This window comes from Glaciimonas sp. GG7, assembly GCF_052976905.1.
Genome location: NZ_JBRIIQ010000008.1, coordinates 1 through 55,676 on the forward strand (window position 1 = coordinate 1; position 55,676 = coordinate 55,676).

At 50.7% G+C, this 55,676-nt stretch carries 61 protein-coding genes and 1 other RNA gene (1 of these 62 running past the window's edge); 51 read left to right on the forward strand and 11 right to left on the reverse strand.

Annotation, left to right across the window (positions count from 1 at the left end; all coding sequences use genetic code 11):
* The first annotated feature begins 39 nt into the window (after positions 1-39).
* The 3 genes from ACVBEF_RS03670 to ACVBEF_RS03680 all read left to right on the forward strand — a co-directional run bounded on the left by ACVBEF_RS03670 (position 40) and on the right by ACVBEF_RS03680 (position 2,308).
* Positions 40-117 (forward strand): VF530 family DNA-binding protein, encoded by a 78-nt coding sequence (locus tag ACVBEF_RS03670; protein WP_447122672.1) that lies wholly within the window; start codon positions 40-42, stop codon positions 115-117.
* Between the two features lie 278 nt (positions 118-395).
* Positions 396-1,463, forward strand: coding sequence for a hypothetical protein (locus ACVBEF_RS03675; RefSeq protein WP_447122591.1), 1,068 nt, complete (start codon positions 396-398; stop codon positions 1,461-1,463).
* Positions 1,464-1,603: 140 nt separating this feature from the next.
* Positions 1,604-2,308, forward strand: a complete 705-nt coding sequence (locus ACVBEF_RS03680) for a transposase (RefSeq protein WP_447122592.1) — start codon at positions 1,604-1,606, stop codon at positions 2,306-2,308.
* Between the two features lie 21 nt (positions 2,309-2,329).
* On the opposite strand, the gene ACVBEF_RS03685 is transcribed toward ACVBEF_RS03680, so the two are convergent.
* Both ACVBEF_RS03685 and ACVBEF_RS03690 read right to left on the reverse strand, forming a co-directional pair.
* Positions 2,330-2,620 (reverse strand): type II toxin-antitoxin system RelE family toxin, encoded by a 291-nt coding sequence (locus ACVBEF_RS03685; RefSeq protein ID WP_447122593.1) that lies wholly within the window; start codon positions 2,618-2,620, stop codon positions 2,330-2,332.
* On the reverse strand, positions 2,617-2,904 hold the full coding sequence (locus ACVBEF_RS03690; RefSeq protein WP_447122594.1) for a type II toxin-antitoxin system Phd/YefM family antitoxin: 288 nt from the start codon (positions 2,902-2,904) through the stop codon (positions 2,617-2,619). The genes ACVBEF_RS03685 and ACVBEF_RS03690 overlap by 4 nt, the downstream gene beginning before the upstream one ends.
* Positions 2,905-3,208: 304 nt before the next feature.
* Between ACVBEF_RS03690 and ACVBEF_RS03695 the strand changes: the two genes are divergently transcribed.
* From ACVBEF_RS03695 to tatC, 25 genes are all read left to right on the forward strand, one after another.
* Entirely contained in the window at positions 3,209-7,969 is a 4,761-nt protein-coding gene (locus ACVBEF_RS03695; RefSeq protein WP_447122595.1) for a glutamate synthase-related protein, read from the forward strand.
* Positions 7,970-8,131: 162 nt separating this feature from the next.
* Complete coding sequence (locus ACVBEF_RS03700; protein ID WP_447122596.1) at positions 8,132-9,595, forward strand: glutamate synthase subunit beta; 1,464 nt, start codon at positions 8,132-8,134, stop codon at positions 9,593-9,595.
* A 421-nt stretch (positions 9,596-10,016) separates the two neighbouring features.
* On the forward strand, positions 10,017-10,820 hold the full coding sequence (locus ACVBEF_RS03705; protein ID WP_447122597.1) for an ABC transporter ATP-binding protein: 804 nt from the start codon (positions 10,017-10,019) through the stop codon (positions 10,818-10,820).
* A complete protein-coding gene (mlaE, locus tag ACVBEF_RS03710; RefSeq protein ID WP_447122598.1) occupies positions 10,817-11,593 on the forward strand; it encodes a lipid asymmetry maintenance ABC transporter permease subunit MlaE in 777 nt (258 codons plus the stop codon). Before ACVBEF_RS03705 ends, mlaE begins: the two co-directional genes overlap by 4 nt.
* 57 nt (positions 11,594-11,650) lie before the next feature.
* Positions 11,651-12,124 carry an outer membrane lipid asymmetry maintenance protein MlaD gene (mlaD, locus tag ACVBEF_RS03715; protein ID WP_447122599.1) on the forward strand — a complete coding sequence of 158 codons (474 nt, stop codon included), beginning with the start codon at positions 11,651-11,653 and terminating at the stop codon, positions 12,122-12,124.
* Entirely contained in the window at positions 12,121-12,822 is a 702-nt protein-coding gene (locus ACVBEF_RS03720) for an MlaA family lipoprotein (protein WP_447122600.1), read from the forward strand. Before mlaD ends, ACVBEF_RS03720 begins: the two co-directional genes overlap by 4 nt.
* 126 nt (positions 12,823-12,948) lie before the next feature.
* A complete protein-coding gene (locus ACVBEF_RS03725; protein WP_447122601.1) occupies positions 12,949-13,578 on the forward strand; it encodes an MlaC/ttg2D family ABC transporter substrate-binding protein in 630 nt (209 codons plus the stop codon).
* Between the two features lie 69 nt (positions 13,579-13,647).
* Positions 13,648-13,944, forward strand: a complete 297-nt coding sequence (locus tag ACVBEF_RS03730; RefSeq protein ID WP_447122602.1) for an STAS domain-containing protein — start codon at positions 13,648-13,650, stop codon at positions 13,942-13,944.
* Between the two features lie 209 nt (positions 13,945-14,153).
* Positions 14,154-15,125 carry an ABC transporter ATP-binding protein gene (locus tag ACVBEF_RS03735; RefSeq protein WP_447122603.1) on the forward strand — a complete coding sequence of 324 codons (972 nt, stop codon included), beginning with the start codon at positions 14,154-14,156 and terminating at the stop codon, positions 15,123-15,125.
* Positions 15,122-15,877 (forward strand): ABC transporter permease, encoded by a 756-nt coding sequence (locus ACVBEF_RS03740; protein ID WP_447122604.1) that lies wholly within the window; start codon positions 15,122-15,124, stop codon positions 15,875-15,877. Before ACVBEF_RS03735 ends, ACVBEF_RS03740 begins: the two co-directional genes overlap by 4 nt.
* A gap of 63 nt (positions 15,878-15,940) precedes the next feature.
* The gene (locus ACVBEF_RS03745; protein ID WP_447122605.1) at positions 15,941-16,195 is read left to right on the forward strand and encodes a BolA family protein; all 255 of its coding nucleotides are present in this window, start codon (positions 15,941-15,943) and stop codon (positions 16,193-16,195) included.
* Between the two features lie 11 nt (positions 16,196-16,206).
* A complete protein-coding gene (murA, locus tag ACVBEF_RS03750; RefSeq protein WP_447122606.1) occupies positions 16,207-17,457 on the forward strand; it encodes a UDP-N-acetylglucosamine 1-carboxyvinyltransferase in 1,251 nt (416 codons plus the stop codon).
* A gap of 43 nt (positions 17,458-17,500) precedes the next feature.
* Entirely contained in the window at positions 17,501-18,154 is a 654-nt protein-coding gene (hisG, locus tag ACVBEF_RS03755) for an ATP phosphoribosyltransferase (protein WP_447122607.1), read from the forward strand.
* A gap of 24 nt (positions 18,155-18,178) precedes the next feature.
* The gene (gene hisD, locus ACVBEF_RS03760) at positions 18,179-19,501 is read left to right on the forward strand and encodes a histidinol dehydrogenase (protein WP_447122608.1); all 1,323 of its coding nucleotides are present in this window, start codon (positions 18,179-18,181) and stop codon (positions 19,499-19,501) included.
* Between the two features lie 8 nt (positions 19,502-19,509).
* On the forward strand, positions 19,510-20,325 hold the full coding sequence (locus ACVBEF_RS03765; RefSeq protein WP_447122673.1) for a DNA-methyltransferase: 816 nt from the start codon (positions 19,510-19,512) through the stop codon (positions 20,323-20,325).
* Positions 20,326-20,448: 123 nt separating this feature from the next.
* Entirely contained in the window at positions 20,449-21,045 is a 597-nt protein-coding gene (gene hisB, locus ACVBEF_RS03770) for an imidazoleglycerol-phosphate dehydratase HisB (RefSeq protein ID WP_447122609.1), read from the forward strand.
* Positions 21,046-21,081: 36 nt separating this feature from the next.
* Positions 21,082-21,720, forward strand: coding sequence for an imidazole glycerol phosphate synthase subunit HisH (hisH, locus tag ACVBEF_RS03775; protein ID WP_447122610.1), 639 nt, complete (start codon positions 21,082-21,084; stop codon positions 21,718-21,720).
* Positions 21,721-21,785: 65 nt separating this feature from the next.
* Positions 21,786-22,598, forward strand: coding sequence for a 1-(5-phosphoribosyl)-5-[(5-phosphoribosylamino)methylideneamino]imidazole-4-carboxamide isomerase (gene hisA / locus ACVBEF_RS03780; RefSeq protein WP_447122611.1), 813 nt, complete (start codon positions 21,786-21,788; stop codon positions 22,596-22,598).
* The gene (gene hisF / locus ACVBEF_RS03785; RefSeq protein WP_447122612.1) at positions 22,595-23,359 is read left to right on the forward strand and encodes an imidazole glycerol phosphate synthase subunit HisF; all 765 of its coding nucleotides are present in this window, start codon (positions 22,595-22,597) and stop codon (positions 23,357-23,359) included. The genes hisA and hisF overlap by 4 nt, the downstream gene beginning before the upstream one ends.
* Complete coding sequence (gene hisI, locus ACVBEF_RS03790; RefSeq protein WP_447122613.1) at positions 23,356-23,754, forward strand: phosphoribosyl-AMP cyclohydrolase; 399 nt, start codon at positions 23,356-23,358, stop codon at positions 23,752-23,754. Before hisF ends, hisI begins: the two co-directional genes overlap by 4 nt.
* A 27-nt stretch (positions 23,755-23,781) precedes the next feature.
* Positions 23,782-24,171, forward strand: coding sequence for a phosphoribosyl-ATP diphosphatase (locus ACVBEF_RS03795; protein ID WP_447122614.1), 390 nt, complete (start codon positions 23,782-23,784; stop codon positions 24,169-24,171).
* 49 nt (positions 24,172-24,220) lie between these two features.
* Positions 24,221-24,601, forward strand: coding sequence for a histidine triad nucleotide-binding protein (locus ACVBEF_RS03800; protein WP_447122615.1), 381 nt, complete (start codon positions 24,221-24,223; stop codon positions 24,599-24,601).
* 110 nt (positions 24,602-24,711) lie between these two features.
* Complete coding sequence (tatA, locus tag ACVBEF_RS03805; RefSeq protein ID WP_447122616.1) at positions 24,712-24,954, forward strand: Sec-independent protein translocase subunit TatA; 243 nt, start codon at positions 24,712-24,714, stop codon at positions 24,952-24,954.
* 63 nt (positions 24,955-25,017) lie between these two features.
* Positions 25,018-25,527 (forward strand): Sec-independent protein translocase protein TatB, encoded by a 510-nt coding sequence (gene tatB / locus ACVBEF_RS03810; RefSeq protein WP_447122617.1) that lies wholly within the window; start codon positions 25,018-25,020, stop codon positions 25,525-25,527.
* Between the two features lie 120 nt (positions 25,528-25,647).
* Entirely contained in the window at positions 25,648-26,415 is a 768-nt protein-coding gene (gene tatC / locus ACVBEF_RS03815) for a twin-arginine translocase subunit TatC (protein ID WP_447122618.1), read from the forward strand.
* A 78-nt stretch (positions 26,416-26,493) separates the two neighbouring features.
* Here tatC and ACVBEF_RS03820 read toward each other — a convergent pair whose 3' ends face one another.
* Complete coding sequence (locus ACVBEF_RS03820; RefSeq protein WP_447122619.1) at positions 26,494-27,177, reverse strand: DUF2461 domain-containing protein; 684 nt, start codon at positions 27,175-27,177, stop codon at positions 26,494-26,496.
* A gap of 46 nt (positions 27,178-27,223) precedes the next feature.
* Positions 27,224-28,396 carry a Do family serine endopeptidase gene (locus ACVBEF_RS03825; RefSeq protein WP_447122620.1) on the reverse strand — a complete coding sequence of 391 codons (1,173 nt, stop codon included), beginning with the start codon at positions 28,394-28,396 and terminating at the stop codon, positions 27,224-27,226.
* Between the two features lie 14 nt (positions 28,397-28,410).
* On the opposite strand from ACVBEF_RS03825, the gene ACVBEF_RS03830 reads away from it, so the two are divergent.
* From ACVBEF_RS03830 to ACVBEF_RS03860, 7 genes are all read left to right on the forward strand, one after another.
* Positions 28,411-29,205: a Nif3-like dinuclear metal center hexameric protein gene (locus ACVBEF_RS03830; protein ID WP_447122621.1), complete on the forward strand. Its 795-nt coding sequence runs from the start codon at positions 28,411-28,413 to the stop codon at positions 29,203-29,205.
* Between the two features lie 20 nt (positions 29,206-29,225).
* Positions 29,226-29,612, forward strand: a complete 387-nt coding sequence (locus ACVBEF_RS03835) for an RNA-binding S4 domain-containing protein (protein ID WP_447122622.1) — start codon at positions 29,226-29,228, stop codon at positions 29,610-29,612.
* 266 nt (positions 29,613-29,878) lie between these two features.
* Positions 29,879-30,544, forward strand: a complete 666-nt coding sequence (locus ACVBEF_RS03840; RefSeq protein WP_447122674.1) for a TetR/AcrR family transcriptional regulator — start codon at positions 29,879-29,881, stop codon at positions 30,542-30,544.
* A 25-nt stretch (positions 30,545-30,569) separates the two neighbouring features.
* A complete protein-coding gene (locus tag ACVBEF_RS03845) occupies positions 30,570-32,360 on the forward strand; it encodes an acyl-CoA dehydrogenase C-terminal domain-containing protein (RefSeq protein WP_447122623.1) in 1,791 nt (596 codons plus the stop codon).
* An 86-nt stretch (positions 32,361-32,446) separates the two neighbouring features.
* A complete protein-coding gene (locus ACVBEF_RS03850; protein ID WP_447122624.1) occupies positions 32,447-34,834 on the forward strand; it encodes a 3-hydroxyacyl-CoA dehydrogenase/enoyl-CoA hydratase family protein in 2,388 nt (795 codons plus the stop codon).
* Positions 34,835-34,848: 14 nt separating this feature from the next.
* Positions 34,849-36,045 carry an acetyl-CoA C-acyltransferase gene (locus ACVBEF_RS03855; RefSeq protein WP_447122625.1) on the forward strand — a complete coding sequence of 399 codons (1,197 nt, stop codon included), beginning with the start codon at positions 34,849-34,851 and terminating at the stop codon, positions 36,043-36,045.
* Between the two features lie 73 nt (positions 36,046-36,118).
* Positions 36,119-36,883 carry an enoyl-CoA hydratase gene (locus ACVBEF_RS03860; protein WP_447122626.1) on the forward strand — a complete coding sequence of 255 codons (765 nt, stop codon included), beginning with the start codon at positions 36,119-36,121 and terminating at the stop codon, positions 36,881-36,883.
* A gap of 88 nt (positions 36,884-36,971) precedes the next feature.
* Here the strand turns inward: ACVBEF_RS03860 and ACVBEF_RS03865 are convergent, their stop codons facing one another.
* Both ACVBEF_RS03865 and ACVBEF_RS03870 read right to left on the reverse strand, forming a co-directional pair.
* On the reverse strand, positions 36,972-37,121 hold the full coding sequence (locus ACVBEF_RS03865) for an entericidin A/B family lipoprotein (RefSeq protein ID WP_447122627.1): 150 nt from the start codon (positions 37,119-37,121) through the stop codon (positions 36,972-36,974).
* Between the two features lie 196 nt (positions 37,122-37,317).
* Positions 37,318-37,995, reverse strand: coding sequence for a MarC family protein (locus ACVBEF_RS03870; protein WP_447122628.1), 678 nt, complete (start codon positions 37,993-37,995; stop codon positions 37,318-37,320).
* 415 nt (positions 37,996-38,410) lie between these two features.
* On the opposite strand from ACVBEF_RS03870, the gene rnpB reads away from it, so the two are divergent.
* The 11 genes from rnpB to ACVBEF_RS03925 all read left to right on the forward strand — a co-directional run bounded on the left by rnpB (position 38,411) and on the right by ACVBEF_RS03925 (position 47,495).
* An RNA gene (gene rnpB, locus ACVBEF_RS03875) (RNase P RNA component class A) lies at positions 38,411-38,738 on the forward strand.
* 164 nt (positions 38,739-38,902) lie between these two features.
* On the forward strand, positions 38,903-39,457 hold the full coding sequence (locus tag ACVBEF_RS03880) for a fasciclin domain-containing protein (protein WP_447122629.1): 555 nt from the start codon (positions 38,903-38,905) through the stop codon (positions 39,455-39,457).
* 243 nt (positions 39,458-39,700) lie between these two features.
* Complete coding sequence (locus ACVBEF_RS03885) at positions 39,701-40,861, forward strand: acyl-CoA dehydrogenase family protein (protein ID WP_447122630.1); 1,161 nt, start codon at positions 39,701-39,703, stop codon at positions 40,859-40,861.
* Positions 40,858-42,018 (forward strand): enoyl-CoA hydratase/isomerase family protein, encoded by a 1,161-nt coding sequence (locus ACVBEF_RS03890; protein ID WP_447122631.1) that lies wholly within the window; start codon positions 40,858-40,860, stop codon positions 42,016-42,018. The genes ACVBEF_RS03885 and ACVBEF_RS03890 overlap by 4 nt, the downstream gene beginning before the upstream one ends.
* 287 nt (positions 42,019-42,305) lie before the next feature.
* Positions 42,306-42,773, forward strand: a complete 468-nt coding sequence (locus ACVBEF_RS03895; protein ID WP_447122632.1) for a DUF2244 domain-containing protein — start codon at positions 42,306-42,308, stop codon at positions 42,771-42,773.
* Between the two features lie 32 nt (positions 42,774-42,805).
* Entirely contained in the window at positions 42,806-43,975 is a 1,170-nt protein-coding gene (coxB, locus tag ACVBEF_RS03900; RefSeq protein ID WP_447122633.1) for a cytochrome c oxidase subunit II, read from the forward strand.
* An 18-nt stretch (positions 43,976-43,993) separates the two neighbouring features.
* Positions 43,994-45,598, forward strand: coding sequence for a cytochrome c oxidase subunit I (ctaD, locus tag ACVBEF_RS03905; RefSeq protein WP_447122634.1), 1,605 nt, complete (start codon positions 43,994-43,996; stop codon positions 45,596-45,598).
* Between the two features lie 35 nt (positions 45,599-45,633).
* Positions 45,634-45,741 (forward strand): cytochrome oxidase small assembly protein, encoded by a 108-nt coding sequence (locus ACVBEF_RS03910; protein ID WP_447122635.1) that lies wholly within the window; start codon positions 45,634-45,636, stop codon positions 45,739-45,741.
* Positions 45,741-46,319 (forward strand): cytochrome c oxidase assembly protein, encoded by a 579-nt coding sequence (locus ACVBEF_RS03915; RefSeq protein ID WP_447122636.1) that lies wholly within the window; start codon positions 45,741-45,743, stop codon positions 46,317-46,319. Before ACVBEF_RS03910 ends, ACVBEF_RS03915 begins: the two co-directional genes overlap by 1 nt.
* A 50-nt stretch (positions 46,320-46,369) precedes the next feature.
* A complete protein-coding gene (locus tag ACVBEF_RS03920) occupies positions 46,370-46,585 on the forward strand; it encodes a DUF2970 domain-containing protein (protein WP_447122637.1) in 216 nt (71 codons plus the stop codon).
* A gap of 43 nt (positions 46,586-46,628) precedes the next feature.
* On the forward strand, positions 46,629-47,495 hold the full coding sequence (locus ACVBEF_RS03925) for a cytochrome c oxidase subunit 3 (protein ID WP_447122638.1): 867 nt from the start codon (positions 46,629-46,631) through the stop codon (positions 47,493-47,495).
* Positions 47,496-47,640: 145 nt separating this feature from the next.
* Here ACVBEF_RS03925 and ACVBEF_RS03930 read toward each other — a convergent pair whose 3' ends face one another.
* A complete protein-coding gene (locus tag ACVBEF_RS03930) occupies positions 47,641-47,841 on the reverse strand; it encodes a twin transmembrane helix small protein (RefSeq protein ID WP_447122639.1) in 201 nt (66 codons plus the stop codon).
* Between the two features lie 39 nt (positions 47,842-47,880).
* Here ACVBEF_RS03930 and ACVBEF_RS03935 point away from each other — a divergent pair, with 39 nt between their 5' ends.
* Genes ACVBEF_RS03935 through ACVBEF_RS03955 form a run of 5 tightly spaced genes read left to right on the forward strand, consistent with a single transcriptional unit; the run spans position 47,881 to position 52,028 of the window.
* Positions 47,881-48,648, forward strand: coding sequence for an SURF1 family protein (locus ACVBEF_RS03935; RefSeq protein ID WP_447122640.1), 768 nt, complete (start codon positions 47,881-47,883; stop codon positions 48,646-48,648).
* The gene (locus ACVBEF_RS03940; protein ID WP_447122641.1) at positions 48,629-49,264 is read left to right on the forward strand and encodes an SCO family protein; all 636 of its coding nucleotides are present in this window, start codon (positions 48,629-48,631) and stop codon (positions 49,262-49,264) included. The genes ACVBEF_RS03935 and ACVBEF_RS03940 overlap by 20 nt, the downstream gene beginning before the upstream one ends.
* Entirely contained in the window at positions 49,264-50,451 is a 1,188-nt protein-coding gene (locus ACVBEF_RS03945; protein WP_447122642.1) for a COX15/CtaA family protein, read from the forward strand. Before ACVBEF_RS03940 ends, ACVBEF_RS03945 begins: the two co-directional genes overlap by 1 nt.
* 4 nt (positions 50,452-50,455) lie before the next feature.
* A complete protein-coding gene (cyoE, locus tag ACVBEF_RS03950) occupies positions 50,456-51,340 on the forward strand; it encodes a heme o synthase (RefSeq protein ID WP_447122643.1) in 885 nt (294 codons plus the stop codon).
* A 43-nt stretch (positions 51,341-51,383) separates the two neighbouring features.
* A complete protein-coding gene (locus tag ACVBEF_RS03955; protein ID WP_447122675.1) occupies positions 51,384-52,028 on the forward strand; it encodes an SCO family protein in 645 nt (214 codons plus the stop codon).
* A 60-nt stretch (positions 52,029-52,088) separates the two neighbouring features.
* Here the strand turns inward: ACVBEF_RS03955 and rpoH are convergent, their stop codons facing one another.
* From rpoH to ACVBEF_RS03975, 4 genes are all read right to left on the reverse strand, one after another.
* Positions 52,089-52,985 (reverse strand): RNA polymerase sigma factor RpoH, encoded by an 897-nt coding sequence (rpoH, locus tag ACVBEF_RS03960; RefSeq protein ID WP_447122644.1) that lies wholly within the window; start codon positions 52,983-52,985, stop codon positions 52,089-52,091.
* 263 nt (positions 52,986-53,248) lie between these two features.
* Entirely contained in the window at positions 53,249-53,674 is a 426-nt protein-coding gene (locus ACVBEF_RS03965) for a GTPase (RefSeq protein ID WP_447122645.1), read from the reverse strand.
* A complete protein-coding gene (locus ACVBEF_RS03970) occupies positions 53,671-54,387 on the reverse strand; it encodes a response regulator (RefSeq protein ID WP_447122646.1) in 717 nt (238 codons plus the stop codon). The genes ACVBEF_RS03965 and ACVBEF_RS03970 overlap by 4 nt, the downstream gene beginning before the upstream one ends.
* A 288-nt stretch (positions 54,388-54,675) precedes the next feature.
* Positions 54,676-55,676: the final stretch of an ATP-binding protein gene (locus ACVBEF_RS03975; RefSeq protein ID WP_447122647.1), read on the reverse strand. It continues 1,321 nt past the right edge of the window; 1,001 of the gene's 2,322 nt are visible here — the last part of the coding sequence; the start codon falls outside the window, past its right edge; the stop codon is at positions 54,676-54,678.

Here is a 55,676-nt window from a genome sequence, read left to right on the forward strand (position 1 = left end):
ACAACGCTGACAGCTTGTTAACACATAGAGAAATAGAAAATTTATACCGCATTTTTGCGAAAAACGCCTTGGGCGCGTGAGAAGGTTGAGGCCCTCTTTATCCAAATGCAGCCTTAATTATTTCTGGCAAACAGGGCGCGCATGCCCTATTTGCCAAAGGCCTCTGTGTAACGTCCGACCGGGAAATTTTTCCTGAAGTCGTTGATGTGCGCAGAGTGCTTAAGTACGCCATTCATCACTCTAAATAGGAATGACATATGTTGATAATTGCTTCTTCTCGGGCAGGCCCGGTGCTGCCTGTCGCGAACATATCGGGTACGCTTGATCCCGATGGGGCACCATTTTCAGCTCGGTTCCGTGCTGGGCGAGGCGACTTAGAGGTGGATATGGGATCCATGGATAGCGTCGACTCCGGCAGTGCTACAGCGCCATGCAGCTCTATTGCTACAGCAGCGGCTGCGACGGCTGCGCGGAAATTCGTTACCGCGTTTGTCGCTGCTAATGTGCGCTATGGGATCGATGCAGGGGGCGCGATGTTAGCTGTATCGGCGAATGTGCCGCTGACTATCGCCGCGGCAGTCACTGGTGCAGCCGTGAGCGGTTGTGCTGGATTTGGCTTGGGTAGTGAGATGGCAACCTCCCTCCTGCGCGATACATATGCCAACAACCGTTGCGTGCAACTTGCGGCGGCTGTCAATGGTGCGTTGGTCTTCGGTGTCGTTGGTGCTGCGCCACCGGTGATCGCTTATCTTCTCAATCCGTTAGCCCTTAATACTGTTGCTGTGCGAACGTTGGCGAATGGGGCTTCGAGCATTGTGCGGGAGCTCGGTGAGAATGCCTGCAACGGATTGGGACCGCGGATTGTATGGAATGGCATGCCAACGATCAAAGGTTTGACGCTCTCGACTGCTGCCTATGCGGTGATGTTAGCCGTCGGAGGGGCTGTCAAACCACTCCTCCCGGAGTGGGTTGACGCTACGATATCGAGTGCAGTTATCGCGGGGGGCGAGGGGGGCAGCGGTGCGGTCATTCGTGGCGTTGTGTATCCAAATGAGACGAGCATCGTCGCTGGCAGTGGTCGACTAACGAGGCCACGGCCGGTCGAAGTGTTGCACGCTGCCGGGATGCGCACCGTCTTTGGGATGGGGGTGCAGGCGCAGAACCTTGTGTTGGATCAGTTTGAGAAGTCGGAAAATCCTCATGTCGAAGGCATGGCCCGGCGTCTGGTTGCTGTTATCAATGGCTATCGGACGTGGTTCAGTGCGCAAGCGCAGGATGGTTTTTCAAAGGTCATCCATAAAGGATCGTTCGACCTCGGCGCTGGTGGTCTGCGCGATAAGGAGTTGCAATATAGTGCCGATGTGGAAGTAATGCGTCGGCATGGTGATTGGAGTTCCAATAGCACGCGTAATGGTCTGCGGCTACGCAGAGTGACGCGCAATACGGTTGACGATCTTCGATGATCTGACCGGAGGAGTGCCGTTGGCTCCGGTCTCAGTTGGCGGGAGGGGATTTTAATTGGGGTCGGAGTCAATGGGCAAGGTCTATACTCGCATAAAATAGCGGCATATCGACCACCATCAACCACCATCAATATTTCCCCATGGCCCGCCTCGCACGTCTCGTTATTCCTCATCAGCCGCATTATTTGATCCAGCGCGGTATCGATGGGCAAACCATTTTTCGTGACAATCACGACTATCTTGCGTTTTATAACTGGCTGCGCGATGCGGCCCGGCAGTTCAAGGTGGCTATTCATGCTTATTTGTTAATGGGCAATCAAATTCAATTATTGGTCACGCCAACCGATCAACAGGGTCTGGCGCGGATGATGCAATGGGTGGGGCGCTATTACGTACCGTACTTCAATCAAAAATACCACCGGGTCGGCACGCTCTGGCAAGGGCGCTACAAAGCGGCGGTCATTGATCCTGAGCACTATTTGATGAAGTGCAGCATGGCCATTGAGTCCGCTCCCGTGCACGAAGGCTTGGTGGTGACGCCTGGTGAGTTTCTCTGGTCCAGCTATTTACATCATGTCGGCGTTAAGCCCGACGCGTTGATTGCGGACCATCCTTTGTATTGGGCCTTGGGCAATACGCCGTTCGATCGCGAGGCTACGTATAAGGAATTGGCGGAGCAGGCGCTTACTTTTCCGTGGGATGGGTCGCTGGTGGAGGCGGTGGGGAAGGGCTGGGTGCTGGGGTCGGAGACTTTTAAGTTCCGGCTGGAGCAGCAGGGGATGCCGCGGATTCGACCGGCTAAGCGGGGGCGGCCGTTTAAGGTGGGGGTGAACGGCGGTGAGTGATTGCGGGAAAAATAGAGGTGATCAATCGACCCTGCCGGAAGCAGTATCGTAAATTTCATTATTGCGCCGCATGCCAACCGCAATGATCAACACTTCTATCCGCTCACCATCGATACGGTAGACAATTCTTGTCTGACCGGTACGTATTCGCCGACATCCCGACAAGTCGCCCACAAGTCGCTTCCCGCATTTGTCAGGCTCGCCTTGTGCGATGCGTTCTTCGATGACTTTCAGAATGGTCCTTGCTTCGGTGCGACCAAGACTGAGCAAATCTTGCTCTACTTCAGGTTGGTAAATGATTGTCCACGTCATTCTTTATCCTCATCAAAGCGCGCCAGCATGTCTGCGTGTGATATCGGCTTAAGTTGTGCAATAGAGGCGAGTCTGTTTCGAGCGACAGCCTCAATGCGGAGGTCTTCGAGCTCTGCCATGAGCGCTTCATAGCGTGCAATCGGTAGCATAACTGCGGAAGGTTGGTTATCACGGATCACAACATAGCGATCCTGTGTGCCATCCGTCATGCGATCGAGCAACATACGGGTATTTTTCTGAAGTTCAGTAGATGAAATGGCTTGGTCAGCGCGATCAAGTAGCATGATAGGACTCCGATATGAAATTAAATATGATCTTAATCCATTTTTAATCGCACCTCAAGAGGATTGGCACTGATGACCAACGTCATCAGGATCTCAACACACGCACCAATTTATTGCTTTATCGCTATGATTTGCCCTAAATGGGGGAATCTGATGGTGCATGATTAATTACTATGTCCCTATTTAAATTTTCTCAATAATTTTTTTGCATTTAAATTACTCTGACCCTAATTGTTGTGGTTGTAGTCTGCGCAACTCTGCCCTATTCTGAATACCCTTACAGTCAGAGTGGTGGAGTACGCAAATGCAAACCGAGCAAACCCAGGAAATCAGGCACGCTTTATCAGCGGAAGTCGCCACTAAAACCGCAGGGAAGCCCGCAGCCCAGGGTTTATATGATCCTAATAATGAACACGACGCTTGCGGCGTCGGTTTTATTGCGCATATCAAAGGCAACAAAAGCCACTCTATCGTTGAGCAGGGTTTGCTGATTCTGAAGAATCTGGATCATCGTGGCGCGGTGGGTGCCGATGAGTTGATGGGTGATGGCGCAGGGATTTTGATTCAGGTGCCGGATCAGTACTATCGCGAAGAAATGGCGAAGCAGGGCGTGACGTTGCCGCCGCCGGGTGAGTTTGGTGTCGGGATGGTGTTTTTGCCAAAAGAGAACGCATCGCGTATTGCTTGCGAACAGGAAATTGAGCGCGCCGTTGTGCTGGAAGGCCAGGTTGTGTTGGGCTGGCGTGATGTGCCGGTCGATACCGAGATGCCGATGTCGCCGACTGTGCGCGATAAAGAGCCGGTAATCCGTCAGATTTTCATTGGCCGCGGTCCCGATATCATGGTCACCGATGCGCTGGAACGCAAACTGTATGTGATCCGCAAGTCTTCCGGTCACGCGATTCAGGCCTTGGATTTATTGCACGGCAAGGAATTTTTTGTGCCGTCGATGTCGGCCCGCACTGTGGTCTACAAGGGTTTGTTGCTGGCCACGCAAGTGGGCGTGTATTACAAGGATTTGCAAGACCCGCGTTGTATCTCGGCGCTGGCGCTGGTGCATCAGCGTTTCTCGACCAATACTTTCCCGGAATGGCCGCTGGCCCACCCGTATCGCTTAATTGCGCATAACGGCGAGATCAACACCGTCAAAGGTAACTTCAACTGGATGCGCGCCCGTGAAGGCGTGATGAAGTCGGCGGTGTTGGGCGACGATCTGCAAAAGCTATTCCCCCTGATTTATGAAGGCCAGTCCGATACGGCTTGCTTCGATAACGCGCTTGAGTTGTTGTTGATGGCGGGCTATCCGATTGCGCAAGCGATGATGATGATGATTCCTGAGGCGTGGGAAAACCACACCACGATGGATGACAATCGCCGCGCTTTTTATGAATATCACGCAGCGATGATGGAGCCGTGGGACGGCCCGGCGGCGATGGCGTTTACCGATGGTCGCCATATTGGCGGCACGCTGGACCGCAATGGTTTGCGTCCGGCGCGTTACATCGTCACTGACGATGATTTGGTGGTGATGGCGTCGGAGTCTGGCGTTTTGCCGATTCCAGAATCGAAGATCATCCAGAAATGGCGTTTGCAACCGGGCAAGATGTTTTTGATCGATCTCGATGCTGGTCGCATCATTGACGATAAAGAACTCAAAGATACGTACGCCAACGCCAAGCCATACAAGCAATGGATTGAGTCGGTGCGGGTGAAGCTCGATGAATTGAAGCAAGAGCCAGCGGAGTCCGGCTCGACCATTCCGTTGCTGGATCGCCAGCAATTGTTCGGCTACACCCAGGAAGATTTGAAGTTTTTGATGTCGCCTATGGCCGCCAATGCGGAAGAGGCGATTGGTTCGATGGGTAATGATTCGCCACTGGCGGTGATGTCGAGCAAAAACAAAACGCTCTATAACTATTTCAAGCAGTTGTTCGCGCAAGTGACCAATCCGCCGATCGATCCGATTCGTGAAGCGATGGTGATGTCGCTGGTGTCGTTTGTCGGTCCAAAGCCGAACGTACTCGACACCAACAACATCAATCCGCCGATGCGTCTGGAAGTGGTGCAGCCGATTCTGGACTATGCCGATATCGCTAAATTGCGTAACATCAGCGCGCACACCGGCGGCAAGTTTAAATCGCATGAACTCAATATTTGCTATCCGGTCGCCTGGGGCAAAGAAGGCATTGAGGCGCGTCTGGCGTCGCTGTGCGCTAAGGCAGTCGATGCGGTCAAGTCAGGCCATAACATTCTGATTATTTCGGATCGCAAAGTCGATGCGGAGCAAGTTGCGATTCCAGCCTTGCTGGCAACCTCGGCCATCCATCAGCATTTGGTGACCAAGGGTTTGCGTACTTCAACCGGGTTGGTAGTAGAAACCGGTTCGGCACGTGAGACGCATCATTTTGCGCTGCTGGCCGGTTACGGTGCGGAAGCGATTCATCCGTATCTGGCGATGGATACGCTGCGTGAAATGGCGCACGGTTTGCCGGGGTCGTTGTCGCCTGAAAAAGCGATTTATAACTTCCAGAAGGCGATCGGCAAAGGCCTGCTGAAGGTGATGTCGAAGATGGGTATTTCGACCTATATGTCGTATTGCGGTGCGCAGATTTTTGAAGCCATCGGCTTGAATAAAAGCATGACCGATAAATACTTCAAAGGTACGTCGTCCAACGTGGAAGGAATCGGTGTGTTTGAAGTTGCCGAGGAAGCGTTGCGCTTGCATCGCGCGGCCTTTAGCAACGATCCGGTGCTGGCCAATGCCTTGGATGCTGGCGGCGAATACGCGTTTCGCGTGCGTGGCGAAGAACATATGTGGACGCCGGATGCGATTGCGAAATTGCAGCATTCAACCCGTTCGAATAATTTCAACAGCTACAAGGAATACGCGCAGCTGATCAACGATCAAACCAAGCGTCACATGACGTTGCGTGGTTTGTTTGAATTCAAGCTCGATCCAAGCAAAGCGATTCCATTGGATGAAGTTGAGTCGGCCAAAGAAATCGTCAAACGGTTTGCTACCGGCGCGATGTCGCTCGGATCAATTTCGACCGAGGCGCATGCCACGCTGGCGATTGCGATGAATCGCATTGGCGGTAAATCGAATACCGGCGAAGGTGGCGAGGATGTGAATCGTTATCGCCAGGAGTTAAAAGGGATTCCGATCAAGAAGGGCGAAACGCTGGCCTCAGTGGTCGGGCGTGAGCATATTGAAGTCGATACGCCGTTGCTGGCGGGTGATTCCTTGCGGTCGAAAATTAAGCAAGTGGCGTCCGGCCGGTTTGGCGTCACGGCTGAGTATCTGACTTCTGCGGACCAGATTCAAATCAAGATGGCGCAAGGCGCAAAGCCGGGCGAAGGCGGACAATTGCCGGGTCACAAAGTGACGGAATATATCGCCCGATTGCGTTTCTCGGTGCCGGGCGTGGGCTTGATTTCGCCACCGCCGCATCATGATATTTATTCGATTGAAGACTTGGCGCAGTTGATCCACGATCTGAAAAACGTCAATCCAACCGCCTCGATTTCGGTCAAGCTGGTCTCGGAAGTCGGCGTTGGCACGATTGCTGCCGGTGTCGCTAAAGCGAAGGCGGACCATGTGGTCATTGCGGGTCATGATGGTGGCACGGGTGCTACGCCTTTGTCGTCGGTCAAGCATGCTGGTTCGCCTTGGGAATTAGGTTTGGCAGAAACGCAGCAAACGTTGGTGTTGAATGGTTTGCGTAGCCGGATTCGGGTGCAGACCGATGGACAGATGAAGACGGGCCGCGATGTGGTCATTGGTGCGCTGCTGGGGGCCGATGAGTTCGGTTTTGCGACCGCGCCGCTGGTGGTTGAGGGCTGCATCATGATGCGTAAATGCCATTTGAATACTTGTCCGGTTGGGGTGGCGACGCAAGACCCGGTGTTGCGCGCTAAGTTTTCTGGCAAGCCTGAGCATGTGGTTAACTTTTTCTTCTTTATCGCTGAAGAAGTACGTCAGATCATGGCGCAATTGGGTATCCGCAACTTCAACGATTTAATCGGGCGTTCGGATTTCCTTGATAAAGCGAAGGCGATCACGCATTGGAAAGCGCAAGGTCTGGACTTCTCGCGGATTTTCTATCAACCGGCATTGCCTGCCGGCGAAGTGTATTACCACACGAAAGAGCAGGATCATGGTCTGCATAAAGCGCTCGATCACAAGTTGATCGCACAAGCCAGAGCAGCAATTGATAAGGGTGAGCGGGTGTCTTTCATCTCGCCGATCAAGAACTTGAACCGTACCGTGGGCGCGATGTTGTCGGGCGAAGTGGCGAAGAAATACGGCAATGAAGGTCTGCCGGATGACACCATTCATATCCAGTTGCAAGGCACGGCCGGTCAGTCAGCGGGGGCGTTTCTGGCGCACGGAATTACGCTTGATCTGGTGGGCGAGGGGAATGATTATGTGGGTAAGGGCTTGTCGGGCGGGCGCATTATTGTGCGTCCGAATACCGAGTTCCGTGGCCGTGCGGTGGACAACATCATTGCCGGTAACACGGTGCTGTATGGCGCAACAACCGGCGAGGCGTTCTTGAACGGTGTGGCTGGTGAGCGCTTTGCCGTGCGTAATTCGGGCGCGATTGCGGTCGTTGAGGGCACTGGTGACCATGGTTGCGAATACATGACGGGCGGCACTGTCGTCGTGCTGGGTGAGACGGGCCGTAACTTTGCTGCCGGGATGTCGGGCGGGATTGCTTATGTCTACGATCCGGATGCGCAGTTTGCATCGCAGTGCAATATGTCTATGGTTACGCTGGAAGCGGTGTTGAGCCAGGGTGAGCAGGAGACGACCATCGATCGTGCCCTCTGGCACGCGCAGACCCGTAACGAAACGCCAAAAACCGATGAGGCGATTTTGAAGGGCCTGATCGAGCGTCACTTTAAATATACGGGCAGTACGCGTGCGCGTTATCTGCTCGATAACTGGGTTGCTTCGCGCAGCAAATTCGTCAAGATCTTCCCGACGGAATACAAGCGTGCACTGGGTGAGATCCATGCGGCGAAGGTTGCTGCGCCAGTCAAAGAAAAAGTCATCGCCTGAGGTGAACTCTACAAACCTACTGCGCGAATCAATCTTGAATTTTCGATGCTCACCGACCATTCGTACGGCTGGGCTTCACAATTCGACCTTGATTCGCTCGCTACGGTTTTTAGAGCTCACCTGGTTGAGCCAATAGAACATAGCCAAGATTGTGAGTAAAAAATGGGTAAAGTAACCGGTTTCATGGAATTTGATCGCATGCCTGAGACGTATGAAGCGCCACAGGCACGCAAGAAGCATTACAAAGAATTCATTCTGCAATTGGCAGATAAAGATGCTCAGGTGCAAGGTGCGCGTTGCATGGATTGCGGGATTCCTTTTTGTAACAACGGTTGTCCGGTCAATAACATTATTCCTGACTGGAATGATCTGGTGTATCGCGGTGCATATCGGGAAGCCTTGGATACCCTGCATTCGACCAATAATTTTCCTGAGTTCACCGGCCGGATTTGTCCTGCGCCGTGCGAAAGCGCTTGTACGCTGGGGATTAGTGACGATCCGGTCGGGATTAAATCGATTGAGCATTTCATCATCGATAAAGGTTGGGAAAGCGGTTGGGTCGTGCCGCAACCTGCATTGATCAAGACCGGCAAAAAAGTTGCCGTCGTTGGCTCCGGCCCTGCCGGACTGGCGGCAGCGCAACAGTTGGCGCGGATTGGCCATGATGTGACCGTGTTTGAAAAGAGCGATCGCGTCGGTGGTTTGCTGCGCTACGGCATTCCTGATTTCAAGATGGAAAAAAATCATATTGATCGCCGGGTCGAGCAAATGGAAGCGGAGGGCGTGATCTTCCGTACCGGTGTGCTGGTGGGCAAGGATTTTCCGGCGAATGTGAATAACTGGGCTAAGAAAACGATTTCTCCGGATGAGCTGAAGGCAGAGTTCGATGCCGTCGTCATTGCTGGTGGTGCCGAGCAGCCGCGCGATTTACCAGTCCCGGGCCGGGATCTTAAGGGCGTGCATTTCGCGATGGATTTCTTGCCGCAACAAAACAAAATCAACGCTGGTGACAAGGTCAAGGATCAAATTCTGGCCGGTGGCAAAAACGTGATTGTGATCGGTGGTGGGGATACCGGCTCTGATTGCGTCGGTACGTCGAATCGTCAGGGTGCTGTTTCGGTATCGCAGTTTGAATTGATGCCAGAGCCGCCGGGACAAGAAAATAAGGCTATGGTCTGGCCGTACTGGCCGACCAAATTGCGCACGTCTTCTTCGCACGAAGAGGGTTGCGAGCGTGATTGGGCGGTGGCGACTAAACGTCTGGAAGGTAAAAACGGCAAGCTTGAAAAACTCGTTGCCGCGCGGGTCGAATGGAAAGACGGCAAGATGCAGGAAGTGCCGAATTCGGAATTCGAAATGAAGGCCGATCTGGTGTTTCTGGCGATGGGCTTTGTCTCGCCGGTGACGCAGGTGTTGGAGGCGTTTGGCGTGGATAAAGATGCACGCGGGAACGCGAAGGCGACGACTGACGGCGATGGTTGCTATAAAACGTCGGTCGATAAAGTGTTTGCTGCGGGTGACATGCGGCGTGGGCAATCGCTGGTGGTCTGGGCGATTCGTGAGGGCCGTCAGTGTGCGCGTGCGGTGGATGAGTTTTTGATGGGGGCGTCGGTGTTGCCGCGGTAAGCTATGGCGTTTGTGTGACTTGAAAGTCACGGAGTATTAAAAGGAGCCCTTAATTCTTGATGGATTAAGGGCTCTTTTGACTACGCGTCAGATGTATACCAGAGGTGCTCTTAATGGTACGTAAGTTAGATCACACTGAAAACATTACAATTAAGAGATAAGTAGTATTTCCTCTAAAAAACTATTCCTGCCAGACTTCTGCGCTGCACACACTTTTATGTGCTTGTTAGAAACGTGTGTAGTCGGTCTCTGATTGGTCTGGTGCAGGGACGTTTACTTATAAAAAATTCTCTGTTTCCTCGCTGGCCCTTCCAATTCAATTACGTAACTGTTGTAACGATAGTGAAATTGCGACGCTGTTATGGGAACAATTGTTGCAAGTGCACTACAATGTCGCCTTTGGTCTAACCGGTGAGGATGCGTGACTAATATTGTCGAGATCCGCGATGTGCAATTCAGTTATGGTGAGCGGGCGATTTTGTCGTCGCTTGATATGGATTTCCCACGTGGAAAAGTGATCGCCATCATGGGTGGTTCCGGGTCGGGAAAAACCACTATTTTGCGTTTGATCGGCGGTCAGTTGCGACCGGGGGCTGGAACTGTGTCGGTCGACGGTGAGGTCGTTGCCAAGCTGAGCAAGGCTGCTTTATATGCGATGCGTCGCAAGATGGGCATGCTGTTTCAGAATGGCGCGCTGTTTACCGATTTGACGGTCTATGAAAACGTAGCTTTCCCTTTGCGTGAACATACCGATTTGCCGCCTGAACTATTAAATACGCTGGTATTGATGAAATTGCAGGCTGTTGGTTTGCGCAACGCAGCACAACTTAAACCATCGGAAATTTCCGGCGGGATGGCGCGCCGGGTCGCTTTAGCGCGTGCGGTGGCGTTGGACCCGTTATTGATTATGTATGACGAGCCATTTGCCGGGCTGGACCCGATTTCTATGCGCGTGACTGCTAATTTGATTCGTAAATTGAATGACGCGCTGGGATTGACGTCGATTCTGGTGTCGCATGATGTTAATGAGTCGTTTGCGATTGCGGACTACATTTATTTTCTGTCGCAAGGGAAAATTGTTGCGCACGGTACGCCTGATGAAATGCGGGTATCGACCGATCCTTATGTGAAGCAATTCGTGCATGCTGAGGCCGATGGCCCGGTTCCTTTTCATTATCCGGGTAAGTCGTTTGCGGCTGATCTTGGCCTGGAGGCGCAATCATGATGGGGGTATTTGGCAGGATAGGTTCTAGTGTGCGTGAAAACGTTATCGGTGTCGGCCGCGCAACCAGGACTTTTGTTGCTATTTTGGGTGTGTCGGGAGGTTTGTTAAAACGACCGCGTTTGATTACCAATCAAATTCATTTCATCGGTAATTATTCGATGAGTATTATTGGTGTATCCGGTCTGTTTATCGGTTTTGTACTCGGTTTGCAGGGTTATTACACACTCAATAAATACGGCTCTGAGCAGGCATTGGGTTTGCTGGTGGCATTGTCGCTGGTGCGTGAGTTGGGGCCGGTCGTAACAGCCTTGTTGTTTGCCGGGCGTGCCGGGACTTCGCTCACGGCTGAAATCGGTTTGATGAAAGCTGGCGAGCAGTTGTCGGCGATGCAAATGATGGCGGTCGATCCGCTGCAACGCGTGATCGCGCCGCGCTTCTGGGCCGGAATTATCGCCATGCCGTTGCTGGCAGCAGTGTTTAGTGCGTTGGGTATTTTGGGCGGCTATGTCGTCGGCGTGCAATTGCTCGGCGTTGATGAGGGATCGTTCTGGTCGCAAATGCAGGCCGGTGTCGATGTCTGGAAGGATGTGGCGAATGGCGTCCTGAAAAGCTTTGTGTTCGGTATCGCCGTGACATTTATAGCGCTGTATCAGGGGTATGAAGCCCAGCCAACCCCGGAAGGTGTGGCGCGGGCGACCACACGCACGGTCGTGATCGCATCGCTGACCGTCCTGGCGCTGGACTTCTTATTGACGGCATTGATGTTTAACTAAGCTGTAATATGTTTGAGGCGTAACAATGCTTCGCTTAGTATTTTTAAGGTGATAAATATGCAACGAAAATCAGTAGATATATGGGTGGGTTTGTTTGTCGTACTGGGCGCACTGGCTCTGGTATTTCTGGCCTTTAAGGCCGGTAATTTGGGGGGCGCATCGTTTCAGAGTAGTTATCCCATCATTACCAAGTTCGATAACATCGGCGGCTTAAAGCCACGCGCACCAGTCAAGAGTGCTGGCGTCGTGGTTGGCCGGGTTGGTGCGATCAACTTTGACGACAAGAATTTTCAGGCGGTTGTGACCCTGAATATGGATGACCGTTATAAATTTCCTAGTGACAGCTCGGCCAAGATTTTGACGGCGGGGTTGCTAGGCGAGCAATATATCGGGCTAGAAGCTGGCGGCGCTGAGAAGTATTTGGCCGCTGGAGATAGTATAAAAATGACACAATCAGCCATCGTTCTGGAGAATCTGATCAGTCAGCTTATCTACAGCAAGGCGGCTGACGGAAAGGATAGTTCGCAATGAAAATTGACACAAAAACCACAATGCGTATGAGCGCTTTAGCGTTAGTTGTTGCCCTGAGCGGTTGCGCGACGACTACTGGCCCTGCTAATCCGCAAGACCCGTTGGAAGGTTTCAATCGTGCGATGTTTACGTTTAACGACAAACTCGACCAGGTTGCGTTGAAGCCGGCGGCGACTGCCTATAGAAACTGGTTGCCATCATTTGTGCAAACCGGCGTGAATAATTTTTTCGGCAATCTTAGTGATGTATGGAGCGCGGTTAACGGCTATCTGCAAGGCAATGGCGTCGACGGTACGACGGCGGTGATGCGTGTGGCGGTGAACACGACATTCGGGTTGGGTGGTTTGCTCGATGTCAGCTCGGCCGCGGGATTGGAGAAAAAGAAAAAAGATTTCGGTCAGACGCTGGGCAAGTGGGGCGTAGGCTCTGGTCCTTACGTTGTGTTGCCGTTGTTCGGTCCTTCCAATGTACGCGACACTGCGGCGCTTCCTGTGGACTTTTACGGTGATATCTGGACTTACAAGTATCCAGTGTTCTGGCGTAATACCGGCACGGTTGTGCGCCTCGTCGACAAGCGTGCTAACTTGCTGGATGCCTCGTCATTACTTGAAGATGCTGCAATAGATAAGTATGAATTTGTGCGCGATGCGTACACGCAGCGTCGCCAAAGCCAGATTGATGGTCCAGGTAAAGACTAGTTAGTTACTTCTGGTAACCATATGGTATGAACAAGTTGGGAAATCAGGCGTCATAATAAAGTGACACTTTCGGATGTGTATTGCTCACATCTACCAATGATTAATATTGCATAAAGTTATTAAAATATGAATACTCTTAAAAAATATGTAGCAGCTGTTTTGACTTTTGGTGCCTTGGTATCTGCCGGTAGTACTTTCGCGCAGGAAGCGCCAGATGCGCTGGTGAAGCGCATTAGCCAAGACGTGATTGACTCGGCCAAAGCCGACAAGGGCATCCAGGGCGGCAATCAGCAACGGATTTTGTCGCTGGTGGAAGAAAAAATTATTCCTTACGTGGATTTTGAGCGCATGACCTCACTTGCCGCCGGTCCTAACTGGCGCAAGGCCACTCCGGAGCAGAAAAAACAGTTGACGGAAGAGTTCCGTAGCCTGTTGGTGTTCACTTATTCCGGCGCGTTGTCGCAGGTACGTGACCAGAAAATTGATTTTAAGCCGATGCGTGGCAGCCCATCCGACACCGAAGTTGAAGTACGTTCCGATGTAACGCAAGCCCGCGGCGAGCCTGTTCAACTCAACTACCGCATGGAAAAAATCGACAACGGCTGGAAAATTTATGATGTCAACGTATTGGGTGCCTGGCTCGTTGAATCATATAAAGGGACGTTTGCTTCAGAGATCAATCGTTCAGGTATTGATGGGCTGATTAAGGTCTTGTCTGACAAGAACAAAGCTCGTGCTGCTAAAACAGCCAAGTAATTGTTGCGTTGTTGCTGAATTGTTATTTGACAACTAATTGTAGTCTTTATCCCTTATTGATCGACCACCATGTTCAGGCCTTCTCATTCTCTTACTGTTAGCAACGCTAAACTCGCTCTGGAAGCGGGTTTGCGGGCGATTGCCAATGGCGAAACCGAGATTGATCTGGGCGACGTGGTGGCGGTTGATTCTGCCGCCGTGGCAACTTTGCTGGCATGGCAATGCGCAGCCCTTAATCAAGGGCTGTCGCTGCATTTTTCCAGTCTGCCTTCCAATCTGGAAAGTCTGATAGATTTATACGGTGTGACGGACTTACTCTCCCCTGCGACTTTGCCAGGGACGAATGCGGTCCCTCATCATCACTGACCTTTCTGCGGTCTATTCATTACGACTGAGATTGTTGCTCTTTAGCGATATTTCTTAGCGGTAATTCTGGTTCCAGTCTCTCCATCTTCGTTTGTCCCATTCCCGGATGTATTTCAGGAAATCCCCTATAATCGAGGGTTTCGCGTTATGCGTTTACTTACCACCGCGTTGCGCGCTCTTCCTCTTTTTTAAAAGTAAATCAAGCCACTATGGCGGCCATTCAAATTACCAACGTAAAAAAACGCTACCAGTCACTGCAAGCATTGGATGGCATTTCTCTGAACATCGAAGAGGGCGAGTTTTTTGGTTTGCTGGGGCCAAATGGCGCCGGTAAGACGACTTTGATTTCGATCATCGCAGGCTTGAACCGCGCCGATTCCGGCAGCGTCAATATCCACGGTCACGATGTCATCAGCGACTTTCGCAACGCCCGCAGGAAACTGGGTGTGGTGCCGCAAGAGTTAGTATTCGATCCTTTTTTCACCGTCCGTGAAACCTTGCGTTTGCAGTCCGGTTATTTCGGGCTAAAAAATAACGACAAATGGATCGACGAGGTCATGGAAAATCTCGATTTGACCAGCAAGGCCGACGCCAACATGCGTACGCTATCGGGCGGCATGAAACGCCGCGTACTGGTCGCGCAAGCGCTGGTGCACAAACCGCCCGTGATTGTGCTCGATGAGCCGACTGCCGGTGTTGATGTCGAATTGCGCCAGACCTTATGGAAGTTTATTTCGCAGCTCAACCGCGATGGCCATACGGTGGTGCTGACCACACATTATCTCGAAGAAGCGCAGGAGCAATGCAACCGTATCGCCATGCTCAAACGCGGCAAAGTGGTGGCGTTAGATACGACTGCCGGACTCTTGAAACGGATTTCTGGTTCGCAATTACTGGTGCATTTGCTTCCCGGAGTATTGTTGCCAGAGCTGTTGCGACCATTGGTCATGCCAGCTGCCAGCAATGAACGGGCAGGAAAATTTGCGTTGCGTGTCACCGACTACAACGAGGTCGAGCCTATCCTGGCGACTTTGCGCATGGCAGGCGTCGTCATTGATGACATGTATTTGCAGCAGGCGGATTTAGAGGATGTATTTTTACAAATTATGGATGGCAAAAGCGTGGATGGCATCAGTGCGGACAAAAACGTAGCGCAATACAGTCTGGGCGGTGCCCAATGATTGGCTTTCAAACGCTGTTCTACAAAGAAGTGTTGCGCTTTTGGAAGGTCGCCACGCAAACCGTTGGCGCACCGATTTTGACCGCATTGCTGTATCTGCTTATTTTCGGTCATACCTTGAAAGGCCACGTTGAAGTCTATCCGGGCGTGGAGTACACCGCGTTTCTGGTCCCCGGCTTAGTAATGATGAGCGTGTTGCAAAATGCGTTTGCGAATACCTCGTCGTCGCTGGCGCAATCCAAAATGACCGGTAATCTGGTATTTGTATTATTGCCGCCGCTATCGCATTGGGAATTGTTTGGAGCCTATGTGCTGGCATCCGTTGTGCGCGGCTTTGTGGTCGGCTGCGGTGTGCTGTTCATTACGGCATTTTTTGTTAATTTGTCGTTCGTTGCGCCTTTGTGGATCATTGTTTTTTCAGTATTAGGGGCGGCATTTTTAGGGACGATGGGCCTGATTGCCGGGATTTGGGCTGATAAGTTCGATCAATTGGCCGCGTTCCAGAATTTCTTGATTATGCCGGCGACCTTTCTGGCGGGGGTGTTCTATTCGATCCATTCGTTGCCACCATTCTGGCAAGCGGTTTCTCATTTCAATCCGTTCTTTTATATGATCGATGGATTCCGCTACGGGTTTTTTGGGCAGTCGGATATTAATCCGTTTATTAGTCTTGCCATTATTGTGGTGTTTCTGGTGGTGTTGGCAACGATTGCGGTACAAATGTTGAAGCAAGGCTATAAGTTACGTCACTGAGTTACGTCACTGAGTTGCGTCACCAATTAATGCAGTTTTATCTCAATTAAGCAGGTATACCTTATGTACCCTACACCCGAACTTGTTAAAAGTTACATCGCTGACGGCCTCGTTTGCACGCATTTGGAAGTCGAAGGCGACGGACAGCATTTCAAGGCCATCATTGTCTCGGATGCGTTTATCGACAAACGGCTGATTCAGCGCCATCAAATCGTGTACGCAGCATTGGGCGACCGTATGCGCGAAGAAATTCATGCGCTGTCGATGAAAACCCTGACGCCTGAAGAGTTTCATAAAAGAGCTTCCGCTCAAAGTTAAGAAGACGAACTATGGATAAATTATTAATTCAAGGCGGTAACCGCCTCTCTGGTGAAATCACTATTTCTGGCGCAAAAAATGCCGCGCTACCAATATTGTGTGCGGGTCTGCTGACCTCGGATCAGTTGGATTTGAGCAATGTGCCGAATCTGCACGATGTCTCAACCATGCTCAAGCTGCTGGGGCAAACTGGATTAAAGGCGAAGCAAGACGGGCATTCTGTGACCTTGCAGGGCGACGCCATCACCAACTGGGAAGCGCCCTACGATATGGTGAAAACCATGCGCGCGTCGATTCTGGCGTTGGGGCCATTGCTGGCACGTTTTGGCGAAGCCCGCGTGTCGTTGCCGGGTGGTTGTGCAATTGGTTCACGGCCAGTCGATCAGCACATTAGAGGCTTGCAGGCGATGGGTGCTGAGATTCATATCGAATCCGGTTACATCATTGCCAAAGCCAAAAAGCTCAAAGGTACGCATATTGTCACTGACATGATTACCGTGACAGGCACTGAAAATTTGCTCATGGCGGCAACGCTGGCCGACGGCGAAACCGTACTCGAAAATGCGGCGCGTGAACCGGAAGTGACCGATCTTGCCAATTTGCTCGTGGCGATGGGTGCCAGAATTGATGGCATCGGCACGGACCGTCTGGTCATTCAAGGCGTTGAAAAACTACACGGTGCTTCGCATTCGGTGATTCCTGATCGGATCGAGACTGGTACATTTCTATGCGCTGTGGCGGCCACTGGCGGCGATGTCCTGCTGAAAAATACCCGCAGTCACACACTCGATGTCGCGCTCGATAAATTGCGCGAAGCGGGCGTTATTTTGACTTCGGGCGATGACTGGATTCGCGTGCAGATGGCTGCACGTCCGAAAGCAGTCAGTTTCCGCACCACCGAGTATCCCGGCTTTCCGACCGATATGCAGGCGCAATTCATGGCCATGAATCTGATCGCTGACGGTACTAGCCATGTGACAGAGACGATTTTTGAAAATCGTTTCATGCACGTCCAGGAAATGAATCGCCTTGGCGCTGCTATCGATATCGAAGGCAATACGGCCATTATCAAAGGCGTCGATAAACTGTTTGGTGCGCCAGTGATGGCGACCGATTTACGTGCCTCTGCGTCCTTGGTTATCGCCGGTTTAGCCGCGCAAGGCGAAACGTTGATCGAGCGGATTTACCATCTGGATCGTGGTTACGATCAAATGGAACGCAAATTGTCGGCAGTCGGCGCGAAAATCGAACGGGTTAAATAAGCACTTTGGATGTATCCGGAATTAACCTCATTGAAAGAAGCAAATGAGTCAGAAATTAACCCTGGCATTGTCCAAGGGACGCATCTTTGAAGAGACGCTGCCATTACTTGCCGCAGCGGGCATTGTCGTTACCGAAAATCCAGAAACCTCGCGCAAGCTGATCCTGCCAACCAATAATCCGTTGATTAATGTCATCATCGTTCGTGCCTCCGACGTGCCAACCTATGTCCAATACGGGGCGGCCGATTTCGGCGTCGCGGGTAAGGATGTGTTGTCAGAGCACGGTGGCGAGGGCTTGTATCAGCCGATTGATTTAAACATTGCGCACTGCCGGATGTCGGTTGCCGTGTCGGCCGATTTTGATTACGCCAGTGCCGTGCGTCATGGAGCGCGTTTGCGAGTTGCTACCAAATACTTGCTGACCGCGCGCGAGCATTTTGCGGCTAAAGGTGTGCACGTTGATCTCATTAAACTATACGGTTCGATGGAGTTGGCACCGCTGGTAGGACTGGCCGACGCGATTGTCGATCTGGTCAGCACCGGCAGCACATTGCGCGCCAATCATCTGGTTGAAGTTGAGCATATTATGGATATTTCGGCGCGTTTGGTGGTGAACCAGGCGGCGTTGAAATTAAAGCACGCGCAGCTTCAGCCGATTCTGGAAGCGATTGAGAAAGCGTCCGCCAAAACGAACTGAGCAAATTAAGCCAACTAAGCCACTATGACTATAAAAATCAGAAAACTGAATGCGACCGACGCCGATTTTCAGGCGCAACTGTCGGCTGTGCTGGCCTTTGATGCAAGTGAAGACGAGGCCATCGATCAGGCGGCAGCGCGGATCTTGGCCGATGTCAAGGCGCGTGGCGATACGGCGGTTTTAGCCTATACCAAGCAATTTGACCGACTTGATGCAGAGAGCGTTTTGGCGCTGGAAATCGGGCAGGATGAATTGAAGGCAGCGTTATCCCAATTGCCGCTGGTGCGTCGTGCAGCGTTGCAAGCGGCGGCTGATCGCGTACGCGTTTATCACGAACGTCAGAAGCAGGAATGCGGCTCGGATGGCTTTAGTTATACCGAGGCTGACGGTACTGTTCTGGGTCAAAAAGTCACGCCGCTCGACCGTGTCGGTATTTATGTGCCGGGCGGCAAGGCGGCTTATCCCTCATCCGTGCTGATGAATGCGATTCCGGCCAAGGTTGCCGGGGTGCAGGAAATCATCATGGTTGTGCCAACGCCGGATGGCGTTAAAAATCAACTGGTATTGGCAGCCGCAGCCATCGCCGGGGTGGATCGGGTGTTCACCATCGGTGGCGCGCAAGCAGTTGGCGCGTTGGCGTATGGCACGGCAACGATCCCGCAGGTCGATAAGATTGTTGGTCCTGGCAATGCCTACGTCGCCGCTGCCAAGCGCCGTGTGTTTGGGACCGTTGGCATCGATATGATCGCCGGACCGTCTGAAATATTAGTCATTTGCGATGGCACGACAGACCCTGACTGGATCGCCATGGATCTGTTCTCGCAAGCCGAGCACGATGAGTTGGCGCAGTCGATTTTGTTGTGTCCAGACCCGGCTTATATCGACAAAGTTGAGGCTAGCATTAACCGCCAATTGGCCGATATGCCGCGGCAAGAAATCATTCGCGCTTCGCTGACCAATCGTGGCGCATTGATTCAAGTACGTGACATGGCGCATGCGTGCGAAATCGCCAATCTGATCGCTGCCGAACATTTGGAAATTTCTGCCGAGGAGCCAGAGCGTTGGGCGGAGCAGATTCGGCACGCCGGAGCGATGTTTTTGGGGCGTTTTTCGTCAGAGTCGCTGGGCGATTATTGTGCTGGCCCGAATCACGTTTTGCCTACTTCGCGCACGGCACGCTTTTCATCGCCGCTCGGTGTGTACGATTTTCAAAAACGTTCAAGCATGATCAATATTAGTGAAGCTGGTGCGCAGACCCTGGGGCGCATCGCCGCCGAACTAGCGGAGGGCGAAGGTTTGCAGGCGCATGCGCGCTCAGCCACGTATCGCTTTAAAGACGCGCTTTGAACGCTGAGATGCTGAGTTGGCAAAACAAGGTTTTTGGCGAAGATGCCGTGCAGGGCATGGCGCGTATTCCCGATGGTTCTGTTGATTTGCTGCTGGCCGATCCACCCTACGGGCTGGGCAAGGATTATGGCAACGACTCCGATAAATTGGAGATGGCTGCTTATCTGCGCTGGACCGAAGAGTGGATTGATGCGGCGCTGCCGAAACTCAAGCCCAATGGCAGTCTCTACATTTTTCTGACCTGGCGTTACTCCCCGGAAATTTTTGTCATGCTCAAGCAACGCATGACGATGCTTAATGAAATTATCTGGGATCGCCGGGTGCCGTCGATGGGTGGTGGAGTGCGGCGTTATTCTTCGGTGCATGACACGGTCGGTTTTTTTGCCCGCGCCAAGGATTATTACTTCGATCTGGATGCGATTCGGATTCCCTACGATGCCGTGACCAAGAAAGCCCGCTCGCGCTCGATCTTTGTCGGAGCGAAATGGCTGGAACTGGGCTACAACCCGAAGGACGTCTGGAGTGTGTCGCGCTTGCATCGCGAACACCGCGAGCGCGAAGACCATCCGACGCAAAAGCCGTTAGAAATCATCGAGCGCATGATCAAGGCATCCTGCCCACCCGGTGGCGTCGTCTTAGACCCATTCATGGGCAGCGGCACAACGGCGGTGGCGGCACAGCGGTGCGGGCGTAAGTTTGTGGGATTTGAATTGAATCCTGAATATTGTGCGTTGATAGAGCAGCGTTTGGTGCAACTTGATAATCAGAGCGCAGATGCGATTGTGCAGTCTGAGTTGTTCCCACTTAAAAATGTTGTTGGCTGAACGACATTGCCGATAACCTGCCTCCGTACTTGCTCGCTGCGTAGTACACTAACAAATTACGCGTACTTCCATTCCAGATGCCTGTAAACGCGTCTTTCTTTGTCACTTTGGTCCAATCTGAACATGTCTACGCCCCGCACCGCAGAAATTATTCGCAACACCAACGAGACGCAAATCCGCGTCGCGATCAATATTGATGGTACCGGACAGCAAAAGCTCAACACCGGCGTGCCTTTCCTGGACCATATGCTCGATCAAATTGTGCGTCACGGCATGATTGATATTGAAGTCGAGGCAGTCGGCGATTTACATATTGACGCCCACCACACGGTCGAAGATGTCGGCATTACGTTGGGGCAAGCGTTTGCCAAGGCGATGGGCGACAAAAAAGGCGTGCGTCGTTATGGACACGCGTATGTCCCCCTAGATGAAGCACTGTCGCGGGTTGTGATCGATTTTTCCGGTCGTCCGGGTCTTGAATTTCACGTTCCTTTTAAGCGCGCAATGATCGGTTCGTTCGACGTTGATCTGACGCACGAATTTTTTCAGGGCTTCGTCAACCACGCTTTAGTGTCGTTGCATATCGACAATTTGCGCGGCGACAACGCGCACCATCAATGCGAAACCGTGTTCAAGGCTTTCGGTCGTGCGCTACGCATGGCAGCCGAACTTGATCCACGCTCGGTGGGTGTGATTCCCTCGACCAAGGGCAGTCTTTAATCGTCGTTCATCCCTGTCCAGACTTACTTTTTTATCATGACAAAAATTGTTGTAGTTGATTATGGCGTGGGTAATTTGCGCTCGGTAGCGCAAGCACTGCGTCATGTAGCGCCAGATGCTGACGTGCGCATTTCTGGCGACGTCGCCGATATCCGTGCTGCAGACAGAATTGTTTTGCCAGGTCAGGGCGCGATGCCGGATTGCATGCGCAGCTTGCGCGAATCTGGCGTTCAGGAAGCCGTGCTGGAAGCGGCACGCAGCAAGCCACTCTTAGGCGTGTGCATAGGCGAGCAAATGTTGTTTGACTGGAGTGAAGAAGGTGATACGCCCGGTCTGGGGTTGTTGCCCGGCAAAATTGTGCGATTTCGCCTGGATGATGCGTTGCAAGAAGATGGTTCGCGCTTCAAAGTGCCGCAAATGGGCTGGAACCGCGTACATCAGTCAGCGCCGCATCCGCTCTGGGAAAACATTGCCGACGATGCGTATTTTTACTTTGTGCATAGCTACTATGCGGTCCCGACAGACCCGGCTCACACAGTGGGCCAGACGCACTATGGCGCAGCATTTAGCTGTGCGGTTGCGCGGGATAATATTTTTGCAACGCAGTTCCATCCAGAGAAAAGTGCCTCCGCTGGATTGCAGCTGTATAAAAACTTTGTGCACTGGAATCCTTGATTGCGGCGCTGATTTTTTCGTAGTGTAAATATCTATTTTTCTAACTTTTCTCTCATACCGTAGCCATGCTGCTCATACCTGCTATCGACCTGAAAGACGGTCACTGTGTCCGTCTTAAACAAGGCGACATGAACCAAGCCACTGTATTTTCCGATGATCCGGGCAAGATGGCCCTGCATTGGCTCGAACAAGGCGCGCGCCGTCTGCATCTGGTGGATCTGAACGGCGCTTTTGCCGGAAAACCGAAGAACGAGGCGGCTGTCAAAGCCATCATCAAATCAGTCCGGGCCTTTGCGTTAGCCCATGGTATCGACGAAATTCCGGTCCAATTGGGCGGCGGAATTCGCGATCTCGATACCATCGAGCGTTATCTCGACAACGGTCTGAGCTATATCATCATTGGTACGGCTGCCGTGAAGAATCCGGGCTTTTTGCACGATGCGTGCGGCGCTTTTCCGGGCCAGATTATCGTAGGCTTAGATGCCAAAGATGGCAAAGTGGCGACCGATGGCTGGAGCAAGTTGTCCGGTCACGAAGTCATCGATCTGGCTAAAAAATTCGAAGATTACGGCTGCAATTCGATCATTTATACCGATATCGGCCGCGACGGTATGATGGGCGGTGTCAATATTGAAGCGACCGTGAAGCTGGCGCAAAGCATGACTATTCCCGTGATTGCCTCCGGCGGCGTGCATGACATTAAGGATGTCGAAGCGCTCTGCGATGTGCAGGACGAGGGCATCGAAGGTGTTATTTGCGGTCGCTCGATTTATGAAGGCACGCTCGATTTGCGTAGCGCGCAAGAGCGTGCCGATGCACTCACCGAGTATGTTGAGATCGATGATTTGTTGGAGCAGCCTGACGCTGAGCAATCATGACCCTTGCTAAACGGATTATTCCCTGTCTCGATGTGACCAATGGTCGGGTCGTCAAGGGTGTTAATTTTACTGAGCTGCGCGATGCGGGTGATCCGGTTGAAATTGCACGTCGCTATGACGAGCAGGGTGCCGATGAGATTACGTTTCTCGACATTACGGCCTCTTCGGATAATCGCGATCTGATTCTCGATATCATCGAAGCGGTAGCGTCGCAGGTTTTCATTCCGTTGACGGTGGGCGGCGGTGTCCGCGTGGTGTCCGATGTGCGCCGGTTATTGAATGCCGGTGCGGATAAGGTCAGCATCAATACTTCGGCCGTGACCAATCCGCGCTTAGTGGCGGAGGCGGCGAGTAAGTACGGCTCGCAATGTATCGTGGTGGCGATTGATGCGAAGCAGACTGCGCCGGGAAAATGGGAAGTATTTACCCATGGCGGTCGGAATGCGACCGGACTTGATGCGATTGAATGGGCGGTCATGATGGAGCGGCTGGGCGCCGGTGAAATCCTGCTCACCAGCATGGATCGCGATGGTACTAAAGTCGGCTTCGATCTGGCATTGACAAGCCATGTTTCCAATGCGGTGACCATCCCGGTGATTGCTTCGGGCGGCGTGGGCAGTCTGCAAGATCTGGCAGATGGCATCAAAATCGGACGTGCTGACGCGGTATTGGCGGCGAGCATTTTCCATTATGGGCAACATACAGTGCAAGAAGCGAAGCGCTTTATGGCTGCACAACAGATTCCGATGAGGCTGGCATGAGCGCGACCTGGTTAAATAAAGTGAGGTGGGATGAGCACGGTCTGGTGCCGGTCATTGCACAGGAAGTCAATTCTGGCGACGTGCTGATGTTTGCGTGGATGAATCGTGACGCGCTCGCCAAAACCGTCGCCCTTGGTGAGGCGGTGTACTGGAGTCGTTCGCGCAAGAAGCTCTGGCATAAAGGCGAAGAGTCCGGGCATGTGCAAAAGGTGCATGACATTCGTCTCGATTGCGACGAAGACGTGGTGCTATTGCGGGTTGAGCAAGCCGGTGGTATTGCCTGCCATACCGGGCGTCACTCCTGTTTCTTTCAAAAATTTGAAGGGTCGGAAAAAAGCGGCGTCTGGAATGCCGTTGAGCCGGTTCTGAAAAATCCCGACACTATCTATAAATGAACAACGAATGAACAACGAGTCTGCATCATGAGTGAAACATTAAGACGGTTAGCCGAGGTCATTGAATCGCGGAAGTTGATCAACGGCGGTGACCCTGAGAAATCGTATGTTGCGCGTTTGTTTTCCAAGGGCGACGATGCGATTTTGAAAAAAATCGGTGAAGAAGCAACTGAAACGGTCATGGCGGCCAAGGATGCGCGGGTGGACGGTGACAAGTCGCATGTTTTATATGAATGCGCCGATCTTTGGTTTCATTCGTTGATCATGCTGGCGCAGTTTGATTTGACGCCGCAAGATGTGCTCGATGAGCTGGCGCGCCGCGAGGGCTTGTCTGGGATAGAAGAGAAGGCGCATCGAAAACTGGTCGCGCGTGAAGTGCAGGAAGCGCAGCAAGAAGCGAATCCATTTAAAAAATGAGGTTGCTTGCCTTAGTTGTATTAAAGCTATGTACTCTGTGGAGATAAATTTGGAGAACTGTATTTTTTGCAAGATCGCTACAAAACAGATCCCATCTAAGCTGATTTATGAAGATGACGATTTGGTGGCTTTCCATGATCACAATCCTGCCGCACCGGTCCATTTCTTGATTATTCCGAAGCAGCATATTGAAACCTTGGCAGATTGCGGCGAACAGCATGCGATGTTGCTCAGTAAAATGATGTTGTTGGTGCCGAAACTGGCGCAAGAACATGGTTGCGGTTATCAGATGGATGCCAATGGTCAGGCTAGTGGCGGTTTCAAGACCTTATTCAACACCGGTCCTGATGCACGCCAAGAGGTATATCATTTACATGTGCATGTAATCGGTGGACCACGGCCCTGGAAAGGGCAACACGCTTTGGCGTGATATAAAACGTCAGGTAACAAATAACACATAAAGACCGCATCAAATCAGACAGCATTGTCTGCAAATGGTGTGATTAGATTTCGGACATTTCCGTCCGGCAAGGAGAAAATATGGGTTCGTTCAGTATTTGGCACTGGTTGATCGTGCTGGTCATCGTGATGTTGGTATTCGGTACCAAAAAAATAGGCAATATGGGCGCTGATCTTGGCAAGGCTGTTAAAGGCTTTAAAGATGGTGTTAAAGGCGAAGAAGAGAAAGCAACTGAAGCCGCAGAAACTACGAAGGCCGCTAGTGCCGCCACTAAGCCTACCATCGACGTTGTCGCCAAAGAACAGGATAAAACCGGTCACTAAGTCAGCATCTCCGGCAGAGTTTGATGCTGCCGGTGTGTGGCTTGGCGTGATCGGTACTACTGCATGATTGATATTGGCCTTACTAAACTCGTCGTCATTGGTGTCGTTGCCCTGGTTGTGATCGGACCGGAAAAATTGCCAACCGTTGCCCGCATGGCGGGCTCGTTGTTTGGCCGCGCGCAACGGTATATCAATGAGGTCAAATCCGAGGTCAGTCGCGAGATTGAAATCGAAGAGCTGCGCAAGATGCAGCAAGACGTCAAAGAGGCCGCCAGCAGCTTTGAAAACAGCATCTCTCGCAGTATTTCAGAGACGCAGGATTCGCTGCATGCGGCTTGGGATGATAATCTGATCGAGAACCCCGGCGACAGTGTTGTGATGACGGGTAATGTCGCGCAGTTGGCGATCAAGGCTAAAAATTTCCGTAAGAAAAAACTGGCTAAAAACAGCGCGATTCCTGCCTGGTATAAAAACCAAAGCGGTCGCAGAGTGCGTGTGATGTCAGGTGCCGCAAGGGTTGCCAAGTATCGTCCGGCCAGCGCAACGAAACATTCCGGCTCCTTTTACGCATGAGCCAGGTTCAATATATACGGCATGTTATCGGCACCGTTGGCGGCCCCCTTGGCGGCTATCCATCGCGCCTATCCCGTGTAGGCAAGCAGGCTAGTCTGCAAACAAATGTTGTAGCTATCCATGACTGAAGAACAAAAAACCAGCCCCATCGAAGAAACCTTTATCTCGCATCTGGTAGAGCTGCGCAATCGCATCATGAAAGCGTCGATCGCGATTATTGTGGTCTTTCTGTGTCTGATGCCGTGGGCGGCAAATATCTACGATTTCTTAGCGGCGCCAATGATTGCGGCCTTGCCTGTCGGCAGCAAAATGATTGCTACCGGGGTAATTACACCGTTTCTGATTCCGGTCAAGGTGACCTTGCTGGTGGCGTTCGTGATTGCGTTGCCGTGGGTGTTGTATCAGTTGTGGGCATTTATTGCGCCGGGGCTGTACACCCATGAAAAGAAGTTGATTGCACCGTTGGTGATTTCGTCGTCGGCCTTATTTATTACCGGGGTGGCATTCTGTTATTTCCTCGTATTTAAGGTGATTTTTCACTTTATCAATAACTTTGCACCAAAATCCATTTCAGTGGCCCCGGACATCGATAGCTACTTTGATTTTGTCATGACCATGTTTATTGCTTTCGGCATGACTTTTGAGGTACCGATTGTCGTGATTGTATTGGTCCGTATGGGTCTGGTGTCGCTGGAGAAGCTCAAGGCGATCCGACCGTACGTCATCGTTGGGGCATTCGTCATCGCGGCAATTGTTACGCCGCCGGACATCATGAGTCAGTTGTTGTTGGCCGTGCCGCTGTGCGTGTTGTACGAAGTCGGTTTGCTGGTCGCGCCCTTGTTTGTCAAGGCGACTCAGGCACCTAAGGATGCAGAAGAAACGATTTGATGACTTACTGACTTACACAAAAACTAACGGGCTTATGATCAACGATCTAAGCCCGTTTAACGTTCTGAACCCAACGCTTCATGACACCGGCGTATTGATTTGCCTGAGCCAATTGACCAGTGCATAGGCATCCTTGAAGCTGGCGATCAATTCTTCCTCCAATTCCTCTCCAAGCATGTTCTGCAATGGCTGTTCCTTGCGGACCAGAAAACTTTTTAATCGGATGTATTCGATATGTGGCGAGTCGGCATCAAAACCTTTTGGCGGGCGTACCAGTTGCTCACCGATTTGAAGGCTGCCGTAGCTTGTCACTAGTTTTTTGTTCTTGAGTAACTTACTAAAGCCAGTGTCGTCGGTGACGATTTGATCACGGATGGCCCGCAATCGGTAAGCTGGCGGAATATATTCGCCAGCTGCAATCCGTAGCATGCCGTCGGCATTGATATGGAAATAATACATAGGGCCACCGCCTTGACTCGGGCGCTTGAGGCCGCTGGCCGTGATCGCAGCAGAAAAGGTGGTTTTGTAAGGATTTTTATCGTGCGAAAAGCGCATATCGCGGTTAATCCTGAAGAGCGCTTTTTTAGGATTACAGGCAGTGACTGCCGGATCGAATTGACTGATTTTGGCGATCAGACGAATCACTAACTCAAGAAATTCGATGCGCAAAATATCGTAACGCGGCTTGTTCATCACAAACCATGCACGGTTATTGTTTTCGGATAATTCTGCCAGGTACTGGGTCAAGTCGCGGACATGCATTGTTACTTTCAATTTGGGATCTACGAGAGCATTCTCGTCAGTCCTATTATTCTTGTTCTGGTTGCTTGATGAACGGGCGCTTACCGATAATCAGATCAATCAATATATGTTTGGTTTTGCGTATGACCGCGACTTTTACTTTACTGCCAGGTGCAAATTTGGCCACCACGTTGAGTAAGTCAGTAGGGTCGGCAACAGTGCTGTCGTTAATGGCCACGAGTATATCTCCCGGCTTTAAACCGGCTTTATCGGCAGGACCATTCCTTAGTACGCCGGCAATAATCGCTCCCGTCTTTTGCGTCAGACCAAAGCTCTCCGCTAGTTCGGGCGTGATTTCCTGTGGTTCGACGCCGATATAGCCGCGTACCACGCTGCCGGTATTGATGATCGATTCCATCACGGTTTTAGCGGTGGAGACAGGAATGGCAAAACCGATCCCAAGCGAGCCGCCGGTGCGGGAATAAATCGCGGTGTTGATGCCGAGCAGATTGCCGTTAGTGTCAATGAGTGCACCGCCTGAGTTACCCGGATTGATGGCGGCGTCAGTTTGAATAAAATTCTCGAATGCATTGATGCCGAGATGGCTGCGGCCAAGAGCGGAAATAATACCCATGGTGACCGTCTGTCCCACCCCAAAAGGATTGCCGATCGCCAGTACGACGTCGCCAACGCTGGCTTGATCAACGTGACCGAACGTGATCGCCGGTAAGTCAGGCAGATCGATCTTGATGACAGCCAGATCGGTGTCGGGGTCTGCGCCAACCACTTTCGCTGAGGCTTTACGCCCATCAGCGAGCGCGACTTCAATTTCGTCAGCCGCTTCGACGACGTGATTGTTGGTCAAAATATAGCCTTGCGAGCTGACAATCACGCCGGAGCCCAAGCTAGATTGCTTTTCTTCCGGTTCGCCGGAACGATCACCAAAGTATTTCTTGAACAAGGGATCTTGCATGAACGGATTGGTGGACGGTTTTGCCTCTTTACTGGTAAAGATATTGACCACCGACGGCATCGCCCGCTTCGAGGCATCACGATACGAAGCCTGTGGGCCAATGCCAGAGGGGGCTTCTTGTATCGGCACTTTGGACGCTGCAATATGCAGGCGTGTGTTGCCGACTAACGCGCCGCTTAACCATTCCGGTTTCAGGGTCGTTACAATAAACCAAATCGCTAAACCGATAGTTACGGTTTGCGCAAACAATAGCCAGAAACGTCGCATATAAAGAGGTAGAAATGGAACAAACATTGGTGGAAAAAAAGTCGCTGTATAAGTCAGTGAGCCGGGCGCAACTTGCAGATTATCTGGCAGAAATACTCAACATTAAACAATACCGTGATTATTGCCCAAATGGCCTACAGGTGGAAGGACGCACTGAAATCTCATCCTTAGTTACCGGTGTTACCGCGAGTCAGGCTTTGCTTGAAGCTGCGGTTGAGGCAGGGGCGGATGCGATACTCGTGCATCACGGTTATTTCTGGCGCGGTGAAGATGCGCGGGTGATTGGACCTAAACACAATAGACTGAAATTGCTGTTGACGCACGACATTAATCTATTTGCCTATCATTTGCCGTTAGATGGACATGCGGAGTTAGGTAATAACGCGCAATTAGGGCAGAAGCTTGGATTGATTGCGCAAGGGCGATTCGGTGAGGATAGTCTTGGCTGGTTGGGTGTTGTCGGCGATACGGCGGTGAGAACGGTAGGTGAATTGGCACAATTGATTGAGACCAGGCTGCGGCGTCCACCGACTCTGATCGGTGACCCTGCCCAACCATTGGGCCAGATAGGCTGGTGTACGGGCGCAGCACAGAATTATTTGGGTGAGGCCATTGCAGCCGGAGCAAGCGCCTACATCAGCGGTGAAATTTCAGAGCCTACGGTGCATTTAGCGCGCGAATCTGGCGTCGCCTATTTAGCGGCGGGACATCACGCGACCGAACGTTACGGTGTGCAAGCATTGGGCCGCCATCTGGCTGAGCGCTTCGGCATACAACATCGCTTCATCGATATAGATAATCCTGTTTGATCATTGCGTGTGAGGTTGATATGCAAAATTCTGTTGCAACGGTCCGTATTGATAAATGGCTATGGGCGGCACGGTTTTTCAAAACCCGTTCACTCGCTACTGAGGCGGTGGTGACGGGGAAGGTCAGTCTCAATGGCGAGCGGGTCAAGCCTGCACACAATGTCAAAGTTGGCGATACGCTGGAGATCAACAATGGTGCCAATGCATGGGAGGTGGTCGTGCAGCGGCTCGCCGATGTACGTGGATCAGCTGTTGTTGCGCAGACGCTGTATCAGGAAACTGAGCAAAGTATCGGCAAACGCATGGCTGTTGCCGAAGATAGAAAATACTTTCATGAACCGACCATGATGATCAGAGGGCGCCCAACTAAGCGCGATCGTCGATTGCTGGATAAAAATCAATCGTAAAAGTGGGGTAATACAAGGGCGGTTAAGTAAAGACCGCATAACTATTCAGACTGCGCTAACTTGCTCATAAGCATCATTCGCTATAAATCTCAATCAAAAATCGCTGATATTCATAGTATTTATTGCCTAAGACATTTCCTATATGGTTTTTATGATGCATAATAGTACGATCGTTCGCATTATTTCATCGCCATGTTTTATTTAAGTTGTGACTAAAAGATAGGATTACTGTGGCACATTTAATCAGCGGGACACCGGCCAAATTCATGCGCAAAGGCGAACTGACGCGTGCGGCGATTCTGGATGTTGCGCTCGCGCTCGCCAGTCGTGATGGCTTGGAAGGATTGACGATAGGCCTGCTGGCTGAAAAGATGAGCATGAGCAAATCTGGCGTTTTTGCGCATTTCGGTTCGCGTGAAGATTTGCAGTTAGAAGTTGTCAAGCTGTACCACCGGCATTTCGAGCATGAAGTATTTTATCCTAGCATCAAAGAGGCGCGCGGCCTGCCTCGTTTGCGCGGCATGTTTGCGCGTTGGGTGAAGCAGGTCACGATTGAAATTTCGTCCGGCTGTATCTATATTAGCGGCGCGGTTGAATACGATGATCGCCCCGGTGAGTTGCGCGATCAGTTGGTGTCGATGGTGCAGACTTGGCAGGAAGCCTTGCAGCGCTGCGTGTTGCAAGCAATCGAAGAGGATCATTTACATCCCGATACTGATGCCCAACAACTAGTGTATGAAATGTACGGACTGATTTTAGGTCTGCATCACGATGCGCGATTTCTCAAAAAAGCCGGAAGCGAAGCGCGTGCACAAAAAGGATTTGATCGTCTGATCCAAAGCTGCCAATCCAATTCGTCTGAGCAACACACGGACGCTGGCAAAAAAACTTCACCATTACATCAAACTTCTACTGTCCATAAGACAGTCTGACAATACCTATCATCAGGAGAAAATTATGGGTCAATACATTGCGCCACTGCGGGATATGCAATTCGTTATGCACGAGTTGTTGCATGTCGAAGATGAACTGAAACAATTGCCGAAGCATGCCGATATCGATGCGGACATTATCAATCAGGTGCTGGAAGAGGGCGGTAAATTTACCTCTCAGGTATTGTTTCCGTTGAACCATTCCGGGGACCGCGAAGGCTGCCATCACGACAAAGAATCCAAGAGCGTGACTACCCCTAAAGGCTTCAAAGAAGCTTACAAGCAATACGTCCAAGCCGGTTGGCCTGCGCTTTCTTGTTCGCCAGAATTCGGCGGTCAGGGCTTGCCGTTGGTGATGAATAATGCGTTCTACGAGATGATGAATTCGGCCAATCAAGCCTGGACCATGTATCCCGGTTTGTCGCACGGCGCGTATGAATGCCTGCTTGAGCACGGTACGCCAGAGCAAAAGGCCATGTATTTGCCGAAGCTGGTGTCGGGTGAGTGGACCGGTACGATGTGCTTGACCGAATCGCATTGCGGTACTGATCTGGGGCTGCTGCGCTCCAAGGCTGAGCCGCAGGCTGACGGTTCTTATCTGATTACTGGCAGCAAGATATTTATCTCCGCCGGTGAGCATGACATGGCCGACAATATTTTGCATCTGGTGCTGGCACGTTTGCCCGACGCGCCGCAAGGATCAAAAGGTATTTCGTTATTTTTAGTGCCGAAGTTTCTGCCGAATGCTGACGGTTCGCTGGGCGCGCGCAATCCGATTACGTGCGGCGCGATTGAAGAAAAAATGGGCATTCACGGCAATTCCACCTGCCAGATGAATCTCGACGGCGCGACCGGCTGGATTATCGGCGGGCCGCACAAAGGCTTGAATGCCATGTTTGTATTCATGAATGCTGCGCGTCTGGGCGTTGGGATGCAAGGGCTGGGCCTGACTGAAGTTGCCTATCAAAATGCCTTGGTGTATGCCAAAGACCGGATTCAAATGCGCAGTCTGTCAGGCATCAAAGCGCCAGATAAAGCCGCCGATCCGATCATTGTCCACCCCGATGTACGACGCATGCTGTTGACCGCAAAAGCCTTTGCCGAAGGCGGTCGCGCATTCTGTACTTACCTCGCCTTGCAAATCGACAAAGAACTCAATCATCCGGACGAAACAGTGCGCAAGGATGCCGCTGACGAAGTCGCGTTGCTCACACCAGTGGTCAAAGCCTTCATCACCGACAACGCCTGGATTGCGACCTCAGAGTGTATGCAAGTCTACGGCGGCCATGGTTTTATCGCCGAATGGGGCATGGAGCAATACGTGCGCGATGCGCGTATCAACATGATTTACGAAGGCACCAATACGATCCAGTCATTGGATTTGCTGGGCCGCAAAGTCTTGATGGATAACGGTGCCAAGCTCAAGAAATTCGGTGCCAAGATACAGGCCTTCGTTGAAGAGAATGGCACTGACGAAGCATTGTCAGAGTTCATTACGCCGCTGGCGGACTTAGGCGATAAGGTCACCAAATTGACGATGGAAATCGGTATGAAATCGTTCCAGAATCCAGATGAAGCCGGTGCTGCTGCGGTGCCGTATCTGCGTGTGGTCGGGCATTTGGTGTACTCCTATTTCTTTGCGCAAATGGCAAAGATTGCGTTGGAAAAGCAGGGTAGTGGGGACAAGTTTTATGAAGCAAAACTGGCGACAGTGCGTTTTTACTTTGCTCGTCTGTTACCAGAAACAGCGATGCTGATTCGTCAGGCGCGTTCCGGCTCGGCCAGCCTGATGGCATTAGACGCCGACCTGTTTTAAATAGGGATGCACAGCAGAACCACGTTTCTGCTGTGTATTTTTCGTTGCAGGATTTGTTCAATAATGTATTAAACAAGGAGACAACAGTGTCCAATTTTATCGTAAAAAAAGTCGCCGTTTTAGGTGCCGGTGTGATGGGTGCGCAAATCGCCGCACACTGCCTGAATGCGAAGGTTCCGGTCATTCTGTTTGACTTGCCAGCCAAAGAAGGTCCGAAGAACGGCATCGTCTTGCGCGCCATCGAGAACCTGAAAAAACTCAGCCCGGCACCGCTAGGCAACAAGGATGATGCTGCGCTGATCGAAGTTGGCAATTACGAAGACGATATCGCCAGGTTGGCTGAGTGTGATTTGATCATCGAAGCGATTGCCGAGCGCATGGACTGGAAGCATGATCTGTACAAAAAAGTCGCGCCTCATATCGCGCCGAACGCGATTTTTGCGTCCAATACTTCAGGCTTGTCGATCACAGGCTTGTCGGAAGGTTTTGACGCTGAATTGAAGGAGCGTTTTTGCGGCGTGCATTTCTTCAATCCGCCGCGCTACATGCATTTGGTCGAGCTCATTCCTACGGCCTGCACCAAGCCGGAAATTCTCGATCAGCTAGAAGGATTTTTGGCGACGACCCTGGGTAAAGGCGTTGTACGCGCGAAAGATACGCCTAACTTCATCGCCAATCGGGTTGGTGTATTCGGTATTCTTTCCACTGCGCATCAGGCTGAAAAATTCGGCTTGTCGGTAGACGTTGTCGATGACTTGACCGGTGCCAAATTAGGCCGCGCCAAGTCGGGTACTTTCCGTACCGCTGACGTGGTCGGACTCGACACGATGGGCCATGTCATCAAGACCATGCAAGATAGTCTGAAAGATGATCCTTTCCACGGCGTGTACGCGACACCGCCACTGCTGGCCAAGTTGATTGCGCAAGGTGCGCTCGGCCAAAAATCGGGCGCTGGTTTCTACAAAAAAGTCGGCAAAGATATTTTGCGTGTCGATGCGGCTACCGGTGATTATGTCGCCGGTGGTGGCAAGACCGATGATTTGGTTGCCCGGATTCTGAAAGAGAAAGATCCCGTCAAGCGTATGAAAACGTTGCGCGAATCAAGCAACCCGCAAGCACAATTTTTGTGGTCGATTTTCCGCGATGGCTTCCATTACATCGCCATCCATCTGGAGTCGATTGCCGACAACGCACGTGATATCGATTTTGCGATGCGTTGGGGTTTTGGCTGGAGTGTCGGCCCGTTCGAAATCTGGCAAGCCGCTGGCTGGCAACAAATTGCCGTGTGGGTCAAAGAAGATATCGATGCCGGTAAAGCGTTGTGCAATGCACCGTTGCCACCATGGGTATTCGATGGCCGCACCGGCGTGCACGGTGCTGACGGATCGTATTCGCCGGCTAAAAATACTAGCGTGGCGCGTTCCGATCTGGCGGTATATCAACGTCAGGTATTCCGCGCACCATTGGTCGGCGAAGGCGTTGCTGACGGCGCCAATGCCGGAACCACCGTATTTGAAGATGAATCAGTCCGTCTCTGGCATCAAGATGACGACGTTCTGATTATCTCGTTTAAAACCAAGATGCACGTCATCGGCCCCGGCGTGATTGCTGGCCTGAACATGGCGATCGCTGAGGCCGAAAAGAACTTCAAAGGCTTAGTTTTGTGGCACGCGGATGCAGCCAACGGCGGCGCATTCTCGGCCGGTGCGGATTTGCAATCGATGCTGCCGCTATTCATGTCAGGCGGCGTCAAAGCGATTGAGCCGATGGTCGCGCAATTGCAGCAAGCGTTCATGGGCCTCAAATATGCGAGCGTGCCAGTCGTGGCTGCTGTGGCCGGTCTGGCTTTGGGCGGTGGTTGCGAGCTGATGCTGCATGCGGCCAAGCGTGTCGCGGCAATTGAATCGTATATCGGTCTGGTCGAAGTTGGTGTTGGTTTGATCCCGGCCGGTGGCGGTTTGAAAGAAGCGGCAATGCGTGCTGCGCATGACGCTAGTGGTAACGACATTTTGCAATTCCTCAAATCTTCGTTCCTCAATGCGGCGACTGCGAATGTCTCGAAATCGGCGCTGGAAGCGAAGAAGATGGGCTATCTGAAAGCCAGCGATGTCATCGTCTTTAATGCCTATGAATTGCTACACGTAGCCAAGGTTGAGGCGCGGGCGATGTTCGATGCAGGTTATCGTCCGCCATTGAAAGCGTTGATTCCGGTAGTTGGCCGTGGCGGTATTGCGACCATCATGGCGCAACTGGTGAATATGCGCGACGGGGGTTTTATCTCTGCGCATGACTACAAACTCGGTTGCATGATTGCTGAAATCGTCTGCGGTGGTGATATCGAAGAGGGCAGTGTCGTCAATGAACAATGGTTGTTGGACCTGGAGCGCAAGGCTTTCATGGAATTGCTGAGTCATCCAAAAACCCAGGAACGCATCATGGGCATGATGCAAACCGGCAAGCCGGTCCGCAACTAATAAGGGAGATTTAAATGAGTAAACAACTTCAAGAAGCGTACATCGTTGCCGCCACCCGTACCCCCATCGGCAAAGCGCCGCGCGGCATGTTTAAGAACACGCGTCCAGACGATTTATTAGTACGCGTGCTGCAATCAGCGCTGGCGCAAGTACCTGATCTGGACCCGAAATTGATCGAAGATGCGATCATCGGTTGTTCGTTCCCAGAGGGTGCGCAAGGCCTGAACATGGCACGTAACGGCATTCTGCTGGCAGGCTTGCCGAATACTATCGGTGGGGTCACCGTGAATCGTTATTGCGCTTCCGGCATCACCGCCATTGCGATGGCGGCGGACCGGATTCGCGTCGGTCAGGCTGACGTCATGATCGCAGGCGGTGCTGAATCGATGTCGATGGTACCGATGATGGGTTTCCATCCGTCGGTCAATATGAACGTCTTCAAGGATGAAAATATCGGCATGGCCTACGGCATGGGTCTGACGGCTGAAAACGTTGCCAAGCAATGGAAAGTCTCGCGTGAATCGCAGGATGAATTTGCCTTGCTGTCGCATCAAAAAGCGATTGCCGCGCAACTGGCTGGCGAGTTTGATGACGAGACTACCTCGGTGGATATCATCGAACGTTTTCCTAATCTGGCGACCGGTCAAATCGATATTAAGACTCGCACAGTGAGCCGTGATGAAGGTGCGCGTGCGGAATCGACGTTGGCTGCGCTGGCTAAACTCAAGCCAGTATTTTCACCAAAAGGCAGTGTGACCGCTGGTAACAGCTCACAAACCTCGGATGGCGCTGGTGCATTGATTCTAGTGAGCGAAAAAATTCTGAAGCAATTCAACCTGACGCCGTTGGCACGTTTCGCCTCTTTTGCGGTGCGTGGCGTACCGCCGGAAATCATGGGAATCGGTCCGAAAGAAGCGATCCCTGCGGCGTTGCGCGCTGCTGGCATCACGCAAGATCAACTGGACTGGATCGAGCTCAACGAAGCGTTTGCTGCGCAGGCATTGGCAGTGATGCAGGATCTCGGTCTGGACCCTTCCAAGGTCAATCCGATGGGCGGCGCGATTGCGTTGGGCCACCCATTGGGCGCGACTGGCGCGATCCGTGCAGCCACTACCATTCATGCGATGCGTCGCAAGAATTTGAAGTACGGCATGGTGACGATGTGCGTTGGTACTGGTATGGGCGCAGCAGGTATTTTTGAGCGCATGTAATCTATTTCATAACATCGTGACACTCAAAAAGCCGTACCGCGATTGCAGTACGGTTTTTTTACAGGAGGAAAAAATGGATATTTTAATTAGCAAGGAAAGTGGCGTATTAACGATCGCGTTTAATCGTCTGGATAAGAAAAATGCGCTCACAGCGGCGATGTACCAAACCATGTCTGATGCCTTAAAAGAGGCCGAAGACGATGCGGCGGTGCGGGTGATTTTATTTGTCGGAAAACCGCAAATTTTTAGCGCTGGCAACGACATCGAAGACTTTTTAATAAATCCGCCGAACAGCCAGAGTAGCCCGGTATTTCAGTTTCTGTGGCAGATCAGTCATGCCAGCAAACCGTTAATAGCCGCAGTGGCAGGCGCTGCGGTGGGTATCGGCACGACCTTGCTGTTACATTGCGATTTAGTCTATGCAGCAGAAGACGCACGATTTTCGATGCCGTTCACGCAGCTTGGCGTTTGTCCGGAAGCTGCATCGAGTTTGTTATTGCCGCAACTCGCCGGCTATCAACGTGCGGCTGAAAAACTTTTGCTGGGTGAAGCGTTCGATGCAACCGAAGCGCAGGCGATGGGGTTGGTCAATAAAATCTTGCCAGCCGATCAGTTGCTGGCATTTGCGCAGGGTCAGGCGGCTAAATTGGTTGCTTTGCCTGCTAGCTCGATTCGTATTACCAAACAGTTGATGAAAGGCCCGCAGATAGCTTTGGTAGAGGCGCAAATGGCAAAGGAAATTCAGCATTTCGGGACTATGCTCAATGCGCCGGAAGCGAAGGAGGCGTTTACGGCTTTCGTTGAAAAACGCAGGCCGAATTTTAGTCAGTTTTCCTGATTACTCACGGCAAAATCTTATCCGAATCAGCATAAAAAAAACCCGACTTTATGTCGGGTTTTTTATGCGGACCTGAGATGATAATTGATTACATTTTTGCTTTAACATCTTGCGCTGCGTCTTGCACTTTCTCGCCGCCTGTTTGAACATCCTTGCCCATACCTGCGAAGGTGTTACAAGCTGACAGGATACCGAACATACCGATTACTGCTGCGATAGAAATGATTTTCTTGATCATAGTGGACTCCTGATGCTGTTGAGAAAAAACTGCAATGCTATTGCAAATTGATTGTATTTATTTTGTGCCTAATCATCATCTGATGAGAGAAGTCACGCAACAGAGTAAGCGTTCGCAAAGAAAGTGTCTATCATCGGTGGAAATTTTGTTGTTCTTCAACAAATATAAAAAATTTGTCGCAAATTGTGCTTGTCAATTACAGGCCTGTCTCGTGCAACTGCCGAAGTAATCCACCAATACCGTCCCATAAAATCTGCACGCCAATACAGAGCAAAATAAACGAGTACATACGCAGCATCACCGTTGTGCCGGTGTCGCCAAGCAGGCGCACTAATACGCCAGCGAAGCGGTTACTGAAATACACGGTGGCTGCTGCCAGCGCCAATGCGACAACCGCAGCAACCAATGTAATGACGATAGGGACGTCAGGAATTCTGAGTCCGGCTCCCAAAGTAATTGCCACCGAAATGGATCCAGGCCCGACCGTGAACGGAAAGGTAAGCGGATAGAACGCTTTTGCGGAAGCGAGTTCTTTGGTCCATAACGATCCGGGAATGGCCTCGACTTTTGGCGCTTCTTCCATATCCAGCAGTTTCCATGCAGTGGCGATCACTAACAGGCCACCTGCGACTTTGACGACCGGTAATGAGATGCCGAAAAAGGCGAGTACATGCGTACCGATGAACATACCGGCGATGAGTAAGATAAAGGTGTTGACGGCAACCCGCCAGGCTAGCGCATTGCGAGTAGTGTCCGATGCTCCGGCGGTCAGCGAGTGAAAAATCGGCGCGTTGCCAGGCGGATTCATGATCGGCAATAGCGCCGCGAGCACGAAAAAAACGGTTTTGAGAAAAGCTAGTAGGTGGAGTTGCATGGATGTCTGGAGTGCCTTTTTGGGTCAGCTCTAGTAGTCTGTCGGACTTGCGGAATCGAAGCGAAAAATGTGCCGGGCGAGGGCAGATTTTGCCGGATTCGCAGCGCCAATAGCGAGCTATTGGTCAAGAAGCTGGTGAAATATGGGCCGTCCAGCACATTTTGTAGCCGATTACCCGTAAGTCCGACAGGCTGCCAGGCTGTAAATAATGATTCAGGAGCAGATTCTAGACTGCGCACGGTGTTAGCTGGAAAAATACTTACGTCATAATTTGATAGTGGTTTTTTGGTTCATTTCATGGGCTGAAATGCATGGAAATAGCCGTAGATCGGATCGCAATCGCAGAGACGAATTGGTGTAAATAAATACCGCTAGCATCTCCGCAGCCGACCTGCACTGAGGTAGAATGCCGCCTGAAGTAAGCCAGACAGCCGCTGGTCGTGTAGTGCAAGCTACATGGCGGGAGGAAGGTCCGGACTCCATAGAGCAGGGTGACGGTTAACGGCCGTCCGCCGTGAGGCGAGGAATAGGGCCACAGAGACGAGCGTATTAAGTTACGGTGAAACGCGGTAACCTCCACCCGGAGCAATTCCAAATAGGCACGCGTTGATGTTGCTCGCGGAGCGTGCGGGTAGGAAGCTTGAGCGCTGGAGTAATCCAGCGCCTAGAGGAATGGTTGTCATAACGAGCGGGCGCAAGTCTTATCGTCGTAACAGAATCCGGCCTATCGGCTTACTTCACTTTTTCTAAGCTATGTCGTCTGGCATGGCTTTCAATCATTTTCGGATGATTTTTCTTATGCGCTCAACGCGCATTTTTTTTCACATGATTTCCTTGAATCCAGTTTTGAGATGCTCGCGTATATAACTCCGCAAGCTCGAAAAAATCTCTTTCTAAGGAAACTATCATGCGCAAATTAAGCTATGTAATCACACTCTCTGCAGCGTTGCTGGCCGCCAATGTAGCCTTCGCTGAAAACACGGTCATGGTTGGTGGACAAAGTATGTTGCCAAGCAAGGACATCATCGACAATGCGGTAAATTCAGCCGATCACACCACGCTGGTGGCGGCGGTAAAGGCGGCTGGACTGGTTGATACGCTCAAAGGAAAAGGCCCTTTTACCGTTTTTGCGCCAACGAATGCTGCATTCGGCAAGCTGCCAGCAGGCACTGTCGAGACGCTGGTAAAGCCAGAAAATAAAGCGACGTTGACCAAGATTTTGACGTACCACGTTGTGCCAGGTAAATATGACTTTGCTGCACTTTCAAGCGCGATCAAAAAAGGTGGCGGTATGGCGCAATTGGCAACAGCTAGCGGCGGTAAATTAACCTTTAAACAAAATGGTATGCACAATATTGATGTGATTGATGATGGCGGCAATGTAGCCAGTATCAGCACCTATGATGTATATCAATCGAATGGCGTGATTAATGTTATTGATACAGTGTTGATGCCGAAATAATGTGGGCTGATGGATAGTCAGCTACGCAGGTGACTTTAATTAAGGGCGATACTCTTCGGGTATCGCCCTTTTTGTTTTCGGCGCAGAGTATTCTTGGTGCATGGCGAGGCAGTGGGATTACATGACGTTTACGTTAACGTCAATTCTTGCTATTCTGCCGCAAACGCAAAAAACATAGCGTTCGCGGGCGGTTACAGAGTTATTGCGCCAAAGAAAACTACTTCACCAAGGAGACGCACCACCATGAATTTTGAACTTTCCGAAGAGCAGCGTGCGTTTCAGCAAAGCGCACGCGATTTTTCCATGGGCGAACTGGCCCCGCAAGCGGCGCGCTGGGATGCTGAAGGATTTTTCCCTGTTGACGTCATTGCCAAGGCGGGCGAACTGGGATTTTGCGGGTTGTACACGCCAGAGGAGGTAGGCGGCCTGGGGCTGTCGCGGCTAGATGCAACGATTATTTTTGAGGAACTGGCGCGCGGATGCACATCAACCACGGCTTATCTGACGATACATAACATGGTGAGCTGGATGGTGGCCAATTGGGCCACGCCAGCATTCAAGCAGCAATGGTGCGAGCAGCTCGCCGCGGGCAAGAAATTGGGCTCCTATTGTCTGACCGAGCCGGGTGCAGGATCGGATGCCGCGTCGCTAAAAACCAGCGCAGTACTGGATGGCGATGTCTATGTAATTAACGGTGCCAAGGCGTTTATTTCCGGCGCTGGTGCGACGGATCTTTTGGTAGTGATGGCGCGTACTGGCGGTGACGGTGCGGGTGGCATCTCGGCGTTTGCGGTTCCGGCCAATTTGCCCGGTATCAGCTACGGCCGCAAGGAAGAAAAAATGGGTTGGAATAGCCAGCCAACCCGGACCATAAATTTTGACGGTGTACGTGTTCCTGCCGATCATTTGTTGGGGCAGGAGGGCGAGGGCTTTCGGATGGCGATGCGTGGTCTGGATGGCGGTCGTATCAATATTGCTACTTGTTCGGTCGGGACCGCGCAGGCAGCGCTGGATGCCGCACACGGTTATATGAATGAGCGCCATCAATTTAAACGACCGCTGGCGGATTTTCAGGCCTTGCAATTTAAATTGGCCGACATGCAGACGGAGTTAGTTGCGGCGCGGCAAATGGTGCGGTTGGCGGCGAGCAAGCTGGACGCTAAAGCCGCTAATGCGACGACGTATTGCGCGATGGCGAAGCGTTTTGCGACCGATATTGGCTTTCAAATTTGCAACGAGGCACTGCAAATTCATGGCGGTTACGGCTATATCCGTGAATATCCGCTGGAGCGCTATTTCCGTGATGTGCGGGTGCATCAAATTTTGGAGGGGACCAACGAAATTATGCGCGTCATTATTGCGCGCCAATTATTAAGCAGCGAATCGATTGAGGACGTGCGATGAGTCAGGTAATAGCCGATATATCGGTACAACCAGTTTTGTTTGAAGAACGGACGGCGCAAAACGGCAAGCGTATCGGTATTGCCACACTGAATTCTGAAAAAACGTTGCATGCGTTGTCGCTGGAGATGGTGGATTTGCTCGATCCGCAATTGCGGAAATGGGCATCCGATCCGCAAATTGCCATCGTCGTGTTGCAAGCCGCAGGCGAGAAAGCCTTCTGTGCCGGTGGTGATTTGCAGCATTTGTATCGCACCATGCTTGAGCACCATGCTTCGGACGATCCTGAGAATATTCTGGGTAATCCTTACGCGGGTGCATTCTTTGAGCGTGAATACCGGCTCGATTATTTGATTCATACCTACCCCAAGCCGATTCTTGCCTGGGGTCACGGCATTGTGATGGGTGGCGGCGTTGGCCTGATGTCAGGTGCCAGCCATCGCGTGGTGACTGAAAAATCACGGATAGCTATGCCGGAGATTGCCATTGGCTTATATCCAGACGTTGGAGGGACTTGGTTTTTGAACCGGATGCCGGGCCAGATTGGTTTGTTTTTGGCACTGACTGGTGCATCGATTGGCGCTGAAGATGCGATTTTTGCGAAATTGGCGGATTATCGGATTGAACAGAAAGATAAACATGCGGTGTTTGATGCGCTGTTGTCACAACCGTGGAATGGTGACGGTGATGATGTTTTGTTGACACGCTTACTCCAAGGCAATACGTGGCCGTCTTTGGTGCCATCCCCACTGAGCACGCATTTTGGATTGATTAATCAGCTTTGCAGCAAGCCAGCATTGGCAGAGATCGTCACTGCTATCGTTGCGCTCAACAGTGATGATGTCTGGTTGCAAAAAGCTGCTGCGACATTAGTTGCGGGCAGCCCCGGCTCCGCCTGCCTTTCCTATGCGCTACAACGTCGTACACGTCATTTGTCGCTGGCTGAAATTTTTCGTCTGGAATACGTCGTATCGCTGCATTGCGCGGCGCGAGCAGACTTTTCGGAGGGAGTTCGGGCGCTGATCATCGATAAAGATCGCCAGCCGAAATGGTTGCATACAACTTTGGACAGCGTTACGCGAGATTGGGTCGATGGATTTTTTGTTGGACCATGGTCGGTTAAGGATCATGTGAATCACCCGCTGGCGGATTTGAGTTGATGCATAAAACAATCTGTCATCATTCCAAGGTCGCATTGCCTAGTTGACATGTGGTGCTTGTATAGTTGATATTTGCACCACTAAGAGCGCAGTATCGTCGGTATTTGTTGTTGAGGGTGGCTGCGATCTGACTTGTACTGAAATTGCCTTGAATTTTAGCGCTCTGTCAAAGTTCCGCACTTGGCTTTCAGGGCTTATTTCTCCTTGTTAATAGGACCCGTTAGCCCTTATACTTCGAAGGTTTTAGCTTGTGCGGACTGCGACTCCTATGCATTGAGGACACTCAAATGATGCGGCGGGAATGGGATTTGAAGCGCAATTGCGCAATTGCACCGCGTCAACTGGCTCTTTTTTACGCCGGTATGTGCATCACATCACTCTTAGTCGCATCCGTGTGCACCTTGCGCGGTGCTTGGTTTGTACTGTTGTTTGCAATACTCGAAATGCTCGCCGTTGGTGTGGCATTTTTGGCATATGCAAGACATGCAACCGACCGCGAGCACATTACTGTGCAGGATCATTGCCTGTTGGTGGAATTGATACAGGCACAACATATTCGACAATACAGACTGGCATTACGTTCAATTCGGATAGTGGTGAAATCTTCTCGCAGAGAATTAATTTGTCTGGAAGCGGATGGTGTCCGGGTTGAAGTAGGCCGGTTTTTGACGGAATGGAAGCGGCGCGAATTTGTGCGGGAGTTGCAACTAGAGCTGAAGCAAGAGCTGCAACATGAAAGCGCGTTTGGTAGTTAATAAAATTATAATTTTGGGCTTTTGGGGTAATCATGAAATATGCGAAGCGCCTTATATCGTTGATGCTTGCTGCACTGTCCCTGACGGCTTTGCCGTCGTGGGCGGTGAAAGATAGCATTGGCGGTCCTGCGGTACTGCAATTGAATTTTCAGCCACCGGTGACGCAAATTGCGCAGCAGATTTACGATCTGCACACTTGGATGCTGATTATCTGTCTGGTAATTTTTATTGCAGTATTCAGCGTCATGTTTTATTCGATTCTGAAGCATCGCAAGTCCCGTGGCCATAAATCGGCCAGCTTCCACGAAAGCACAACGGTCGAAATCGCATGGACCGTGGTTCCCTTCCTGATTGTTATCGGAATGGCGTTGCCAGCTACTAAAACAGTGGTAGCAATGAAAGATACGTCCAATGCCGATCTGACGATTAAGGCGACTGGGATGCAGTGGAAGTGGGGTTACGATTACCTCAAGGGTGAAGGCGAGGGGATTTCCTTCTTGTCCAATCTGTCCACTCCGCATGAGCAAATTGTTGATCCGAGCAAAGTTAAAAACGATAACTACCTGCTTGAGGTGGATAACGAAGTTGTTGTTCCGGTTAACAAAAAAGTGCGCATTATTACTACTGCAAACGATGTCATTCACTCATGGGGAATTCCTGCGTTTGGTGTGAAACAAGATGCGATTCCGGGTTTCGTGCGCGATACTTGGTTTAAAGCTGAAAAAATCGGTACTTATCGCGGTCAGTGCGTTGAGCTGTGCGGTAAAGATCACGCATTTATGCCTATCGTTGTTAAAGTCGTCAGCGACGCTGATTACACACTATGGGTAGACGGCAAGAAGAAAGAAATGGCCGCCCAAGCGGATGATCCCAATAAAGTCTGGACCATCGACGAACTGAAAACACGTGGCGAAAAAGTCTATGTCGCCAATTGCGCAGCTTGTCATCAAGCCACTGGTAAGGGCGTCCCAGGTGCATTTCCTGCACTCGATGGTGATCCTGTCGTGAACGGTCCACGTGCTGCTCAGATTCACGTTCTGCTCGAAGGTAAAATTGACGGCGCTATGCAGATGCCGGCATGGAAGGCTGTATTGTCGGATACCGAAATTGCTGCCGTGATTACTTATACGCGTAATACATGGTCTAACAAAGCTGCAGAAAACATTGTTCAACCGGCTGAAGTGCTGGCTGCGCGTAAGTAATTGAATTAGGAGATTGAGATGAGCACAACCGCAGTCGATCACGCACACGATCATTCTCACGGCCATGATGACCACGCGCATCACCTTCCGACAGGCTGGCGTAGATGGTTATTTGCAACGAATCACAAAGATATTGGTACGTTGTATTTATGGTTTTCATTCACCATGCTGCTATCAGGCGGTGTGTTGGCGTTACTAATTCGAACTGAATTATTTCAGCCGGGCTTGCAGTTTTTCAAGCCGGAATTCTTTAATCAGCTCACCACTATGCACGGCATCATCATGGTGTTCGGCGCGATTATGCCGGCCTTTGTTGGCTTTGCTAACTGGATGATCCCGCTACAAATTGGCGCATCCGATATGGCTTTTGCCCGGATGAATAACTTCTCATTCTGGCTGATGCCGCCAGCGGCGATTTTGCTGTTGACATCGTTTCTGGTGCCGGGCGGCGCAACCGCTGCTGGTTGGACGTTGTATGCGCCGCTATCGACCCAAATGGGCCCTGGCATGGATATGGCAATTTTCGCTATCCATATCATGGGTGCCTCGTCGATCATGGGCTCTATCAATATCATCACGACTGTACTTAATATGCGTGCGCCGGGCATGACGTTGATGAAGATGCCAATGTTTTGCTGGACTTGGCTAATTACTGCCTACCTGCTGATCGCTGTGATGCCGGTGTTGGCTGGTGCAATTACGATGACCTTGACTGATCGTCATTTCGGTACTTCCTTTTTTAATGCTGCTGGTGGCGGCGATCCAGTGATGTATCAACATATATTCTGGTTCTTCGGTCATCCAGAGGTCTACATCATGATTTTGCCTGCGTTCGGTATCATTTCGCAGATCATCCCGGCATTTGCACGTAAGCAATTGTTTGGCTATGCATCGATGGTATATGCAACCGCATCAATCGCGATTCTTTCTTTCATCGTCTGGGCGCATCACATGTTCACCACTGGTATGCCAGTGACGGCACAGTTATTCTTCATGTATGCAACGTTGTTGATCGCAGTACCGACAGGCGTAAAGATATTCAACTGGATCGCGACAATGTGGCGCGGTTCGATGACTTTCGAGACACCGATGTTGTTTGCCGTTGGTTTTATTTTCGTTTTCACAATGGGTGGTTTCACCGGCCTGATTTTGGCGGTGACGCCGATTGATATCCAGATGCAGGATACGTATTACGTGGTGGCGCATTTTCACTATGTGCTGGTAGCGGGATCGTTGTTCGGCCTCTTCGGTGGTTATTACTACTGGAGTCCTAAATGGACCGGTTTCATGTACAACGAAACGCGCGGTAAGATTCATTTCTGGGCATCGCTGATCACTTTCAATATCACGTTTTTTCCGATGCATTTCCTGGGCTTAGCCGGTATGCCACGTCGTATCGCCGATTATCCTGCGCAATTCACCGATTTCAATATGTTGGCGTCGATTGGTGCGTTTGGTTTTGGACTGAGCCAAATTTACTTTTTATTCTTCGTCGTTATCCCATCCATCAAAGGCGGTGTAAAAGCTCCTGCGAAGCCATGGGAAGGCGCTGAAGGCTTGGAATGGACCGTGCCGAGTCCTGCGCCGTTCCATACATTTGAAGTGCCACCGACCGTAAAATGATAGGAAAGGCAGGCGTAAGCCTGCCAACTCACCTTATGTCCGATAGAAAAAAACCGAACAATTTACGTACTGCGTTTCTGCTGGCATCAATTGCCCTGGTATTTTTTGTAGGGATAATTGTTAATCGTGTCTGGTTTAACTGATGAGTTCACCTACGCCAAATAATGAAGGTCGTAGCTACGCGCGACAGTTGAATCGAAAAATGTTGGGCAAACTGATCGTGATTGCCGGACTGATGTTTGCTTTCGGTTATGGCCTGGTGCCGGTATATCGATCAATTTGTGCGCTTACCGGGGTCAATTTCCTGACACCACAAGACTCCACCGTAGTGGCACCTAGCAATACGCAGATCGATAAATCGAGAACGATTACCGTCGAGTTTGATGGCAATTCTCGTGGTGCCTGGCGCTTTCGGCCGACGATCAGTAGTGTGCAAGTGCATCCGGGTGAGATGACCCAAGTTATTTATGAAGTCGTCAATAAGGAAGCGCGCACCATGGATGCTCAGGCAATTCCGAGCTATGCGCCGATGGAAGCTGGAGCTTTTTTTAAAAAAGTAGAATGCTTTTGCTTCACGCAACAGACGCTAGGTCCGAATGAGGCTAAAGAGTTTCCTGTTGTGTTTTACATTGACCCGGCTATTCCTAAGAATGTGACTTCGATCTTGTTGTCTTATACTTTTTTTGAAATCACTAAACCAGTTGTAGCAAAGCCTGCTTAGTAGTCATGACCTGACTGCCAGAGTAATAGAAAATGGGTAAAGGGTAATAAATGTCGGATCTGAAGAAGGCAAGCCGCCGCAAAGTTTCATTTGGTGCGACAGTCAAAGCGGTATTGTGGGGCTTCTTCGGTGTAAGGAAAAAGAAAGATTACGAAAGCGATGCGGCAGGTTTGAATCCAGTGCATGTAGTCATTGCCGGTGTAATCGGTGCGGCAATTTTCATTGGTATATTGATCACGATTGTGAAACTGGTCGTCGCTAAATAAGCTAAAAAGAAGCTCAAAAAATTATTTAAATTGGTATCGGGAGATGGAAATGAGTTCTCAACAAGGTAATGCACCTTACTATTTTGTTCCAGGTCCATCCAAATGGCCTGTGTTAGGTGGTGCAGCGCTACTATTGACGATGTTAGGTGCTGCAGCCTGGGTAAATAGTGTTCCCTTCGGTCCGGAAGCTTGCGCGGTCGGCATTCTGGCATTACTGGTTGTACTGTACAAATGGTTCGGTGATGCTATCGGCGAATCTGAAAAAGGCTTGTATAGCCCGCGTATCGATACCTCATTTCGTTGGAGTATGAGTTGGTTCATTTTCTCCGAAGTCATGTTTTTTGCTGCATTTTTCGGTGCATTGTTCTATGCCCGCAGCGTTTCTATGCCTTGGTTGGCAGATCTTGATCACAAAATATTGTGGCCGGATTTTGCTGCACATTGGGGTAATGCTGGACCGGCTGGGACGATAGAAACATTTCGCACCATGGGACCGTTTCCGATTCCAACCATCAATACAGCATTGTTGCTAACATCTGGCGTGACATTGACGATCTCTCATCATGCATTACGTGCTGGTCATCGTGGCAAAACAGCTTTTTGGCTAGCCGCAACGATTTTGCTTGGCGCTACATTTATGTGTTTCCAAGTAGCTGAATACATGGAGGCCTATCAGGATTTCAACCTCAAGCTGACTTCCGGTATCTACGGTTCAACATTCTTTTTGTTGACGGGCTTTCATGGTTTTCACGTGACAGTCGGTGCCATCATGCTATCGGTAGTCCTATACCGTGTGTTGAAGGGGCATTTCACACCTGATAATCATTTCGCGTTTGAAGGTGCAGCGTGGTATTGGCACTTTGTTGACGTTGTCTGGCTGGGTTTGTATGTTGTTGTGTACTGGCTGTAAATCAATAATAAGCGACAATATATAAAGATAGGCCGCACTTCGGTGCGGCCTTTTTACTATTAGAATTTATTAGTGATTGCGTTTATGCAACTGTTTTTCTATGCACGCAGGTCTATGTGTTTATGTCAGATTTTAAAATCGAACTTTAGCGTATCCCAGTCGGTTGAATATAGCCAAGTTTGTAGGCAACTAATAGAAGAATGAATAGTGTCACCGAGAAGCCGACACGCAGTGCCAGAGCTTGAACGGTCCGATTGCTTTTACCTTTGTCGCGCATCAAAAAAACGAGTGCGGAGGCCAGGCTACCGATGATGAGAATGAAAGCGATGGCAACGATGATTTTCATGGAATGGCTTCAGGATGCGATGACTAGGGCGGTATTGTAATGCTGAACAGATTGAAAAGATTGAACAGATTAATATTGCCTTTCAAATTCCGATTTCGATTGATCCCATTTGTGGTGACGGTTTTGTTGATCGCCTTGGGTGTTTCTCTAGCGCAATGGCAGACCCGACGTGGTGATCAGAAACAGGTAATTGAAAATGCCATTAAGAGTCGCGGCACTGAAGTGCCAGTGCAACTCGGGACTGCTTTGCAGAATATTGACCAGATAGAGTATCGACGCGTGACCGTCCGTGGCGAGTTTTTGACGGATTGGCCAATTTATCTGGATAACCGTAGTTATAAAGGTCGGCCGGGATTTTATGTGCTGATGCCGCTTAAAATAGCGAACTCGAATAGCCATGTGCTAGTCGAACGCGGTTGGTTGCCGTTGAATCCACAAAGTAGGGCTAGTTTGTTGCCGTATCCGACGCCGGTTGGTGTGGTAGAGGTACAGGGTGTGGCGGTGCGGCATGCAGGAAGAGTCCTGCAACTTGGGCAGCCGACGGCACTTCAGCCGGGCGCAATCGTACAAAATATTGATATAGCTGCGTTGGCGGTTGCCAGCAATCTTAAACTGCAACCACTGTTGATAGAGCAAACCGGAAATAACCAGGATGGGCTCATTCGCGACTGGCCAAGCCCGTCGCTTGGAATAGAGAAGCATCGCGGTTATGAGTTCCAATGGTACGCACTGGCCGTGATGGCCTTCTTCTTTTTTGTTGTAACAGGATGTAGACATGGAATTAAAGATGCAAAAACCCCTGAGTAATCAGTCAGCATCGCAGCCAGTAGTATCGGCTGGAAAAAATCTGAAGCGTAACGGTCGCTTGAAAATGTTTGTCATCATCGCCATTTGCGCCGCGCCGATGATTGCATCGTATTTCACCTATTACGTTATCAAGCCGCAATCGCGTAACAATTACGGCACTTTGATCGATCCTGTGAAATTTGCAATACCTGAGCTCGGTAGCACGACATTGGATGGCATTCCAATGACACTCGATGCCTTTAAGGGCAAGTGGGTGATGCTGCAAGTCGATAGCGGCGATTGTCAGAAAGCATGCAAGGATAAGCTCTTTGAAATACGCCAGCTAAGAGCGATGCAAGGAAAAGAACGCGAGCGTATCGAGCCGGTTTGGCTGATCACGGACGATAAGCCTTTGGACAAGCAAGGTTTGCTCCCCTTTGACGGTACACACATGCTGCGCGTCAACCCGGCATTGCTGAAAGCCTGGTTGCCAACCGAGGCAGGAACCACTGCTGCTGATCATATTTATCTGATCGATCCTCGTAGCAATCTGATGATGCGTTTCCCCAAGGATGCGGATCCTTATAAAGTTAAAACCGATCTTTCAAAACTGCTGCGGGCTTCTGCCATCGGATGATGTCAAATTTACTTCAACTTGCTGCGATGGGCCTTTTGGTGGCTTTGTTAGCGCTCAGCATAGTGTGGGCTTCCAAAGACGCTAATAAATACCGCAAACTGGTCTGGGTCACTTTGTTTCTGACATTTGACCTGATCATGTTTGGCGCATTCACGCGGTTGACCGATTCTGGTCTCGGTTGCCCTGACTGGCCGGGCTGTTATGGTCATTCCAATCCGCTATTGGCGCATGCTCATATCAGCGCCGCGCAAGAGGCTATGCCAACCGGTCCTGTGACGGTGATTAAAGCGTGGATTGAAATGACGCATCGCTACTTCGCGATGGGGGTAGGGGTGCTGATCATCGGCTTGATGGTCGTCGCCTGGGTTAAGTGGCTAAAGCCGGTTGCGTCAATTAATGTAACCAATTCAGGTCAACGAGGACAGCGCGATCCACAATTTTCTCCGTGGTTTCCGACGCTATTGTTTTTAACCGTTTGCTTGCAAGGAGCATTCGGTGCCTGGACCGTGACGATGAAGTTACAGCCGATTATTGTCACCATACATTTATTACTGGGGTTGAGCTTGTTAGCGTTGCTGACGTGGTTAGCGGCACGTCAAAGTGATCATGCCCCTGTCGCTGCTGCCGGTAAGCGCCTGCTTACGCCAGCGTTGATTGCGATGTTGCTACTAGTGATGCAGATCGCGCTGGGTGGTTGGGTGAGTACTAACTACGCGGCTTTGGCTTGTAATGACTTTCCGTTTTGTCATGGCATGGTGATTCCTGACATGGATTTCCAACATGGATTCACACTATGGCGCCATCTCGGCAAAACTGCTGACGGTGAGTACTTACCGTTTCAAGCATTGACCGCTATCCATTGGACTCACCGGATGTTTGCTTTTGTCGTTATCGCTTTTATCGCTTGGCTTGCTTGTCGCGCACTGAAAATTGGAGGTCTGCGCAAAACCGGACGCTGGTTATTGATCATGATAGGTGTACAACTATTGACCGGGCTTGCGACAATATTTTTTAATTGGCCTTTGGCGATTGCCGTGGCGCATAACGGCGGTGCGGCGCTGATTCTGTTGTTGTTGGTCATGTTAAACTACAAGGCTAGACTTGCCACCGAAAAGCCGATCCTACCGGTCATGCCAGTGGCAGCAGGCAATCCAGCAAAAGCTGATCGCATCTCTTCGAATCCCTGATGGCATGACTACCATAACCACAACTCCAAATCGCATAGCCCAGTACTGGGCACTGACCAAGCCGAGAGTCACTCAATTGGCAGTATTTTGTGCCGTAATTGGTATGTTTTTGGCAACTCCGTCATTGCCGGACTGGCAACGTGTTGTTGCCGCAACTATCGGTATCTGGTTGTTGGCAGGGGCTGCTTTTGCTGTTAATTGCCTGGTAGAGCGTGAAATCGATTCGCGCATGGCGCGCACTGCGCGCAGGCCGATGGCGCGTGGCGAGATTACTGTTCCGCAAACTCTGGTGTTTTCCGGCGTTATCGGAGGTATTGGTAGCTGGGTGCTTTATAACTTTGTTAATGGGTTGACGATGTGGCTCACGTTAGCCACATTTATTGGTTATGCAGTGATTTACACGATCATACTCAAACCTGCTACGCCTCAAAACATTGTCATTGGCGGTTTGTCGGGGGCAATGCCACCCGCGTTGGGTTGGGCGGCGATTGCGAATGACGTACCGATGCAGGCATGGATATTGGTATTGATTATCTTTGTCTGGACTCCGCCGCACTTTTGGGCTTTGGCGATGTATCGGCGCGATGATTATGCTAAATCCGGTTTGCCGATGCTGCCGATTACCCATGGATTGAAATTCACTCAGTTTCATGTCTGGCTCTACACCATTGCGTTGGTTGCGACCACGATGCTGCCTTTTGCAGTGGGGATGAGTGGTTTGATTTACTTGATCAGTGCAGCTATTTTAGGTGCCATTTTTCTATGGTATGCGTGGCAAATTTACAAACATTACACAGATCTGATCGCGCGTAAAACCTTCACCTATTCGATCATTTATCTGTCGCTATTATTTGCCGCCTTGTTAGTTGATCATTATTTGAGGTTTTGAAGTTTCATCCAAACTTGTATGGAAAGTAAGCATGACACTAAACATAAAACGTTTTGTCTCTATTTCACCTCCGTTCATGCGCGCCATCGTCATTGCGATTGCGGGCTTTTCTCTGGCAGGATGCGGAGATAAGACAGCAACAAACAGTCAGGAAATGACGTTGTCCGTACACGACAGCAAGTTTATTAATACCGATGTCACGGGTCTTGGTTATGCCCGTGATTTTGCTTTAACAGATCACAATGGAAAACTGCGCACGCTGGCTGACTTTAAGGGTAAGGCGGTTGTTGTGTTTTTTGGGTTTACCCAATGCCCTGATGTTTGCCCGACCACGATGGCAGAGATGGCGAGCGTGATGAAAGAGTTGGGGCCGTTGGCTGATAAGGTTCAAGTGTTGTTCGTTACGGTTGATCCTGAGCGGGATACGCAGGCTTTGCTGGCCCAATATGTCCCTGCTTTTGATCCACGATTCCTGGGGCTGTATGGCGACCTTGCTGCAACTGAAAAAGTTACCAAGGAATTTAGGGTGTTCTATCAAAAAGTACCCGGCAAGACGCCAGGTAGCTATAGCATCGATCACACCGCTGGCAGTTACGTATTTGATCCGAGCGGGCATATACGGTTGTTTGTACGTCACGGGCAGGGGGCAGAGCCGATTGTTCATGATTTGAAGTTGTTGCTCTCCTGATCAAAAAATTTGAATAAAAAAAAGCGCCGATTAGGCGCTTTTTTTACATCGATTGGTTTCTTAAGAATAAGCTACCAATGATCCTTTCATTTTCTTCAGTGCAACCACCTCGATTTGACGAATACGCTCGGCTGACACACCAAATTCTTTTGCGAGTTCATGTAGTGTCGCTCCGGAGCCATCATCGTTTGCTAGCCAGCGTGCTTCCACAATCCGGCGTGAACGATCATCGAGCTTACCTAATGCAGACTCCAAGCCTTCCGACTGCAAGCGGTCATACCGTTGCGCCTCCAACACCTTGGTCGGCTCTTGCATATCTGAGGATAGATAAGCGATAGGTGCAAACTTATCATCATCATCGTCAGTTGGTGCCTCCAATGCGATATCGCGCCCAGTGAGACGGGTTTCCATCTCGATGACTTCTTCGCGTTTGACATTGAGGGTTTTGGCCAAGGCGTCAACTTGCGTAGGCGTCATTGCATCCAAGCCAGTTTTGTGGCTGCGCAGATTGAAGAAAAGTTTTCGTTGTGCTTTGGTCGTGGCCACTTTTACCAAGCGCCAGTTCTTCAGGATGTACTCATGCATTTCTGCCTTGATCCAGTGCATTGCATAGGACACCAGACGCACGCCTTGATCGGGGTCAAAGCGTTTAACGGCTTTCATTAATCCGATATTTCCTTCTTGAATCAAGTCGGCATGGGGCAGACCATAGCCTAAATAACCGCGTGCAATGGATACCACCAAACGAAGATGAGATAACACCAGTTTCTGGGCTGCAGCTAAATCGTTGTTGTCGCGTAATTTTTTTGCCAGCGAAATTTCTTCGGCGTGGGTTAGCATCGGCAGGCGATTGACAGCCGAAATATACGCATCGATGTTGCCTAAAGTGCCTGAAAAACCAAGTGCGAGCGTTGCTTCAGCTGGAATTAATGCAGTTTGTAACGACGAATTTTTCATTGTTTCTCCTAACTATCAGGTGGGATTCATGGCGAACAAGTCTTAAACCACACTGATTTGATCGGGTATTCTAGCACTCTCTAATATAGAGTGCTAATCGAATTTATTGGATTATAGAAATAGTCAACCACTATCAATAACATTAAGTAATGTACTTATGAGGCTATTGTTTCGATATTCCTAGCTAGTAGAAGTTGCGCTGTTTTGCATCAAAATACTGTGAGAATGTGTAACTTACATTTCTCGATCGGACAAAACGTTCGTCAGACAGCAATGATCTCACCCGGTATTAGCCAGGCATCGTAAGGTGGAAGTGAGAGAGAGTTATAAAGTCTGCCAACATGAGTGGCGTCTGCGATGCTGATATATATCCGGCTTGGGCGAGTACGCAGCAGACGGTTCAGGGTGACGCGCAACGTCAGGTTACCAATGCAGCAAAGGCAACCTGGCGCGATACGCTTGATTAATAGCTGGGGATGCGCTGGCTCAGGATCTGATTTTCCATCAGGTAAGCCCTCCAGGATGACTGCTGTCGTGCTGCCGGATTCGTTACCCGCCGCATCAGCCTTCATCGCGGACCAGATAGCGCGTTCGCGAGCAAGGGCTGAAGGGCCAGTTACCAAAGTGACGATGGTGAGGATGGTGAGCCCGGCTGAGGCAGTTAATGTATCGATATGACGAAAGGTCATCCGCCTTTTTTCGACAGTTTTCCTGGATCAACGCCGAGTTGCTTGAGCTTGCGATACAAGTGAGTCCGCTCTAGCCCGGTTTTTTCGGCTACACGTGTCATGCTGCCGCTTTCACGGATTAAGTGATACTCAAAATAAGCCCGCTCAAACGCATCTCGCGCCTCGCGCAGAGGCAGGCCGAATGAGGATGAAAACAAATTATCAGAGTTGTTTGCAGCAACAGGCAGAGATGCCAGGTTAGGCGTTTCCAAGGTTGTCGAAGCACCAAAATTACTACCGTTGACCATTTCTGACACTTCGCCAGGTATCGCTGGTTGCGCGAACATGTTCGGAGCACGGGAGGTTTTTGGCCCTTGCGCCAAACCTTGCTGAACCGCTTTTAACAGCTTTTGCAACGCGATCGGTTTTTCGAGAAAATTCAAGGCCCCAATGCGTGTGGCTTCTACAGCGGTATCAATCGTTGCATGACCGGACATCATGATCACCGGCATCGTCAGCAATCCATCGCGCTGCCATTCCTTAAGCAACGTGACGCCATCAGTATCAGGCATCCATATGTCCAGTAATACCAGATCTGGCACGCCATTTTGTCGAAATTCCCTGGCTTGTTGTGCATTTTCTGCCGTCGCAACAACGTGCCCCTCATCTCCTAAAATTTCGGACAATAATTCTCGAATTCCCATTTCGTCATCAACGACCAGGATATTAGCCATGCGGTAGCTTTCCCATTTTATGTTGCTTCAAATCATGAAAAATTGACTGACAAAGCAGTCAAAATTTGTGCGATGAGCGCACTATTATTGTGTGTTGTATTTGATTGTTTTAAAACTTGTTATTGTTTTTAGGACTTGGTAAGGATATTACTACGCAACTTTGATCGAGGCGCATGCGCGGTGCGACTTTCTATATTTATTCAAGATAAACCCGGTATTCAGGGCTCTTTTGATTAAGTAACACTTCGCTGATGGCTCGACTTTGCGTACCACGCATGAAGATTTGAATTAATTACTTTTTTGAACATTATCTGCGTTACTGGCAGGGACTAACTTTAACAGCAAAATTAATATTTTTGCGCCCTTTATATCAGTACGGTTGTGCAAGTCAATGCGACCGCCGTGCTCATCGATAATTTTCTTGACCATAGGCAATCCTAAACCGGTGCCGCGGGGTTTTGATGTGATGTAAGGTTCAAACGCACGGGCCAGAATTTTGGATGAAAATCCTGGCCCGTTATCCGTGATAGACAAGCGTACTGCGATGCTTGGCTGGCCGCCTGAGCCTTGGTAGCTAATGCGCTCAGTGACGACATCGATACGTGGTGTTGCTACCCCTGCAGCGGGGTCCGTGACCGCATCCTGTGCATTCTGCAATAAATTATGGATGACTTGCCGTAGTTGGGTGGCGTCGCCCATGACGTGCGGTAAATCTTGGGCTAACGATGCATGAATCATATCTCGCTCATCTCCAGCAACATACAGATGCAGGATTTCGGCGATCAGCACATTTAAATCGAGCGCACTTAAGACCGCTGGCGGGGTTTTTGCATAATCGCGGAAGTCGTCGACCATGCGCTTCATGGCGGCAACTTGATTGACGATGGTAGAGGTGCTTTTCTTAAGAATGGCGGCGTCAGCGGTCATCAATTTATCTTCCAGTTTCATCTGGAGTCGTTCTGCGGACAATTGGATCGGCGTTAATGGATTTTTGATTTCGTGCGCCAAACGACGTGCGACTTCACCCCATGCAATGGAGCGCTGCGCTGATATGACGTCAGAAATATCATCGAACACGACAACATACCCATCACGATTATTTACCGGTAAGCGCGAACCCCGCGCCAGCAGCGAAATGTCATCACTGTCAATGGTATCGATCCGGCGGGGTATTTCAATTTGCTGTTGCCAGTGCCGGCGGCTCTCGCCAATTTTCCCCATTGCAAACTGTGCATTTTGCTCTGAGAACGCTCTGGTAATAATGTCGGAAAAATGGGCTAAGCCATCAA

Bases quoted from the DNA above. Each gene is read 5' to 3' on its own strand.
- ACVBEF_RS03915 (WP_447122636.1), top strand. From the start codon at position 45,741: ATGAGTTCACCTACGCCAAATAATGAAGGTCGTAGCTACGCGCGACAG.
- hisB (WP_447122609.1), top strand. From the start codon at position 20,449: ATGTCTACGCCCCGCACCGCAGAAATTATTCGCAACACCAACGAGACG.
- hisF (WP_447122612.1), top strand. From the start codon at position 22,595: ATGACCCTTGCTAAACGGATTATTCCCTGTCTCGATGTGACCAATGGT.
- murA (WP_447122606.1), top strand. From the start codon at position 16,207: ATGGATAAATTATTAATTCAAGGCGGTAACCGCCTCTCTGGTGAAATC.
- ACVBEF_RS03940 (WP_447122641.1), top strand. From the start codon at position 48,629: ATGCAAAAACCCCTGAGTAATCAGTCAGCATCGCAGCCAGTAGTATCG.
- ACVBEF_RS03825 (WP_447122620.1), bottom strand. From the start codon at position 28,396: ATGCGACGTTTCTGGCTATTGTTTGCGCAAACCGTAACTATCGGTTTA.
- ACVBEF_RS03885 (WP_447122630.1), top strand. From the start codon at position 39,701: ATGAATTTTGAACTTTCCGAAGAGCAGCGTGCGTTTCAGCAAAGCGCA.
- ACVBEF_RS03820 (WP_447122619.1), bottom strand. From the start codon at position 27,177: ATGCATGTCCGCGACTTGACCCAGTACCTGGCAGAATTATCCGAAAAC.
- rpoH (WP_447122644.1), bottom strand. From the start codon at position 52,985: ATGAAAAATTCGTCGTTACAAACTGCATTAATTCCAGCTGAAGCAACG.
- ACVBEF_RS03865 (WP_447122627.1), bottom strand. From the start codon at position 37,121: ATGATCAAGAAAATCATTTCTATCGCAGCAGTAATCGGTATGTTCGGT.
- ACVBEF_RS03860 (WP_447122626.1), top strand. From the start codon at position 36,119: ATGGATATTTTAATTAGCAAGGAAAGTGGCGTATTAACGATCGCGTTT.
- coxB (WP_447122633.1), top strand. From the start codon at position 42,806: ATGAAATATGCGAAGCGCCTTATATCGTTGATGCTTGCTGCACTGTCC.
- tatC (WP_447122618.1), top strand. From the start codon at position 25,648: ATGACTGAAGAACAAAAAACCAGCCCCATCGAAGAAACCTTTATCTCG.
- ACVBEF_RS03890 (WP_447122631.1), top strand. From the start codon at position 40,858: ATGAGTCAGGTAATAGCCGATATATCGGTACAACCAGTTTTGTTTGAA.
- ACVBEF_RS03725 (WP_447122601.1), top strand. From the start codon at position 12,949: ATGAATACTCTTAAAAAATATGTAGCAGCTGTTTTGACTTTTGGTGCC.
- ACVBEF_RS03680 (WP_447122592.1), top strand. From the start codon at position 1,604: ATGGCCCGCCTCGCACGTCTCGTTATTCCTCATCAGCCGCATTATTTG.
- ACVBEF_RS03880 (WP_447122629.1), top strand. From the start codon at position 38,903: ATGCGCAAATTAAGCTATGTAATCACACTCTCTGCAGCGTTGCTGGCC.
- ACVBEF_RS03830 (WP_447122621.1), top strand. From the start codon at position 28,411: ATGGAACAAACATTGGTGGAAAAAAAGTCGCTGTATAAGTCAGTGAGC.
- ACVBEF_RS03695 (WP_447122595.1), top strand. From the start codon at position 3,209: ATGCAAACCGAGCAAACCCAGGAAATCAGGCACGCTTTATCAGCGGAA.
- hisI (WP_447122613.1), top strand. From the start codon at position 23,356: ATGAGCGCGACCTGGTTAAATAAAGTGAGGTGGGATGAGCACGGTCTG.
- tatA (WP_447122616.1), top strand. From the start codon at position 24,712: ATGGGTTCGTTCAGTATTTGGCACTGGTTGATCGTGCTGGTCATCGTG.
- ACVBEF_RS03895 (WP_447122632.1), top strand. From the start codon at position 42,306: ATGATGCGGCGGGAATGGGATTTGAAGCGCAATTGCGCAATTGCACCG.
- ACVBEF_RS03675 (WP_447122591.1), top strand. From the start codon at position 396: ATGGATAGCGTCGACTCCGGCAGTGCTACAGCGCCATGCAGCTCTATT.
- ACVBEF_RS03735 (WP_447122603.1), top strand. From the start codon at position 14,154: ATGGCGGCCATTCAAATTACCAACGTAAAAAAACGCTACCAGTCACTG.
- ACVBEF_RS03845 (WP_447122623.1), top strand. From the start codon at position 30,570: ATGGGTCAATACATTGCGCCACTGCGGGATATGCAATTCGTTATGCAC.
- ACVBEF_RS03720 (WP_447122600.1), top strand. From the start codon at position 12,121: ATGAAAATTGACACAAAAACCACAATGCGTATGAGCGCTTTAGCGTTA.
- mlaE (WP_447122598.1), top strand. From the start codon at position 10,817: ATGATGGGGGTATTTGGCAGGATAGGTTCTAGTGTGCGTGAAAACGTT.
- ACVBEF_RS03765 (WP_447122673.1), top strand. From the start codon at position 19,510: ATGCTGAGTTGGCAAAACAAGGTTTTTGGCGAAGATGCCGTGCAGGGC.
- ACVBEF_RS03795 (WP_447122614.1), top strand. From the start codon at position 23,782: ATGAGTGAAACATTAAGACGGTTAGCCGAGGTCATTGAATCGCGGAAG.
- ACVBEF_RS03925 (WP_447122638.1), top strand. From the start codon at position 46,629: ATGGAAATGAGTTCTCAACAAGGTAATGCACCTTACTATTTTGTTCCA.
- ACVBEF_RS03745 (WP_447122605.1), top strand. From the start codon at position 15,941: ATGTACCCTACACCCGAACTTGTTAAAAGTTACATCGCTGACGGCCTC.
- hisG (WP_447122607.1), top strand. From the start codon at position 17,501: ATGAGTCAGAAATTAACCCTGGCATTGTCCAAGGGACGCATCTTTGAA.
- ACVBEF_RS03965 (WP_447122645.1), bottom strand. From the start codon at position 53,674: ATGACCTTTCGTCATATCGATACATTAACTGCCTCAGCCGGGCTCACC.
- ACVBEF_RS03840 (WP_447122674.1), top strand. From the start codon at position 29,879: ATGCGCAAAGGCGAACTGACGCGTGCGGCGATTCTGGATGTTGCGCTC.
- tatB (WP_447122617.1), top strand. From the start codon at position 25,018: ATGATTGATATTGGCCTTACTAAACTCGTCGTCATTGGTGTCGTTGCC.
- ACVBEF_RS03740 (WP_447122604.1), top strand. From the start codon at position 15,122: ATGATTGGCTTTCAAACGCTGTTCTACAAAGAAGTGTTGCGCTTTTGG.
- hisD (WP_447122608.1), top strand. From the start codon at position 18,179: ATGACTATAAAAATCAGAAAACTGAATGCGACCGACGCCGATTTTCAG.
- ACVBEF_RS03690 (WP_447122594.1), bottom strand. From the start codon at position 2,904: ATGCTACTTGATCGCGCTGACCAAGCCATTTCATCTACTGAACTTCAG.
- cyoE (WP_447122643.1), top strand. From the start codon at position 50,456: ATGACTACCATAACCACAACTCCAAATCGCATAGCCCAGTACTGGGCA.
- ACVBEF_RS03870 (WP_447122628.1), bottom strand. From the start codon at position 37,995: ATGCAACTCCACCTACTAGCTTTTCTCAAAACCGTTTTTTTCGTGCTC.
- ACVBEF_RS03945 (WP_447122642.1), top strand. From the start codon at position 49,264: ATGTCAAATTTACTTCAACTTGCTGCGATGGGCCTTTTGGTGGCTTTG.
- ACVBEF_RS03685 (WP_447122593.1), bottom strand. From the start codon at position 2,620: ATGACGTGGACAATCATTTACCAACCTGAAGTAGAGCAAGATTTGCTC.
- ACVBEF_RS03700 (WP_447122596.1), top strand. From the start codon at position 8,132: ATGGGTAAAGTAACCGGTTTCATGGAATTTGATCGCATGCCTGAGACG.
- mlaD (WP_447122599.1), top strand. From the start codon at position 11,651: ATGCAACGAAAATCAGTAGATATATGGGTGGGTTTGTTTGTCGTACTG.
- ACVBEF_RS03970 (WP_447122646.1), bottom strand. From the start codon at position 54,387: ATGGCTAATATCCTGGTCGTTGATGACGAAATGGGAATTCGAGAATTA.
- ACVBEF_RS03855 (WP_447122625.1), top strand. From the start codon at position 34,849: ATGAGTAAACAACTTCAAGAAGCGTACATCGTTGCCGCCACCCGTACC.
- ACVBEF_RS03930 (WP_447122639.1), bottom strand. From the start codon at position 47,841: ATGAAAATCATCGTTGCCATCGCTTTCATTCTCATCATCGGTAGCCTG.
- ctaD (WP_447122634.1), top strand. From the start codon at position 43,994: ATGAGCACAACCGCAGTCGATCACGCACACGATCATTCTCACGGCCAT.
- ACVBEF_RS03730 (WP_447122602.1), top strand. From the start codon at position 13,648: ATGTTCAGGCCTTCTCATTCTCTTACTGTTAGCAACGCTAAACTCGCT.
- ACVBEF_RS03910 (WP_447122635.1), top strand. From the start codon at position 45,634: ATGTCCGATAGAAAAAAACCGAACAATTTACGTACTGCGTTTCTGCTG.
- ACVBEF_RS03920 (WP_447122637.1), top strand. From the start codon at position 46,370: ATGTCGGATCTGAAGAAGGCAAGCCGCCGCAAAGTTTCATTTGGTGCG.
- ACVBEF_RS03935 (WP_447122640.1), top strand. From the start codon at position 47,881: ATGCTGAACAGATTGAAAAGATTGAACAGATTAATATTGCCTTTCAAA.
- hisA (WP_447122611.1), top strand. From the start codon at position 21,786: ATGCTGCTCATACCTGCTATCGACCTGAAAGACGGTCACTGTGTCCGT.
- ACVBEF_RS03835 (WP_447122622.1), top strand. From the start codon at position 29,226: ATGCAAAATTCTGTTGCAACGGTCCGTATTGATAAATGGCTATGGGCG.
- hisH (WP_447122610.1), top strand. From the start codon at position 21,082: ATGACAAAAATTGTTGTAGTTGATTATGGCGTGGGTAATTTGCGCTCG.